56 protein-coding genes and 1 pseudogene (1 of these 57 running past the window's edge) are annotated in these 57671 nt (G+C 47.2%); 13 read left to right on the top strand and 44 right to left on the bottom strand.

Annotated features, from left to right (window positions below):
• The 6 genes from ACFVRY_RS20635 to mutS form a co-directional block, all read right to left on the bottom strand.
• Nucleotides 1–110, bottom strand: partial view of an ABC transporter ATP-binding protein gene (locus ACFVRY_RS20635; RefSeq protein WP_387502187.1) — the beginning only. Its footprint begins 1621 nt before the window's first position; 110 of the gene's 1731 nt are visible here — the first part of the coding sequence; its start codon is at nt 108–110; its stop codon lies beyond the left edge, outside the window.
• Nucleotides 111–166: 56 nt separating this feature from the next.
• A complete protein-coding gene (locus ACFVRY_RS20630; RefSeq protein WP_387502186.1) occupies nt 167–511 on the bottom strand; it encodes a hypothetical protein in 345 nt (114 codons plus the stop codon).
• 156 nt (nt 512–667) lie between these two features.
• Complete coding sequence (miaA, locus tag ACFVRY_RS20625) at nt 668–1624, bottom strand: tRNA (adenosine(37)-N6)-dimethylallyltransferase MiaA (protein ID WP_387502185.1); 957 nt, start codon at nt 1622–1624, stop codon at nt 668–670.
• Nucleotides 1614–2393, bottom strand: coding sequence for a class I SAM-dependent methyltransferase (locus tag ACFVRY_RS20620; protein WP_387502184.1), 780 nt, complete (start codon nt 2391–2393; stop codon nt 1614–1616). Before ACFVRY_RS20620 ends, miaA begins: the two co-directional genes overlap by 11 nt.
• A 60-nt stretch (nt 2394–2453) precedes the next feature.
• The gene (mutL, locus tag ACFVRY_RS20615; RefSeq protein ID WP_387502183.1) at nt 2454–4565 is read right to left on the bottom strand and encodes a DNA mismatch repair endonuclease MutL; all 2112 of its coding nucleotides are present in this window, start codon (nt 4563–4565) and stop codon (nt 2454–2456) included.
• A gap of 50 nt (nt 4566–4615) precedes the next feature.
• Nucleotides 4616–7402, bottom strand: coding sequence for a DNA mismatch repair protein MutS (mutS, locus tag ACFVRY_RS20610; protein ID WP_387502182.1), 2787 nt, complete (start codon nt 7400–7402; stop codon nt 4616–4618).
• A gap of 940 nt (nt 7403–8342) precedes the next feature.
• Here mutS and ACFVRY_RS20605 point away from each other — a divergent pair.
• The gene (locus tag ACFVRY_RS20605) at nt 8343–9152 is read left to right on the top strand and encodes an inositol monophosphatase family protein (RefSeq protein ID WP_387502181.1); all 810 of its coding nucleotides are present in this window, start codon (nt 8343–8345) and stop codon (nt 9150–9152) included.
• Between the two features lie 104 nt (nt 9153–9256).
• Here ACFVRY_RS20605 and ACFVRY_RS20600 read toward each other — a convergent pair whose 3' ends face one another.
• From ACFVRY_RS20600 to ACFVRY_RS20565, 8 genes are all read right to left on the bottom strand, one after another.
• Nucleotides 9257–10846: a putative amidoligase domain-containing protein gene (locus tag ACFVRY_RS20600; RefSeq protein WP_387502180.1), complete on the bottom strand. Its 1590-nt coding sequence runs from the start codon at nt 10844–10846 to the stop codon at nt 9257–9259.
• A 246-nt stretch (nt 10847–11092) separates the two neighbouring features.
• Nucleotides 11093–11650, bottom strand: coding sequence for an outer spore coat protein CotE (locus ACFVRY_RS20595; RefSeq protein WP_066361767.1), 558 nt, complete (start codon nt 11648–11650; stop codon nt 11093–11095).
• Between the two features lie 161 nt (nt 11651–11811).
• Complete coding sequence (locus ACFVRY_RS20590) at nt 11812–12834, bottom strand: HD-GYP domain-containing protein (protein ID WP_387502179.1); 1023 nt, start codon at nt 12832–12834, stop codon at nt 11812–11814.
• 175 nt (nt 12835–13009) lie between these two features.
• Nucleotides 13010–13999, bottom strand: coding sequence for an aromatic acid exporter family protein (locus ACFVRY_RS20585; RefSeq protein ID WP_387502178.1), 990 nt, complete (start codon nt 13997–13999; stop codon nt 13010–13012).
• A 101-nt stretch (nt 14000–14100) separates the two neighbouring features.
• Complete coding sequence (locus ACFVRY_RS20580; protein WP_387502177.1) at nt 14101–14937, bottom strand: ABC transporter permease; 837 nt, start codon at nt 14935–14937, stop codon at nt 14101–14103.
• Between the two features lie 33 nt (nt 14938–14970).
• Complete coding sequence (locus ACFVRY_RS20575) at nt 14971–15750, bottom strand: ABC transporter ATP-binding protein (protein ID WP_387502176.1); 780 nt, start codon at nt 15748–15750, stop codon at nt 14971–14973.
• 34 nt (nt 15751–15784) lie between these two features.
• Entirely contained in the window at nt 15785–16795 is a 1011-nt protein-coding gene (locus ACFVRY_RS20570) for an ABC transporter substrate-binding protein (protein WP_387502175.1), read from the bottom strand.
• A 319-nt stretch (nt 16796–17114) separates the two neighbouring features.
• Nucleotides 17115–17780: a hypothetical protein gene (locus ACFVRY_RS20565; protein ID WP_387502174.1), complete on the bottom strand. Its 666-nt coding sequence runs from the start codon at nt 17778–17780 to the stop codon at nt 17115–17117.
• A gap of 170 nt (nt 17781–17950) precedes the next feature.
• On the opposite strand from ACFVRY_RS20565, the gene ACFVRY_RS20560 reads away from it, so the two are divergent.
• Complete coding sequence (locus ACFVRY_RS20560; protein WP_066361778.1) at nt 17951–18190, top strand: hypothetical protein; 240 nt, start codon at nt 17951–17953, stop codon at nt 18188–18190.
• Nucleotides 18191–18309: 119 nt separating this feature from the next.
• On the opposite strand, the gene ACFVRY_RS20555 is transcribed toward ACFVRY_RS20560, so the two are convergent.
• A complete protein-coding gene (locus ACFVRY_RS20555; RefSeq protein WP_387502173.1) occupies nt 18310–18447 on the bottom strand; it encodes a hypothetical protein in 138 nt (45 codons plus the stop codon).
• Nucleotides 18448–18682: 235 nt separating this feature from the next.
• Here ACFVRY_RS20555 and ACFVRY_RS20550 point away from each other — a divergent pair, with 235 nt between their 5' ends.
• Entirely contained in the window at nt 18683–19309 is a 627-nt protein-coding gene (locus ACFVRY_RS20550) for an FMN-dependent NADH-azoreductase (protein ID WP_387502172.1), read from the top strand.
• A 185-nt stretch (nt 19310–19494) separates the two neighbouring features.
• Here ACFVRY_RS20550 and rsgA read toward each other — a convergent pair whose 3' ends face one another.
• Nucleotides 19495–20595, bottom strand: coding sequence for a ribosome small subunit-dependent GTPase A (rsgA, locus tag ACFVRY_RS20545; RefSeq protein WP_387502171.1), 1101 nt, complete (start codon nt 20593–20595; stop codon nt 19495–19497).
• A 437-nt stretch (nt 20596–21032) separates the two neighbouring features.
• Nucleotides 21033–21704: an HAD family hydrolase gene (locus ACFVRY_RS20540; RefSeq protein ID WP_387502170.1), complete on the bottom strand. Its 672-nt coding sequence runs from the start codon at nt 21702–21704 to the stop codon at nt 21033–21035.
• A 199-nt stretch (nt 21705–21903) separates the two neighbouring features.
• Between ACFVRY_RS20540 and ACFVRY_RS20535 the strand changes: the two genes are divergently transcribed.
• Both ACFVRY_RS20535 and ACFVRY_RS20530 read left to right on the top strand, forming a co-directional pair.
• Nucleotides 21904–22812, top strand: coding sequence for an aldo/keto reductase (locus ACFVRY_RS20535; protein ID WP_387502168.1), 909 nt, complete (start codon nt 21904–21906; stop codon nt 22810–22812).
• Between the two features lie 221 nt (nt 22813–23033).
• Entirely contained in the window at nt 23034–23330 is a 297-nt protein-coding gene (locus ACFVRY_RS20530; protein ID WP_387502167.1) for a phosphatidylinositol kinase, read from the top strand.
• A 138-nt stretch (nt 23331–23468) separates the two neighbouring features.
• Here ACFVRY_RS20530 and ACFVRY_RS20525 read toward each other — a convergent pair whose 3' ends face one another.
• Both ACFVRY_RS20525 and ACFVRY_RS20520 read right to left on the bottom strand, forming a co-directional pair.
• Nucleotides 23469–23918 (bottom strand): DUF3939 domain-containing protein, encoded by a 450-nt coding sequence (locus ACFVRY_RS20525; RefSeq protein WP_387502166.1) that lies wholly within the window; start codon nt 23916–23918, stop codon nt 23469–23471.
• A gap of 119 nt (nt 23919–24037) precedes the next feature.
• Complete coding sequence (locus ACFVRY_RS20520) at nt 24038–24634, bottom strand: DUF2087 domain-containing protein (protein WP_066361789.1); 597 nt, start codon at nt 24632–24634, stop codon at nt 24038–24040.
• Nucleotides 24635–24860: 226 nt separating this feature from the next.
• On the opposite strand from ACFVRY_RS20520, the gene ACFVRY_RS20515 reads away from it, so the two are divergent.
• On the top strand, nt 24861–25841 hold the full coding sequence (locus tag ACFVRY_RS20515; protein ID WP_387502165.1) for a YpdA family putative bacillithiol disulfide reductase: 981 nt from the start codon (nt 24861–24863) through the stop codon (nt 25839–25841).
• Between the two features lie 23 nt (nt 25842–25864).
• Nucleotides 25865–26308 (top strand): DUF441 domain-containing protein, encoded by a 444-nt coding sequence (locus ACFVRY_RS20510; RefSeq protein ID WP_387502164.1) that lies wholly within the window; start codon nt 25865–25867, stop codon nt 26306–26308.
• A 954-nt stretch (nt 26309–27262) separates the two neighbouring features.
• Here ACFVRY_RS20510 and ACFVRY_RS20505 read toward each other — a convergent pair.
• From ACFVRY_RS20505 to ACFVRY_RS20495, 3 genes are all read right to left on the bottom strand, one after another.
• The gene (locus tag ACFVRY_RS20505; RefSeq protein ID WP_387502163.1) at nt 27263–28189 is read right to left on the bottom strand and encodes a DUF4179 domain-containing protein; all 927 of its coding nucleotides are present in this window, start codon (nt 28187–28189) and stop codon (nt 27263–27265) included.
• Nucleotides 28182–28700, bottom strand: coding sequence for a sigma-70 family RNA polymerase sigma factor (locus ACFVRY_RS20500; protein WP_379197002.1), 519 nt, complete (start codon nt 28698–28700; stop codon nt 28182–28184). Before ACFVRY_RS20500 ends, ACFVRY_RS20505 begins: the two co-directional genes overlap by 8 nt.
• Nucleotides 28701–28920: 220 nt before the next feature.
• Complete coding sequence (locus tag ACFVRY_RS20495; protein ID WP_387502162.1) at nt 28921–30669, bottom strand: ABC transporter ATP-binding protein; 1749 nt, start codon at nt 30667–30669, stop codon at nt 28921–28923.
• A gap of 127 nt (nt 30670–30796) precedes the next feature.
• On the opposite strand from ACFVRY_RS20495, the gene ACFVRY_RS20490 reads away from it, so the two are divergent.
• Complete coding sequence (locus ACFVRY_RS20490) at nt 30797–31312, top strand: ADP-heptose synthase (protein WP_387502161.1); 516 nt, start codon at nt 30797–30799, stop codon at nt 31310–31312.
• 92 nt (nt 31313–31404) lie between these two features.
• Here the strand turns inward: ACFVRY_RS20490 and ACFVRY_RS20485 are convergent, their stop codons facing one another.
• Nucleotides 31405–31716 (bottom strand): HesB/YadR/YfhF family protein, encoded by a 312-nt coding sequence (locus tag ACFVRY_RS20485; protein WP_387502160.1) that lies wholly within the window; start codon nt 31714–31716, stop codon nt 31405–31407.
• A 478-nt stretch (nt 31717–32194) separates the two neighbouring features.
• On the opposite strand from ACFVRY_RS20485, the gene ACFVRY_RS20480 reads away from it, so the two are divergent.
• The 5 genes from ACFVRY_RS20480 to ACFVRY_RS20460 all read left to right on the top strand — a co-directional run bounded on the left by ACFVRY_RS20480 (nt 32195) and on the right by ACFVRY_RS20460 (nt 38186).
• Entirely contained in the window at nt 32195–33943 is a 1749-nt protein-coding gene (locus tag ACFVRY_RS20480) for an ABC transporter ATP-binding protein (RefSeq protein WP_387502159.1), read from the top strand.
• A gap of 40 nt (nt 33944–33983) precedes the next feature.
• Nucleotides 33984–36077, top strand: coding sequence for an ABC transporter ATP-binding protein (locus ACFVRY_RS20475; protein WP_387502158.1), 2094 nt, complete (start codon nt 33984–33986; stop codon nt 36075–36077).
• 515 nt (nt 36078–36592) lie between these two features.
• Entirely contained in the window at nt 36593–37030 is a 438-nt protein-coding gene (locus ACFVRY_RS20470; RefSeq protein WP_387502157.1) for a hypothetical protein, read from the top strand.
• 1 nt (nt 37031) lies between these two features.
• A complete protein-coding gene (locus ACFVRY_RS20465) occupies nt 37032–37292 on the top strand; it encodes a helix-turn-helix transcriptional regulator (protein ID WP_387502156.1) in 261 nt (86 codons plus the stop codon).
• A 3-nt stretch (nt 37293–37295) separates the two neighbouring features.
• Nucleotides 37296–38186, top strand: a complete 891-nt coding sequence (locus ACFVRY_RS20460) for an NAD(P)-dependent alcohol dehydrogenase (protein WP_387502155.1) — start codon at nt 37296–37298, stop codon at nt 38184–38186.
• Nucleotides 38187–38726: 540 nt separating this feature from the next.
• Here ACFVRY_RS20460 and ACFVRY_RS20455 read toward each other — a convergent pair.
• The 21 genes and pseudogenes from ACFVRY_RS20455 to ACFVRY_RS20350 form a co-directional block, all read right to left on the bottom strand.
• Nucleotides 38727–38957: a hypothetical protein gene (locus ACFVRY_RS20455; protein ID WP_387502154.1), complete on the bottom strand. Its 231-nt coding sequence runs from the start codon at nt 38955–38957 to the stop codon at nt 38727–38729.
• Between the two features lie 125 nt (nt 38958–39082).
• Nucleotides 39083–39436 (bottom strand): hypothetical protein, encoded by a 354-nt coding sequence (locus ACFVRY_RS20450; protein ID WP_387502153.1) that lies wholly within the window; start codon nt 39434–39436, stop codon nt 39083–39085.
• A 432-nt stretch (nt 39437–39868) separates the two neighbouring features.
• Nucleotides 39869–40243 (bottom strand): site-specific integrase, encoded by a 375-nt coding sequence (locus tag ACFVRY_RS20445; protein ID WP_387502152.1) that lies wholly within the window; start codon nt 40241–40243, stop codon nt 39869–39871.
• A 79-nt stretch (nt 40244–40322) separates the two neighbouring features.
• A complete protein-coding gene (locus tag ACFVRY_RS20440; RefSeq protein ID WP_387502151.1) occupies nt 40323–40742 on the bottom strand; it encodes an RHS repeat-associated core domain-containing protein in 420 nt (139 codons plus the stop codon).
• A 287-nt stretch (nt 40743–41029) separates the two neighbouring features.
• Nucleotides 41030–41638: a class I SAM-dependent methyltransferase gene (locus ACFVRY_RS20435; protein ID WP_387502150.1), complete on the bottom strand. Its 609-nt coding sequence runs from the start codon at nt 41636–41638 to the stop codon at nt 41030–41032.
• Nucleotides 41635–42099, bottom strand: a complete 465-nt coding sequence (locus ACFVRY_RS20430) for a hypothetical protein (RefSeq protein ID WP_175373324.1) — start codon at nt 42097–42099, stop codon at nt 41635–41637. The genes ACFVRY_RS20435 and ACFVRY_RS20430 overlap by 4 nt, the downstream gene beginning before the upstream one ends.
• A 60-nt stretch (nt 42100–42159) precedes the next feature.
• Nucleotides 42160–42873 carry a hypothetical protein gene (locus tag ACFVRY_RS20425; protein WP_387502149.1) on the bottom strand — a complete coding sequence of 238 codons (714 nt, stop codon included), beginning with the start codon at nt 42871–42873 and terminating at the stop codon, nt 42160–42162.
• Nucleotides 42870–43826: an ATP-binding cassette domain-containing protein gene (locus ACFVRY_RS20420; RefSeq protein ID WP_387502148.1), complete on the bottom strand. Its 957-nt coding sequence runs from the start codon at nt 43824–43826 to the stop codon at nt 42870–42872. Before ACFVRY_RS20420 ends, ACFVRY_RS20425 begins: the two co-directional genes overlap by 4 nt.
• Nucleotides 43816–43971 carry a hypothetical protein gene (locus ACFVRY_RS20415; protein WP_387502147.1) on the bottom strand — a complete coding sequence of 52 codons (156 nt, stop codon included), beginning with the start codon at nt 43969–43971 and terminating at the stop codon, nt 43816–43818. Before ACFVRY_RS20415 ends, ACFVRY_RS20420 begins: the two co-directional genes overlap by 11 nt.
• 159 nt (nt 43972–44130) lie before the next feature.
• The gene (locus tag ACFVRY_RS20410) at nt 44131–44478 is read right to left on the bottom strand and encodes a four-helix bundle copper-binding protein (protein ID WP_387502146.1); all 348 of its coding nucleotides are present in this window, start codon (nt 44476–44478) and stop codon (nt 44131–44133) included.
• Nucleotides 44479–44571: 93 nt separating this feature from the next.
• Nucleotides 44572–45609 carry a CobW family GTP-binding protein gene (locus ACFVRY_RS20405; protein ID WP_387502145.1) on the bottom strand — a complete coding sequence of 346 codons (1038 nt, stop codon included), beginning with the start codon at nt 45607–45609 and terminating at the stop codon, nt 44572–44574.
• Nucleotides 45610–46398: 789 nt separating this feature from the next.
• Nucleotides 46399–48024: a peptidase G2 autoproteolytic cleavage domain-containing protein gene (locus ACFVRY_RS20400; RefSeq protein ID WP_387502144.1), complete on the bottom strand. Its 1626-nt coding sequence runs from the start codon at nt 48022–48024 to the stop codon at nt 46399–46401.
• A gap of 250 nt (nt 48025–48274) precedes the next feature.
• Nucleotides 48275–48871, bottom strand: coding sequence for a hypothetical protein (locus ACFVRY_RS20395; RefSeq protein ID WP_387502143.1), 597 nt, complete (start codon nt 48869–48871; stop codon nt 48275–48277).
• Nucleotides 48872–49783: 912 nt separating this feature from the next.
• Nucleotides 49784–50254 (bottom strand): MarR family transcriptional regulator, encoded by a 471-nt coding sequence (locus ACFVRY_RS20390; RefSeq protein WP_387502142.1) that lies wholly within the window; start codon nt 50252–50254, stop codon nt 49784–49786.
• A 338-nt stretch (nt 50255–50592) separates the two neighbouring features.
• Nucleotides 50593–52584, bottom strand: coding sequence for an RHS repeat domain-containing protein (locus tag ACFVRY_RS20385; protein ID WP_387502141.1), 1992 nt, complete (start codon nt 52582–52584; stop codon nt 50593–50595).
• 358 nt (nt 52585–52942) lie between these two features.
• A complete protein-coding gene (locus ACFVRY_RS20380; RefSeq protein WP_387502452.1) occupies nt 52943–53182 on the bottom strand; it encodes an Imm8 family immunity protein in 240 nt (79 codons plus the stop codon).
• Nucleotides 53183–53298: 116 nt separating this feature from the next.
• Nucleotides 53299–53562 (bottom strand): annotated as a pseudogene (locus ACFVRY_RS29400) (IS110 family transposase); the annotation flags it as partial.
• 842 nt (nt 53563–54404) lie between these two features.
• Nucleotides 54405–55034, bottom strand: a complete 630-nt coding sequence (locus ACFVRY_RS20365) for a rolling circle replication-associated protein (RefSeq protein ID WP_387502138.1) — start codon at nt 55032–55034, stop codon at nt 54405–54407.
• A 399-nt stretch (nt 55035–55433) separates the two neighbouring features.
• The gene (locus ACFVRY_RS20360; RefSeq protein WP_387502137.1) at nt 55434–55688 is read right to left on the bottom strand and encodes a hypothetical protein; all 255 of its coding nucleotides are present in this window, start codon (nt 55686–55688) and stop codon (nt 55434–55436) included.
• 664 nt (nt 55689–56352) lie between these two features.
• Nucleotides 56353–56817 carry a hypothetical protein gene (locus tag ACFVRY_RS20355; protein WP_387502135.1) on the bottom strand — a complete coding sequence of 155 codons (465 nt, stop codon included), beginning with the start codon at nt 56815–56817 and terminating at the stop codon, nt 56353–56355.
• Nucleotides 56818–56873: 56 nt separating this feature from the next.
• Nucleotides 56874–57671 (bottom strand): IS3 family transposase (locus ACFVRY_RS20350; protein ID WP_387502134.1); only part of this gene is annotated, 798 nt, incomplete at its 5' end.

The raw sequence follows: 57671 nt of genomic DNA, 5'->3' as shown, positions 1-57671 counted from the left end.
GCCATCAATGTAGGTTGAAGCAAATCCATAAACACTTCCACAACCATCAGAAGGGGTGCCAGCACGCACCACAGCCAGTATGGCTTAATAAAACTCTTTAGCTTTGACACCTTTTCACCTGATTTCTGAAAATCTTGTTCTAAAGTAGTTGTAGCGGTGAATCAAATCAGTTACTGTCATCCTTTACTTCTTCTCTATCCCGTTTCACATCCTGTTCCAGCATCACTTCCCGCAGCTCAAAGGCATGAATAAATTCTTGCATAATGGCATCAGTGGCTTTTAATTCACCGCTCAAAACCTGCTTAATGGCGTCGTATTCGGGCTGGTTCAGCTGCTGCATCAACGTGGAGCGCTTAATTTCCAACCTTTCCAGAAAAGCAATTGCACGCCCTCTGCGAAAGGTCTGCGCACTTTGAATACGCTCCTTGTGTCCGTTGCCCGACTCGCAGCCCTGTTCACCAGATCCTCGGTGACCACGAGGCTCCTTCGACCGATCCCTTCCCTCACGCATTCTAATCCCCTCCTCGTTTTGTATACATATGTATACAAAAGTGTCCGTTATTAATCTAAACCTTATTCCTATCGACTGTCAAGACGAAAAAAATGCTCCCGAAAAGTGAAAATCCACTTCGGAAGCATCCTTTATGCTAGCTTATGACGCAAATATTTATAGACCTTTTGAGAAGCTATTTGCTATGAACTCTCGGAATTTCTCAATATGCTCATCTAAGCTTGGCTCCGCATCAACATCAATCCACTGGATATCCTTCATGTGACGGAACCATGACATCTGTCTTTTGGCGAAACGACGGGTATCCCGTTTTAAGAGCGTCACGGCTTCGTCCATGGTCAGCTCACCGGCAAGATAAGCAGCAATCTCTTTATAGCCTAGTCCCTGCATCGATACGAGACTCCGATCGTAGCCCAGGTCCAATAGTCCTTGTACTTCGGAGATCAAACCGTCAGCGAGCATGGCGTCAATTCGATCTTCGATCCGTTTATAGAGGATTTTCCGATCCATAGTCAGACCGACTAGACACAAATCATAGGGTGATTCCTTCTTTTGCCCAGCAAGGGAATCCGATTGTGTTATATTCGTCTGATGAAAGACCTCCAGGGCACGGATAATACGCCGACGGTCATTAGGATGCAGACGCTCCGCGCTAACAGGGTCTATATCTGCCAGCCTCGCATGCAGAGCAAGCGCTCCGTACTCATCCGCATAATCCTCTTGCTCTTTGCGGAAGGCTTCATCCGCCACCGCTTCCGAGAAACGGAACCCGTAACAAAGGGACTCAATGTAGAGCCCCGTCCCTCCTACTATAAATGGAAGTTTGCCCCGGCTGCTGATCTCTTCAATCAGTCTACGACCCTGCTCCTGAAACTCCGCAGTGGAATAGGCATCCTTTGGATCATGTATATCTATCAGATGATGAGGGATCCCCTCCATCTCTGCTTGTGAAATTTTGGCTGTTCCGATGTCCATGCCACGATATACCTGCATAGAGTCACCGGAGATAATCTCAGCTCCGTAAGCCTTAGCGATGGCAAGACTTAGCTTCGTCTTACCGACAGCGGTCGGTCCCAGCAGCACCAGAACCTTACGCCTTTCTTCAGTTGCCAATCTTTATCACCCCGTACGATGTTTTGGAGCTGCCGCGCAGCAGCTCGGTGAATCCCAGCCGGTCGAATTCGCCGCTCAGCGCTTTTTCCTTCAGTAGCACAGTTTTACGGGCCACTCTCTTGGCTTCCGCCACACTCTCTGGCGACAGTGCTTCTCCGTTGGCGTATTGGCGCAGCGGAGAAATGGAAGCCGAATCCGTTAATGGAACACGGAACATAGGATCGAAGTAAACAATATCTACACTGCAGTCTGGCTGGGCCCGTAAATAGTCCAAATGGTCACTGTTCACGACCTGGATACGGCGAAAAGCCTCATTTACACGTTCTTTCCCAGTGGTGTATTGACTCATTCCTTCAATCAATAGTGCGTACAGTGGGAGCGAACTTTCCAGTGCGGTTACCTTAGATGTTTCTCCACCGTATACAGAGAATAGCAGTGAGTCCGTACCAAGCCCTGCTGTGCAATCCAGCACACTGTCACCGGGGATCATATCCGCAGCAGACAGTAGTGGGTCAGTTTCGCCCTTGAGAATCCGCTTTGCCCGTACATATCCCATGCTGGGATGGAACTCCATTGACGGCATTCCGGGACGAATCAGCCGAACGGCCTCTTGCAGTACAACCAGCACCTCCTCTTCCCCATGTCGCTTCACTAGCTTGGGCAAGGAAAGGTTATCGCGCGGCACATAGTTACAACCAGTACGTTCCGCAAGGCTAACCGCCCGCTGTACAATTTCCGGTATCGGGTCATTACCCGTCGTTATAATCATTGTGCCTCCTGTTCGACTCTATACAATAAATCTTTTATAGATCAATCTTATTTCAAAACTTCACATCACCCGTTTGAACAGCTTCTCCAAGTCATAAGCTGAGAACGAAATGACAATTGGTCGCCCATGTGGGCAGGTGTAAGGCTGGCGGCAGCACGCTAGCCGTGAGATTAAGGTCTCTACTTCCTGTTCGGTCAGCTTCTGATTTGCTTTAATAGAGGCTTTGCAGGAGCACAAAATGGACGATTTCTCACGCAGCTTAGCCAGATCTATTGCCCGTTCGCTCAGCACCCATTCAGCCATCTCTTCAATGACCGCCTTCTCGTCCCCCTCTGGGAACCAGTAAGGTAAGGAGCGAACCAAGAAGGTCTGTCCGCCAAAATGCTCCAGGTATACGCCCGCTTGCTGAAACCAGTGAAGCCGTTCGCTGAGCTGCCGGCTCTCTGAAGGAGTAAATTCCAGCGTAATAGGTAGCAGCAGCTCCTGTGAGGCATCTTCCGGACGGCCAAACTTTTCGTAATAATATTCATAATTTATTCGTTCATGTGCAGCGTGCTGATCTATGAGGTACAAACCGCTGTCATTCTGAGCAATAATATAAGTCCCATGATGCTGGCCAATATAATTCAGTTCTGGAAAAGCTGGCAGCCCCGACTCTTCGCTGGCTGCGGGCGCCCACAATTCTTCACTCACTGGGAATTGGCCCTTGGCGGCAGGAGCGGCAGGCGACGGACGATATCCGCCGCTGTAACTGCCCCCGCCTGCGCCTCCCGCCGACTGCCGACTGCCATTCCCTGAATAGTTTTCACTGGCGCCAGTAGATGAATTACGGTATCCATCGCTAGACACTCCTCCACCGAGTGGAGAAGAAGACAACGGATTGCCGCTGCCATAGGAGGCCGCGGATTCCCGAGACTGGAGTAACTCTGGCTTCACAGGAGAATGACCGCCTTCATAAGAACGGCCTGAACCCGCTGCCGTCAGGTCAGAATTCGACTCTTGAGGGCGGGGTACGCCGCCTGAATTCACCTGATGCTGTGCACCCGGCGTCACATTGGAATCTGCCGCAATTCCACCTGTAGCAGGCTGACCAGGCGTCCCTCTACCGAATGCGAACTGCTCCTGAATAAAAGCACCGCTATTTTTGGAACCGATCGGTTCTTTGCTAGGACGAGGAATCAAGCTTTGGCCCATAAGGACCTTGCGAATCTCTTCCTCAACGAACTTGTAGAGCTCATTTTCTTTACTGAAACGAACCTCCAACTTGGCAGGATGCACATTGACATCCACCAGAGAGGGATGCATATCGAACTTAAGCACCAGCAGCGGGTAACGGTTAATCGGCAGCAGCGTATGATAAGCACGCATGATAGCCGCATTCAGACCATTGCTGCGGATGTGGCGTCCTCCAACAATGGTTGTCACCCCGTTGCGGTTGGATCGCGTCCATTCCGGACGGCTGACAAAGCCGCTCATCTTGAAGTCAGGATCTTCAGCAGACACAGGCAGCATCGCTTTGGCTGCTGACGTTCCATAGATAGCAGCGATAACCTGTAGCAGGTCATCATTGCCCAGCGTGCGCAGCAATTGATTGCCGTTATGATTCAGCGTGAAGGAAATCCCTGGATGGGCAAGCGCCGTCCGGTACATCGTGTCAGAGATATGTCCGAGTTCCGTCTGAATGCTCTTCATGTATTTCAGCCTGGCCGGAGTATTGAAAAATAATTCCCGGACGGCAAAATCTGTCCCTTGTCCGGAAGGAGAATCTTCATTAGTCCGCAAATTGCCGCCCTCGATCTCAATCTTGCGGCCTACACCGTCGTCCTTGCTCGCTGTGAGCAGTGACACCTTGGATACCGCCGCGATACTCGGCAGTGCTTCACCCCGGAAGCCCAGACTTGTAATCTGGAACAGATCCCGTCCGGTCACAATCTTGCTCGTCGCATGCCGGTAGAACGCAGTCTCACAATCATCTGGCTCGATACCTGAGCCGTTATCCTTGACACGGATGCTCTGAAGTCCACCTTCTTCCACTGCCACCTCGATCACAGTGCTTCCCGCATCGATGGCATTCTCTACAAGCTCCTTCACCACGGAAGCCGGTCGTTCAACCACTTCCCCCGCGGCGATCTGGTTGGCAATATGCTCGTCCAACACATGAATTTTCGCCATATTATTCACCCCGCTATAGGCTATCTATATTGTAAAGCTGTAAATGTCTATTAGAGATCCTTGGCTTTCATCTTCAGGTCATTCAACAGACCCATGGCTTGCAGCGGCGTCATGTTCATGAGATCGGCCCCTTGAACGGCTGCAATAAAGTCTTTGAGCGCCGGGTTAAATTGCTCCGCGGCGGGTACAGAAGTTCCTGCCCCGCCTTTGCGGGACTTACGCGGCTCTTCCTCACCAAAGATAGAGAGCTGCACCACCTCCTGCTCGGCTTCAGGCGCTGCGAGCGATACGGCAGCTTCAGCATATACCGTACCTGCCGCTGGGGATGCATGATCTGCTGGAGCTTCAGTTATACTGGCAACAGATTCTTGAACAGAGGACGGCCCTTCAACACTGGCACGACGCGGCTCTGAGCCCCCGTAATGAAGCGCTGGTCCGCCAGGTGCTGCTGCCTGTTCAATACTTTGAAGTAGTCCATATGCCCGGTCAATGATTCCACCCGGCAGTCCGGCTAGCCGTGCGCAATAAATACCGTAACTGCTGTCCGCGGCTCCTGGCACAAGTTTGCGCAAGAAGTTAACCTTGTCGCCGCTCTCCTGCACCGCCATCGAATAGTTGCGCAAGCCTGTTAGACTCTGCTCCAAGTGAGCAAGCTCATGAAAGTGTGTTGAGACAAGCGCCTTACAGGCGATGGTATCATGCACGTATTCAATAACGGCTTGAGCAATGGCCATGCCCTCACTCGTTGAGGTGCCCCGGCCCAGTTCGTCAATGATAATCAGACTGCGTGCGGTGGCTTTTTCCGTCATGACCTGAATATCGGCCATCTCCACCATGAACGTACTCTGACCGCCAATCAAGTCATCCGCAGCTCCGATCCGGGTGAAGATTCGGTCAATCAGCGGCACCTCGGCACTGGACGCCGGAACAAAGCAACCGATCTGGGCCAGAATGCAGATTAAGGCAACCTGGCGCATGTAGGTACTTTTCCCCGCCATATTCGGTCCGGTAATAAGCAGTATGTTGCCCTCCGCTTTGGTAAGGCTGCTTCCATTGGCGATAAAGGCCGCATCCTTCAGCACCGCTTCCACGACCGGATGTCGTCCACCTTCTAGCCGGAGATCATATCCGTCGGAAAGCTTCGGCTTCACGAACCGCTGCTCTGCGCTGACAGCTGCAAGGCTCTGGTATACGTCAATCTCAGCGACCTTCTCGGCCAGATTCTGAAGTCGCGGAACCTGGGCCGCTATTCTGTCACGCAGTTCTGTGAAAAGGCTGTATTCAAGATCGGTCATCTTATCCTGGGCTTCCAGAATCAGCGCCTCTTTCTCTTTAAGCTCAGGAGTCACGAACCGCTCTGCATTCGCCAGCGTCTGCTTGCGCTCATAGCGCCCTTCGGGCAGTGCAGACAGATTGGCACGGGTAATCTCTATAAAATAGCCAAATATTTTGTTGTAGCCGATTTTGAGTGATTTGATACCGGTAGCCATACGTTCTTTGGCTTCAAGCTCCGCAATCCACTGCTTGCCACTGCTGCTGGCTTCGCGCAGCTCGTCCAGACGTTCATGGTAACCCTGACGGATAATTCCCCCATCACGTACAGACACAGGCGGATCTTCAACGATTGCCCGCGCAATGTCTTCCCGCAGCTCTGCGCAATCGTCCATCGCAGCCCCAATCTCCCGCAATGTGGCGGAGCCTGAAGTTCCACACAATTCTTTCAGCGCCGGAATTTGCTCCAATGACAACTTCAATGCATTCATATCCCGGCCATTGGCACTCCCGAAGGCAATTCGGCCAACCAGACGCTCCAGGTCATAGATTTCTTTCAATGCCTGCCGCAGATCTTCACGGACGATGAATTGATTATATAGATAATCAACGGCTTCCAGTCGACGTTCAATCGGTGCCCGCTGAAGCAGCGGCTTATCGATGCGGCGGCGCAGCAGACGCGCACCCATCGATGTCTCGGTGCGGTCCAGCAGCCAGAGTAACGAGCCTTTTTTGGAACGCTCACGCACCGTCTCGGTCAGCTCCAGATTTCGGCGGGTAAATGGATCAAGAATCATATAATTGCCGGGTTCATAAGGCGAAATCTGACTGAGTTGGCCCAGGGAACGCCGCTGTGTCTCACTCAGGTAAGAGATTAGTAGCGAAAGACAATGGCCTCGCTCCCGTTCCAGTCGTACCCAGGCCGACTCACCGAACTGGCGACGAGCCAATTCCTCATCCCGCTTTTCCCATGGGGTGTATACGACCGGTTTAGCCAGTAGCGAAGCTTCGCTCCGCAGGGTCTCCAGCAGTGCTGCATCACCGATAATCTCGGCGGGTTCATATATGCCGATCTCGTCACGCAACCACTCTGCGCCGGATAGCACGGAGGTTACATACAGCTCACCTGTAGTCAAATCACAGGCAGCTAGCGCCATCATCCCGTCCAGTTCAGTGACACAGACCAAATAATTATTGTTCTTGTCAGAGATGATTTTGCCATCCATCACCGTTCCCGGTGTCACGACGCGCACGATATCTCTGCGCACCATCCCTTTCGTTACAGCAGCATCCTCAAGTTGTTCGCAGATCGCGACCTTGTATCCTTTTTCGATCAAACGCTGTATGTAACCCTCAGCGGCATGGTATGGGACACCGCACATCGGAATCTTCTCGTCGCCCCCACCTTCGCGTCCTGTTAATGTTATTTCCAGTTCCTTCGATGCCAGTACGGCATCCTCAAAGAACATCTCATAGAAATCTCCCAGTCGGAAAAAGAGGAAGGCATCCTTCGCTCCTTCTTTCACACGTAAGTACTGCTCTATCATCGGCGTATATTTTGCCATGGTCTACCTCCAAGCCTTTTTCATGCTAACCTCTATTATAACAGAAAGTTTGCTCTCAAAGTTACCCCTGGTAAGTTGTGCTTCTGGACTGATTTAGAGATCCGAATTATTCCGCTTTACTGCTTATATAGAACGCATTTAAAGACACAACGTAATCTCGCAACTGACTCCGACATGTAAATAACAGCCTTCTTGTACCCTAAGGCACAAAATGAACCCTTGATTCACAAGGATTTCACTCCCCCAGCTGACGAATGCGCCGATAGGCTCAACTTCACTCTATAGAGCACTGTAATAACTGGAATAGCTACCGTTAATCACCTCAATTTTAGACTGTTACAGGAGAAAAGAGGTATTTAACGGGATAAATCCCCTTTATTTACGATGAATAAGGTGAAGTGAAACATTTAACGGGATATTTTCCTGCTATCAAAGCCCCTCATAAACTTCGAACGTAAGCTCAGGCAATTATTTCGGTGAAAGGTAGACTTGTGATCTGTGTTGTTCACCTATTTCTTATCTGTTAAACCGCTTCTATTCGCTGAACTTAAGAATGATCTGTTACAGATGAGTTACACCATGCAACACAAGCTACACAAGTTCTACCCTTGTATACGAAAGATTTCGCCCATCCATGATGTTATTTTTTTAAGTTCACATTATATATTTCTATAGTATTTTCAGTTCAAGCTATACAAAAATTGCTTAATTGAATAAATATTCAGGATAAAATCAATACTACACAATATCCTTATAGACAGTAATCACTGAAAAAGGTATCTTGACAGCCTTCGCTTTAGTTAGTAGTATTCTAATATACCACTTATAGAAAAATATCATTTTGAACACAGCTTCTGTAGGCGGTATATTTTTTCAAAAAGAATTAAGTCGTATTTATTAATACGACTCATAATCCAAACAAAGAGAGGAAACACCGACCATGACTAACTCAACCACTGTTGATATTGACTTTTGCAGCGAACTTATTGTCTCTCTCGGAGCCAAGCTCCGGGAAGAATGTAAAAAAGACCTCCGTTTAACCACATTTGAGGAAGTGTACGCCAGAGCCAAAGAGATGAGTGAATGGGTAACCCGATCGTTAAAAGAACCTCTCGCCACCAAGTACCCTTCTATTCTTTGGTCTGATTCGGAATTCAATCTGGATAACCAGCGACAAGCGGAATCTGCAGGCGAATATTGGGTTTTAGATCCACTGGACGGAGCTCTTCATTTTGTTCAAGGCTTCTCCTTCTTCGCCCTTTCTCTATGCCTTGTCCGTGCAGGACAACCGGTCGTTTCGTTTGTCTATGATCCCAGCAGCCGGGAATTATTCCATGCTGTTTCAGGTCAAGGGGCTTTCATGAACGGCTCTCCTATCCATGTGGCCGCCAAGCAAGAATTGGCCCAATCCTACATCACAACATCCCTGCCCAGCAATCCGGCAAAAGAACCGGACATATCGGAGCTGACGGTACGCGGCATTACCCGTTTTATGTCTAAGACTGTAGCTGTAAAAATGCTCGGCGCTGTCTCCTTACAACTAGCTTATGTTGCAAGTGGTAGACTCGACGGCTATTTTGAATTTGGTGACGATTATTATGACTGGCTCGCCGGTTCCCTGCTCGTTCAAGAAGCCGGTGGGACGATTACAGATGGTCAAGGTGGTCCATTCACTTGGGGCACTTCTGGAATTATCACTGCGAATACCAGTCTGCATGGGAAAATGGTCGCTGAGCTGAGGGAGCTTTGATGCTTGTTCTGTTTGTTACCCTGCGTTTGTGCCAAGCCGTAACAGAATATATGCTTGTAGAATAAGTCAAAAGCCTTGCTCCAGATGGAGCAGGGCTTTTGTTCCTACTTTAAAGAGAGGTTAGGATGCCCAGCAGGAATAATCTCGCCAGGCTTCCCCACCCGCCAGAGCCTGCGGATATCGCGGGATTCATCCCAGGTCCGACCTGCGGAAATATAGTGAAGCAGGGGCTCAATGTATGGGGCGGCCTTCTCGTAGCCGCCCAAGGCTCTAATCTGGGCCGCTAATGGTGCAAAGGCGGCCCGCAAAGGGCCTCTGTCGCCGCTATAGTAGGCGGCATGCAGGTCTTCCCGGTCGAGCGGGCGGAGCGGCAGGTCCTCATAATGGCTCACGATCAGGTGAGCCAGATGGACCACGCCTTTGGCGATGACCGGGGAGACCAGGAAGCTCGGCAAAGTGCGGTACTCGAAGCCGCCATGCGGCTGGTACCGGAAATCTCCGAGCACACCATAGCGCGGACGCCGCGAGGACGCCCTGGCGTCCTCCAGCAGCGTAATGGGCAGCGCGAGATAGTTGTCGAGCGCGCGCAGCAGCGGCGCCGTCAACGTCACGCCACTGAAGTGCAGATGGCCGCCGAGGGCCCAGCCCGCCAGCGGCATGCCTCCCGCCCGCCACGCCAGCGTGCGGTCGGCGATCAGCCGGTCCGCCGTAGCTGCGGCGGACATAAGCTGCGCCAGCAGCGCGCGCGGCTCCCCGCGCGGCTTAGGGCGCAGCTCCGCTACCGGGAACGCGCCGCGCGTTCCCGGAGGTCCGGCGTCGCAGCCCGCGACGCCTGCCATGGGCAGGTACCGCGACGCAGGCACGACGCGGCCCGTGTCGACCCGGAGTAGCAGAAACTCCGGGTCCATGCCCATGAGCAGCCCCGGACGTCCGGGCTGCTCGGCGGCCAGGCTGCGGGCCACTGCCCGCGCAGCCGATGCATAAAGCTCCGGGAGCGGCTTCCCCGGAGCCACTGCCAGTGGTGTCACATCCTCCACCACATATTGGCGCTCGCCCATAGCGGTTAACAGCACCTCCCCGCTATCCAGCCCCAGGCTATACAGGGCAGCGATCGCCAAACTATCGACATCCCGGCGAAAGGTTCCGCGTCCACCGGAAGAGAGTCTCGTGCCTCTCCATGAACCGACATCCACTTCCTCTACACCGCTACCATTAGCTCCAGCAGCATCAATCGATTGCCTTAGCCGATTTAGCGCATAGCCCTCAGCATGCCCCTCCCTTATGGTAAAACCCTCCCATTCTGTACTGTGGCTAGCGGATAGAAGCCCCCCTGAACGGTGGTCTACCAGCCCCTCTTCTTGCAGTCCATAGGAACTAAGTCGAACTCCCTTCATCCCGGGCCCTGCTCCAAGAGGCGTAATAGCCCTGACAGCGAGATTGTAGACCGAAATGGAGTAACGCTGCCGGTGTCTCCCCCCGTGATTGCTGGCCTTATATGTAACGTCAGCAGAGTTCGTCATCTCCCAGACAGAGCGACGTTCCCTTGCTGGACTAACGCTGACCCCGGTATCAGTGATCAAATGCTTTCTTTTGCTGCCCGCAGTGAGCGCCGCCTTCAGCCCGCTCCGCTGTAGTCGCGCTTCTCTCTGTTCCAGTGAAAGCGACCTGTAGACACCAATTCCCTCATTGATCATCTTCTCGCCCTCCTCCGGGCTGGTATTCCCGATTTAGATGCCCAAATAGCAAAAAACGGCTTCCCGTCATACGGAAGATACCGTTTTTGCCATAACAATTAAACTCCGATGGAAATGAATAACCTTCTTAGACAAGCAAAAAAATTATTCAAAAAAAGGAGGGCATTCGCCCTCTACGCCGCCGCCCTCCCAACATATAATGAATCATATCTCATAAATCGTAAGCCAGGCGGCGGCGCATGTTTTTTACAGCTCATCATCCAGGGCGTCAGGGTCCAAATCTTCATAATCGAAGGTTTCGCCGTCAAAATCATAATCCTTGTCTTCCAGATCATCGACTTGATCACTTACAAACACGCGGACTTTGGTCTCAGCCACCAATTCCGCTTCAAACTCCCGCTCCACGCGAAGGGTCACGCTTCCGCCTCCCGGCGATACGCCAGCTTCTACACAGTTTGGTTCCTGCGTTGCCTCCGCAGAAACTTCCACTGTAGATGCGCGGTGTCTCGGGTCCAGGTACGAAAGAGGAATAAGCTCCACATAAGAGACCGTTTCTTTAGCAACCTCGGTCTGCTTATTCTTGTCGTACGAGTACCAGATGTTCACATCATAAGTACCGATTACTTCGATTCCGTTACCGGCGGCAACCGCTTCGTATTGGTGGTTGATGATCCATGCCCCCAGAATACTTGTCGGATGATGTGGCGGAGTCACGGTATGAGTTGCGGTAGAGAACTTACGACCTTTGCCGCAAATTGCCTTCGTAATGATCTCCCTTGTTTGACGTTTATGGCCTAATGACATCTTTGAACCTCCTCCATACAATCATTCACTATCAAGTGTATGCAGGTTCTAGGCATTTGTTGATTGTTAGTCTATAAATAAATTTGAGTAAGCCCTCCCGGCCCCGGCCGCGAGGGTTATAGTTCATTTTATTTCATCTAACACGATGGTATGAGTACATTTTATTGCGGAATAACCCTTACAATACCGATGTTTCTCTGCTTGCTGAGGTCCAGGAAGTCCTCGCCGAGGTTCACAAGCGGACGAAGCGGGTCATGCGACAGGATCATCACAATTCTTCCCGTCCGCCCATCTGTTAACTCCACCTCGTTCCCTATCATGGACTGCATCAGTTTATCAATAAAGACCCGGCAAATATAAGGATCCAGCTTGCCGTACACACTCTCCTCCATCTGTGTCAGAACCTCGTAAAGCGGAGACGCCTTCCGATAGAAACGATCTGAGGTCATGGCATGGAAAATATCGCAGATTGCCACGATTTTACTGAAATCCGTAATCCGGTGTCCAAGTACCCCGAACGGATAGCCGCTGCCATCCATACGCTCATGATGCTGAAGGGCCACAAGTGCCTGATTATGATTCGTACCCACCGTATCCCGCACCATTTCGTATCCGTACGTAGTATGCTTTTTCATAATCTGAAACTCTTCATCACTCAGCGGTCCGGGTTTGGTCAGAATCTCAGCCGGCACCATAATCTTTCCGATATCATGCAGGGTGGCCGCAATCGTCAGCTGGCTGAGATCCTCCGGCTTCATCTTGAGCCACTTGCCCAGCAGCGTCGAAAGTATCCCTACTGCAACATTATGCCTGTATGTATAATCGTCCTTTGACTGCAACGCAGCCAATATGCCATAGAAATCATTCTTCTCCGTAACCTGATGGATGAAGGGGATGACTTCATTGCGGAGCTCGATCATGGGAATGCGCTTGCTTTTATTATAACGGATCTGTTCAAAAATACCTTCCATTGCAGTCGTACAGTCGTCGATAGCAATCTGGAAAAATGCCGCGCCGTCCAAATGAATAACATCTTTCTCCTCCAGCGTAATCTTGTGCTGGCTGATCAATCGGGTATGCTCGGCGTTTAACAAGGTCATTGCAGGCAATACAAAAACGCCCTTGCTGTTGAACAAGTTAGAAACCAGCTGCTTCCCGATATACTCCTCGTTGCTACTATTCATGCTCTCACCTGCCAGAGCAGAAAATCCGAGACTACGGAATTTCCTGCTGTATTAGAATCCTCACTGTTACTGATCAAGAAACATCACCTGGGTGGTATTATTTTATTGCTTAACTATACTTATCGTTATTTTACTATTGTTTGTTAATACCTGTCCCGGGCTTCGAGGCCTAATCTCAGCTTTTGCGGGCACTACCCCGTGATGGACGAACTACCTCATGTCCGACCGGATTCTTATGCTGTTTAGCCATTTTTAGGTACAGAGTCAGTTCACGGCACAATTGGAGGATCGCTGAACGCACCTCGAATTCCTCACGGGAAGCCGGGAGCTCCATCCGCTTGAATTCCTGCTCTACCTCCTGGAGCAGTTGCTCCGTACGGCCTGTATATTCCTCTGCTCTCACATCACTACTAAGTTGATCGAAGAGTTCGCCCATCATTTCACAATGCGGCAGTTGCCGGTACACCTGGGAGAGCAACTGAACCATGTTCTGGATCGATTCCAACTGCTCTTTTCGCATATAAAAATAAACATTCCACGCTTCATCGGGATGTATCACATGATTCTCCATCTCCCGCGTCGCAGCCGTCAGCCCCCGCTGAACTGCAGCACTAGCTCCGATCAATTCCTTTCCGTCCCAGACATACGCGGGATCACGCAATGTGCGGGACATCTGTGTGAAAATCACAGAGAAATAACCATCCACTTCCTTGCGGATGGCCGAGATCGCCCCACCGGCATGAGGCATATAGATCAAATTCACCAGTCCTGCAGACCCTAGTCCGATTACGAGTAGTTCAATCTGCTGGAACAAGACGTGCAAGCTGATCTCAGCTTGTCCAAAGACCCGAAAAACGATAACCGAGCTGGTGACGATCCCTTCCTTAAAGCCTGCCCGCACAATCAGCGGGAAGCCAAACAGCACATATAGTCCTAGTACCCAATAATGAAAACCTAGTCCCCAGAATAGAATACAGCCTAAAAAGAGTCCCACGAGCGAGGCGAAAAAGCGCGCCGATATCGTTCGGAGACTCCTTTTGCGGGTCACTTCCACACCCAGAATAGCTAGCAGACCTGCGCTTTGCGCATTGGGTATGCCCACAGCGGCTGCCAGCAGAATGGACAGCAGCGTGGCCGCTGCGGTTTTGATTACACGAAATCCCATGAACAATACTCTCCTTAACTACATTCGCTTCTTAATTTAAGTAAAGATAATATAGTCATGGTACAAGATTTTTCAGAACGGCACAACATGACATCATCTTTTTAACGCCGATTTAACAGTAGCTTCTCCACATAGACAACCAGTTGATACATAGCCGTTGCCACCGCTGCTATGATCAGCAGGCTTGACATTACCAGCGTGAAGTTGAAGACCTGGAAGCCATAGATAATGAGATAGCCAAGACCTGATTTTGCCACCAGAAATTCACCTACAATGACACCTACCCATGACATGCCGACATTCACTTTCAGCGTAGATACGATGGCAGGGAACGAAGATGGCAGAATGACCTTAAAGAAGATCTGCACCCGCGTGCCGCCGAACGACCGCACCACCTTGACCAGATTGGGATCGACGCTGCAAAAGCTGTTATAGACGACAAGCGTAGTTACAATAACCGTGATGGATAAAGTCGTCATTACTATCGCTGTGAATCCGGCCCCGAACATTACAATAAAGATGGGACCTAGTGCCACCTTTGGCATACTGTTGAATACGACCATATATGGATCCAGGACAGCGGATAGAAAAGGCGACCACCAGATCACAACAGCCAGGAGTGTACCCAGCAGTGTCCCCAGCGCGAATCCTACCACGGTCTCTCCAACTGTGATTCCCAAATGCGGCCAGAGAGTGCCGCTGATCATATCGCCCCAAATTTGCCGGAACACCTTGGTTGGGTAGCTGAACAGCAGTTCATCGATCCAGCCCAGCCGTGCACTGGCTTCCCAGAAGGCGAAGAACACCAGCAGCAGGCTGGTGCGGACCGCGATAATCCGGTTTTTCTCCCGTCGTTGCTCTTGACTGAATACACTGTGTAATTGCCGCAGCCATGATTCCCGGGAAGCAGCGATCCCGGATATTTCCGATTGCTCCACAAGCCTTCCCTCCTAACGTTCAGCGTTACCAATCTAATTTGACTTGTTCCCTGCCTGCTCCATTTCCTTCCATACCTCATGAAAAAGTTCTGCAAAGCCGAGCTGATCCCGTGCATACAAGGGCGGAACGTCGCGGATAGACTCCGGCACAGTGAACACCTTACGGATTCTTCCCGGATTTGGTTCCAGCAGAATCACCCGGTTGCTGACTGCAATCGCCTCAGACAGATCATGGGTAACCAGGATAGCTGTCGTTCCGCGGCGGCGCAGAGTTTCTGACACCAAATCCTCAAGCTGCAGCTTGATCTGGTAATCGAGCGCCGAGAATGGCTCATCTAGCAGAAGCAGACCGGGATCTGTCGCAAGGGTACGCACCAGTGCTACCCGCTGCCGCATGCCGCCGGAGAGCTGGGACGGATAAGCATCCTCTTTTCCCGCAAGTCCCATATCTCCCAGCAGCTCCACGGTCTTTCTATGGTTCTCCTCGTTCAGATTACCGGTCAATTCTAACCCCAGCAGTGCATTCTCAAGAATCGTGCGCCAGGGGAACAGATAATCCTGCTGTAGCATGTAGCCGATCTCGGGGGAAGGACTATGGATAGGACGGCCATAGACGGAGACCTCTCCTTCGGAAGGCTGCAATAATCCGGCAATAATTGAGAGGAGCGTCGTTTTACCGCAGCCACTTGGACCAACCAGACTGACGAATTCTCCGCTTCCAATACTAAGGTTCAAGTCTTCAACAGCCAGAAAGGCTTCCCGTTCACCCAAGTAAGCATGGGTTACTCCTTTTAATTCCACTACCGGCAGCATATCCACCTCCTCCTTTCACAGAATGTGCTTTTCCTTACTTTGCGAGACTGTCCTTGGCTTTTTCGGCAAAGCCGTTATTTACAATTTTGTCTACTGGAATGCGTTCCTTCAGCTCACCGGCATTCTCCATAACGTCCAACAGGTTATTCCACTCTTTATTGTCAATGATGGGATCTGTCGCATACGTATCCTGTTCTTTGTAACGCTTGATCGAAGAGATGACGATATCCCGGTCTGTCTTGTCAAAATACGGCAGCACCGCGTCTGCAATCTGCTCCGGGCTGTGATCCTTCACCCAAGTTTGAGCGCGCTGGATCGCATTGGTGAACTTTTGGACCGTTTCGCCATTTTTGCTGATGTAACTCTTCTTGGACATGAAAACCGTGTACGGCAAGTACCCGCTCTCCACCCCGAACGAAGCTACAACTGAACCCCGTCCTTCACGCTCGAAGATAGAGGCCTGCGGCTCGAAGAGCTGTACAAAGTCCCCCGTTCCGGAAGCAAAAGCCCCGGCAATGTTGGCAAAATCAATATTTTGAATCAGCTTCACATCCTTGGCGGGATCGATACCTTTATGCTTCAGGGTAAAAGCGCCGGCCATTTGTGGCATACCGCCTTTTCTTTGTCCAAGAAAGGTTGACCCCTTCACCTCATCCCAGGTAAACTGTCCCGTGGCTTTGCGGGCAAAGAGAAACGTCCCGTCCCGCTGAGTAAGCTGTGCAAAGTTGATCACCGGATCATCGGCTCCCTGTTGGGATACATAAATCGAAGTTTCGGAGCCTACAAGCGCCACATCAATCGCTCCTGAGAGCAGAGCCGTCATCGTCTTGTCCCCGCCGGGAATGGTCTGCAGCTCCACGTCCAGACCCTCATCCTTGAAAAAATTCTGTGACAGCGCGACATATTCAGGCGCATAGAACACCGAGCGGGTCACCTCGCCGATCTTCACCTTCACCGACGACGGGTCGCCCCCGCAGCCGGCAAGTACGGAAAAACACAGAGCGATGATCAAGAACGACAGTGACCATTTTTTTCTTCTTTTCATCTTTCATTCTCCTTTCTTACCGGGTCTTTCGCCCTTGCTTGCAGCATATGCGGATGCCTAGAGAATGGTTAAGAAGACCAGGAGGCTGCGGGGCACGGGTTCAAAATCTAGTAAAAATAGGTACATCGGCGGATACTCTTTTTTTTGAAATACATGGAAACTATGATTGAGAGTCTTTAAGATTCATGAGGGAACGCCAAAATGGCCGGAACCATAATATCGGTCCTGCCTGATGTGTGTCGCTATATTTGCTTACGCGTATTTTGGCTGAGGTTTGATGAGGGTTCCGGTTTTCATTATTTCCTTGCTGGCCGCAGCGTCAGATTGGCGCCGCCTTCAGAACCCATTGTGTGACAGCGTTGCAGAACTCCGCTTTGGTGGTTGGCGCAGCAATCATCCAATCTTCCGTACCGCGCCCAACACGCAGCACAAATGCGCCTGATGGATCGGCGATATAGGAGGCATATTGCGTATTCCAGCCGCTGGAACCGTGCATGCAAAGTCGCAATTCACCCTTAGAGGTGCACCGCTTCATGATTCTGGCTAGCCGGGGTGCGTTCACGACATCGCCGCTAGCTTCCTCCAGTAAATCCGACAGAATATGTACCGGAAGGGGATCTGACTCTTCCTGGATCTGCTCAAACCTTTTCCTGGATAGCAACATTGCAGGTGCAGGTGTGGGTGCGGTCTGAGTATCCCTGTCACGATCGTCGCAATCATTCATTAAGAGGATGCAAGCCTCACGTACCTCTTCTGGCTCGCTTAACTCCCAACTGGACAATTCCGGTGCTCTCAGACAAAAAATCCATGTAGTCTCCTTATGTATCAGCAGGCAAACATCCCTTGTAAAACCCGGTTCAGCGTATTTGAGCCGGCATAGCCGTGCTCCTGCATCCGCTTTGTTCAACAACTTCTCAATATCCACACTCCTGGTCAGTTCTGGAAACAGAAACCGGGCCAGAATCAATCTTTCTTTTTCATTCACATCATTATTCCTTCCTGTAATACTTCACTGATCATAATTAAATCAAAAAACACGGCATAAGGAAATAAATCTAGTAATCTTTATGTTATCATAAGCTAATTTTAAGGTAAAATTAAGAAACACCCGGTATTATCATTACTATGAAATACTTGTAGCGAGGTGGATTTCAAATGAGAATGGTTATAACATTTCAGAACAAACTTGTACCTGTGTATTTCACAACAGAAAATAAACAGCCGACTCAAAAAGTGCTCCGGTTACTTAACAACACCTTGGATCTCAAAATTCAAAAAGGCAAACGTGCCCTCCAGAAATGCTTGAATTCTCTGATCAGTATCGAAATTAAAGGCTCCGAAGCTATATTGCACAGTTACAGCGAAAATGATTCGTTGGCGCTATCCCTCTATTAATAGAGGGATATTTTTTTATAATCCAGACAACTCAAAGAGGCATACGCCTTCTCTCCTGAAGGAATATGCCTGTCTATCACTTGAATGACTGCCTCCCTTTTAACTCTAGATAGAACGGTTTAGCTGGTTTTGTAGTTTCTCTCTTCCGCTTTTTCCGCCTTTTGGATACGAAGCTTGAATAGCTTGACCAGATTTAGACGCGTGTGTTCTTCGTGACAGTTGTCCAATTTCTTAATAATAAAACGGTCAATGGACATGTCAATCGCTCCTTCTGTTCATTTCTTCTCAGGCTCTATTCCTATCAGGAAATCATTTCCTTTTATCCTCGTACTCCTATATACCCTTTCTACATATTTCTAAACGTATCCTCTTAAGACGAAGTCTTTATTCATTCACTACAATTATTTTTTATATATTAAAGTTTACAAACTTAATTACAAGTGCTATATTATATTCAGTAAGTATCTAATATACATTTGAGGAGCAATCAACATGACTAAAGTTCTATTCATCAAAGCAAACAACCGTCCTGCTGAACAAGCAGTCAGTGTCCAACTGTACAACGAATTCTTGGAGAGCTACAAGCAAACTCATCCGCAAGATGAAATTACCGAACTTGACCTGTTCGCTGAACAGCTCCCATACTACGACAACACTTTGATCACTGGCATTTACAAAGCCAGCCAAGGCTATGAAGCTACCCCTGAAGAAGCTGCTGGTGCAGCTCTGGTAAACAAATACCTGGATCAATTTATTGCAGCTGATAAAGTCGTGTTCGCTTTCCCACTTTGGAATATGACTGTACCTGCTGTACTTCACACATACATCGATTACGTGAACCAAGCCGGTAAAACATTCCAATACACTGCTGAAGGTCCTAAAGGCCTCCTGGGTGGTAAAAAAGCGGTTGTGTTGAATGCAAGAGGTGGCATTTATTCCGAAGGTCCTGCTGCTGGTGCCGAAATGGCTGTTAACTTCATCGTTAACAACCTTGGCTTCTGGGGTATCCAAGACATTACTCAAGTTATCGTTGAAGGCCACAGCCAACTTCCAGATCAAGCCGCTGAAATTATCGCAAAAGGCCTGCAATCTGCCAAAGCTGTAGCAGCTTCGTTCTAAGTTATCGTTCTAAAGGTCCTGCTATTGCATTAGCCGTAACCATTTGAACCACTAGACTTAACAACGATCTGAAATCACATTAACCGGGCCTTTATTTATATATAGGTACGACAAAACCTCCCGTTCCTTCAGGAACCGGGAGGTTTTTGTCGTTAGATAGAGTGATCTTAAGAATCACATATCACTTAATATTCATCTAGTTCTTTGCGCCAGCCGTAGCCTCTGGTTCGCGACTGACCTGTTTTGGAGGTTCCTGTACCTGAGGCTACCTTTCGTTTCGCTTTGGCTTCCTTCGAACTCTGGAATTGTAGCTCGCGCTGGGTTTTGCGGTAGTTGAGCAACCGTTTCTCATCCAGCTGCCCATTTTGGACTGCTTCCAGTACTGCGCAGCCCTCTTCCCGCTCATGACTACAGTTACTGAATCGGCAGGACGCAGCCCATTGGCTGATATCCCCAAAGGCGAGATCAAGTCCGCCTTCGTCTTCCCACAGCTTCAGCTCCCGCATCCCCGGTGTATCGACGATGATACCGCCATCTGGCAGCACGAACATCTCGCGGTGCGTGGTGGTATGCCGGCCACGACTATCTCCCTCCCGGACATCCTGGGTCAGTTGCAGCTTCTCTCCGCTTAGCCAGTTGACCATCGTCGACTTGCCACAGCCCGACGAGCCTGTAAGCGCCACCGTCTGCCCACTGCCGATGTACGGAAGCAGCTTCTGACGTCCTTGGTCCAGCAAGGCACTGACCGCATATACGGGAACGCCTGGCGCCGCCCTTTCCATATCGGCGATTCGCTCGTCCGCATCTTCGCACAAATCCGCTTTGGTCAGCAGGATTACTGGGTTAGCTCCGCTGTTCCAGGCCATAATAAGGTACCGCTCCATCCGCCGGACATTATAATCATCATTCAGGGCGCTGACCAGGAACAAGGTGTTGACATTAGAAGCGACGATTTGCTCGTCCTGGGTGCTGCCAGCTACATTGCGTGAAATCACGCTGTGCCGGGGAAGAACGCCATGGATGACCGCATGGGCACCATCATCTTGCATAACCAGTGCCACCCAGTCGCCAACAGCTGGAAACTCTCCCTTCTCGCGAAGGGAATGCCTGAACTTCCCGGCCAATTCCCCCCAAGTCTCGCCAGTTTCCGCAAGTACCCGGTATTTGCTGCCGAAGTCGCCCACAACCCGCCCGGGTACATAGCCTTTTCCTTCCTCTTGTGTATTCCATTCTTGATTCCATTTGTTCATCCAGATTTCATTCCAACCATATTGTTCAATATTCATGTATTGCCTCCTAAGTTTCTGTATCCATATTTTTATCATCCTACGAGTTTTCCGGGAACATAAAAAAACGCCGAAACCAAGGTTCCGGCGGCGTCTGGTACAGAATTCTCCACTTAAGTGCAGAGTCTGACTGTACAATCACAAATAGAGAATAAACCACACCCATATAAGCGTTAGGCTTAGTATATTTGTACGCAAAAAAGCCGCCGGAACCGATACGGTTCCCGGCGGCTCTAATAAGCATTAAAAGAGCTTACCCGCTGCTGCATCAGACTTGCTGAACAGCCGCTGTTCCCGGAAGACACGTATCTACAACAGTTACAACCGTCGAAACAATCATTGTATTTGCTGTCATATTCATCGTCTCCTTCCGAAATAATCTGTTGCTATCATAAACGGACTGCATACTTTTTGTCAACCAATAATACATAATGAATTTACAAAATCTGCTTCAGTTCATCTAACTCGTCAATCGTTTTCCACGGACCACCTTCAAGATTATCATCCCATGAATGATTGCGGCGCAGCCAGATACTTTCGATACCCGCCTTACCGGCGCCCCAAATATCATTAACCGGATGATCCCCGATAAACAGCGTCTCATTAGCCTCCGTTCCCAGACGTTCCAGCGCTAGTCGATAGATGGCTGGATCGGGTTTACTCATTCCGGCTTCTCCGGAAATCACGATTGTTCTGAAGAAGCTTCTCAGATTCAGCTTGTCGATTTTACCATCCTGGATATGCTTTTTCCCATTGGTCACGAGTCCCAGCACATAACCGCGCGCCTGACAATGCTCTAGGATCTCCAAGGCATGATTCATCAGCGACCCGTGATGACTGTAGCTTTCATCATAATAAGTGCGAATTTGGGCGGCAGAGACGGGCGTCTCCCAAGGTAGTATCTCGCTCAGTTCGGCAAAAAAACCATCCTTGTCCCTGTAACCGTCATTATCCCTGACGATCATATCCGCGATCACCTTGTCCATCTCCCCTGGGGACAAATGGCCCAGAAAGTCGCGCACAAACTGGGTGCTGAAGCTGCGAAACGTATGATCGCGGTCCATAAGTGTGTTATCAAGATCAAATAGCAAGCCTTGTATTTTTGTCATAAGTTCACCAATTCGCTAGATTTCGTATTCCTGTACAAGTAACCTGTCTACAGGTTCACAGTTAAAACTATATCACGCCTGATCCTTTTCTGAAAAGAATAGGGTCTTATAAACCAACAGCGCACACTTCCAGATTTGTCCGACAGGACTTGAAGGCGATATAATAAAGGTCAATCTGTCAACAGAAAGGAAACCTAGGATGAACAAACACCAGCTCGGAACATCAGAACTATACATTAGCGAAATCGGACTTGGCTGCATGTCCCTCGGAACAGAGGAGGACAAAGGTGTCTACCTCGTTCATGAAGCACTGGAGAAGGGCATCAACTTCCTGGATACCGCCGATCTGTACGATGCAGGCCGTAATGAGGAGATCGTAGGCCAAGCCGTTCGCCACCGCCGCGGGGATGTGGTTATTGCTACCAAGGTGGGCAACCGCAGGAAGCCCGGTCAGGAAGGCTGGGATTGGGACCCTTCCAAGGCCTATATCAAATCCGCAGTCAAAGACAGTTTGCGGAGATTACAGACAGACTACATTGATCTGTATCAGCTCCACGGCGGGACCATCGAGGACCCTATCGAGGAAACTATCGAGGCATTCGAGGAGCTGAAACAAGAGGGCCTGATCCGTTATTATGGTATTTCCTCCATCCGCCCCAATGTGATCAGAGAATATGTCAAACACTCTAATATTGTCAGTGTTATGAGTCAATACAGCATTTTGGACCGGCGTCCGGAGGAAGAGGTTCTTCCCCTGCTAGCCAAACATGCTATTAGTCTGATCGCCCGCGGCCCACTGGCCGGAGGAATCCTGACTGAGCGAGGCCGAGTCAAAGCGGAGAAAAACTATTTGGATTATGACCGGGAGGCATTGCTCGCGCTCCATGACAAGCTGACTCATGAGAGCGGCGATAGCCTCCATTTGACCCAAACGGCACTGCGTTATCCGCTGTCCCACCCTTCTGTAGCGACGATTATTCCGGGCGCAAGTAGTCTGGAACAGTTATTACAGAATGTATCAGCCGCCGGGAGTCCACCGCTCTCTGAGGAAACACTAAATGTACTCCGGGGCATTAGCAAGGCTAATCAGTATGCACAGCATCGTTAATACAACGGTAAAGCATTCTTCCTACTAAAATAAGTTGTAGAAGAGGCTGGTCAACCGAACAAAATGGTTAGACCAGCCTCTTGTATTCTCTTCATAGATTCCAGTCCATCTGTATTAATTATCGTTCTATAGGCGAATACCGTGGTCGTTCTGGGTTTCAGTCCATAGACTAATGTCAGGAGTTCAAATCCAGAGGGGTATTTCTTAGGGAGGGTATTATCATGGAAACGCAAAACATTCAACAAATCAGTTGGAACTGTATGAATAAATATGTTGGGATCGTGACGACAGACGGTCAATCCCATGACGGATTTATTGCTCACGTTGATCAGGATTATATTACACTGGCAATTCCGACAGGTGAAATCATGAATCAGGCGAACGGAATGCCTGCACAAGGCTCTACTTACCGACAATTCGGCTTCCGTCCCGGGTTCTTTCCAAGACGGCGCTTTATCTCTCGGCGGATTCCTTTTTTCGGTGTCAGCGATCTGTTCCTGCTTCCCTTCTTCATCTAGCTAGTAACATCCCAATAACGCTTAACCATTTCTCACGATTCACACATCAACAAAAAGACTGTCTTGGAAAAGGGTGTTAGTTCCCCTTCATCCAGGACAGTCTTTATCTTCTAACCCCCTGCTCACCCTGTCACCCCGTCACTCGAAATGCTCCGGTCTGTGGGTAAGCATCATTTCCTCGTCCGTGATATACAGTGGAAAAGGCGGGGTCTCTTTGAGATATCTTTCCGTTGACAGCAGCCGGTAGTGCACCTCAGGCAACCAGGCATCTTCCAGTAGCGGCAGCTTGCCGGTATCGCTGATATAATTGTCCACAGCGGACTGAACCATGTCCAAATAATAAGGAATTAGCTTGTCTTTTTCTTCAAAAATCTCAAAGGTCTCACGGGACATAAAGAACCGCTGCTTAGGAACACCACCCAAATATCGTTTGAGGCGGTCCATGTCAATACTCTTATCTTCATTGATCAGTGCAGTGCGATTGATCGGGTCCGGCATATCGGCTTCAAACTGCCTCACAGCCTGCTTAAGCTGCGGCAGAGTTACAACAATGGTCGGGGATGCTTTTTTGGCGCGTTTAAATATCATACCGAAAGTCTCCTTTCAATGCTATATTAAATAACGCTTACAATTCCATTTTATGCAATTCCCAATCCTTTAAACCGTTTTAAGCCTAAGTTTCACATAACCTTATCATTTGATGCCATTTATTTGACATATTCCCAATGCGTCCACATCTCCGGCGGATTCAGCTCGTACTTATCATTCTCACGGTACATAAACTGATGCATAATGAACTCACGACGGATGGTGGCAAAATCATCATGAAACGGCTTGATGAAGTCATTGATCTCTTTCTCGGTATACACCACACCAGGTTCCAGCTTCTCCACAATGTACTGCAAGGCAATCAGCTTCTTCTTGTACTGAGCCGGAATTTGCCGCAATCGGCCGTCCTTGGCGAAGAAATTGCGAATGACCGACTCCTTGAGACTGTTCTCAGGTGACTGCTCTTCCATATCCCTTGCTCCTTTCGCAAAAATAAACTCCAATGACGCTTCCGCATTCTCTCTGATAAACTCAGGATTCAGCTTGAAAAAGACTGTATTTTTGTCCCGCCGCTCCTTAATCAGGGCGGCTTCGCGCAATTTGGCGGCATGATGGGTAACTGTTGGCTGAGATAGATTCAGCTTCTCAGCCAGCGCATGTCCGTGCATTTCTCCTTGAGATAACAAGAGCAACATGCGAAGGCGGGTAGGATCGGCCAAAGCCTTGTGATAATTAACGATTTTGTCGAGCTGCACGAGATACACTCCTTATGACGTTCAGATCCTGAAGTAAAGTTGAAATAACTTTAGATATATATCTAATTATACACCATTCTATATGCTTTAAGCAATATAAAAGCGCTTACTTATTTGTCTTTATGGAAAAAATCTTGGAATTGGAGTAGGATTTAGAGGTCCGGCATTTTGCCGGGTCCGTTATTCAGCATAAAAAGATAGGATTTCACGGGAGGTTACCAGCTACATGAAAGATGTTATCATCATCGGGGCCGGCCCCTGCGGGCTTTCAGCAGCTATCGAATGCCAGCGCCAGGGACTGTCCAGCCTCATTATTGAAAAGAACTTTATCGTTCATTCTATTTATTTGTATCCCACCAATATGCAGTTTTTCAGCACGGCAGAGCTTCTGGAAATTGGCGGTGTACCATTCACTTCGCCGAACGATAAGCCTTATCGCCATGAAGCGCTTGTCTACTACCGCCGCGCTGCTGAGCAGCATGGCGTGGAGATCGCCGCTTATGAAGAAGCGCTGTCGATCGAAACGCTTCAGGATGGAACATTTGTCGTACATACTTCCAATATGCGCGGCGAACAGCACAGTCATAAAGCCGCACATGTTGTCATTGCGACCGGCTATTTTGACCAACCTAATATGATTGGTATTCCCGGCGAGGAGCTGCCTAAGGTTACTCACTACTTCGGGGAAGCACACCCTTACACCGGGATGAAGGTTACCGTCATTGGTGGCAGCAACTCGGCAGTAGATGCGGCGCTGGAGCTGATGCGTGTGGGTGCCTCCGTAGATATGGTTTATCGCGGAAACAGTATTTCGGAGAATATTAAATCGTGGGTACGTCCGATCTTCGAAGGCATGGTACAAAAAGGAAAGATCCGTCTGCATCTTCAGTCCCGTGTTACAGAAATCAAGCCGGATGCAGTATTGATTACAGCTCATAATGGCGAGACTAATGTCATCGACAATGATTTTGTTCTGGCGCTAACCGGTTTCCGGCCAAGCCGTGCCCTGCTATCTTCCGCAGGTGCAGCTATGGATGACGATCTGGATAAGCCAGTATACAACACTGTTACTATGGAGTCCACGGTGCCAGGGATCTACGTAGCAGGAGTGATCGCCTCCGGTCGTAATGCCAATGAGGTCTTCATCGAGACTGGACGAGGACATGGCAAGCTGATTGTGGATCACATCCTCTCGAAGTCAAGGTAATCAGACAAGGAGTTGAAACACGGATGGACATGACCTCTTTGCTGCTGCTGGGACTGGCCGCACTGGGTATTGTCAGCAATAATTCGCCTGTCACTATCGCGATGGTCGTTCTGCTGCTAATAAGGGTACTTGGACTACATCAAGCCTTCCCCTGGCTGGAGAAATACGGACTCACCATCGGGATTATCATCCTAACCATCGGTGTCATGACTCCGCTGGCCAGCGGGCGAATCTCGTTGCAAACCATAGGCCAGTCGTTCCTGCACTGGAAATCGCTCGCTGCCATTGGCATAGGCATCCTTGTGGCCTACCTTGGAGGACGCGGCGCTATCCTGATGGGCAACCAGCCCACCGTTGTCGCCGGTCTTCTGATCGGCACGGTTATCGGTGTGGCCTTCTTCAAAGGCGTACCGGTCGGCCCGCTAATCGCCGCAGGAATTCTGTCGCTATTGATTGGAAAATTGTAATTTACTCGGAACGGGCGGAATCACAACGGGAATGCACAGCAGGAATTCATCCATTGAAGCCGCTCAAATTCGTTTTTTACCTCCATCTCATATCCGCACAAATAGCTGCTTCAGGTACTGAAGCAGCTATTTGTGTCTATTGGCATAAAGCTTTTTTAAAGCGATTTTTTATGAATTGGCTAGAAATAATCTCTAATCTATCATTTCTATCATTAAGTAAAATTAGGATTCAAATAGAAGACCAGGTGTTATTCAGCAGCGAGATATCCTGCGAATGAGCGAGCATTTGTAAGAAAAAAACTTAATATAGGTAGTGGTGAAATTAAGCTTTACGTCGCAATCCCCCCTCCACTGTGCCCGTCTTCTTAGCAGTGAAAATAGCTTTCTCTCCCCAACTGATACATTTTTAAAACTTACATTTTTCGATTAAAAGTGTACGAAGTAATTAAGTGTACTTTTGTACCTTAATTTTGCTAATTTAGAGGTAATAACAAGAATAAGTACATTATTGTACCTAATTTTCAATAAAAAGGTAAACACAAGCTATTTAGGGTACAAAAATGCCTTTAATTACACTTTAAAATAGCTTCTATGCTTTGTTGTTTGTTATTTGATTGCGTTCTATATAGCCAATTATTTTATGATTCGAGGTAGGCTAAAAGGAGAGGTGTAAGTTGACTTTATTGTCAAAAAGAAACTTGAAATTAATAAGATACTTTTTTCTTTGAAAGTAATCCTATTCGCCGTCTGTATTTTTATTTATCAGTTAAAAAATATGAATCAAAGGCCCAAAAACAGACCTTCAATTCATATCTAGTATAAGTGTTTATGCTTTGTGTTGTATTCTTATTCCAAACTAGTGAAATAATTTGTTTGAGCATCTGTCGCGGTAAATTTGTAAGCGCATTTGCCTGCTTGAGCTATCATTGCCTGAAATAGCTGAGCAACGTAGTGTTACTGATCGGCAGAAATCGACTGCGGAAGCTCAACTGCCATTCTTTTCTCCACAATCAAAGGTTCTGCATAGCCATGCTCTGTCTGAATCTGTTTCATCGCTTCCTGCGCTGCTTCCTCCGTCGGATAATACCCTGCTTCCACGAGGAATAACCCCTTCTGATCCTTCAGCATACGCAATCCTTCCACCCCGAACAGCATTTCTTCGGCAATCGCCAGCGTCTCCCCAGCGGGCTGGGAAGGTGTCCGCAGCGAATACACAGGTTGCTTCTGATCCCCTGCTCCCTGCTTCAATGTAATAACCACCTGCGCAGGATCTTTGTATTCCTTGACCTCATAAGAGACGGGCTCTTTGAAAGTTACACTAAAGCGAATGGCAGAGTCATCAAGCGTGATGAGCGGATAGGCATCCTCTACAAAACGGCTAGCCTTCAGCGTCTCCAAGTCTTTGGCAGCCGAGAATTTTCTCGCGCCGCTGACCGAAATGGTCATAGTGTAAGGATATTCTGTAAACTTTACGTTATATGAACTCGCCAGCGTCTGATCTTCATCAGGGTTAGCAAAATTCAAGATTAACTGATCACGCTCACCCTGTGTCTTCAAGGCAATAAAGTCCACATCCACCCCGTCCTGAATCGTGCCGCCGCCTGCGCTTCCGTGGGTAAACTGCAACACCTCCACCAGCTTACCAAGCACAGGCACTTGCTCCAGACTTCCTGCGAAGGCAGGCATTGTATTCACACTTATAGTAAAAGAAATCAGCACCGCCGCCGCTGAGCTGCCCCATTTCAGACTCCGCCGTACCACTCTGTTTTTGCGCCGCTGCTGCTTGCCTCTTTCGATTCCCATACGGGTAGCGGCCGACAGCTCTTGGGGAATCTCTATATCGTTATATGCCCGGTGCATCACTTCCAATTGTTTATCCAAGGTGCTCACTCTCCTCCAGGTTGATTTTTAATTTCTCTAGTCCTCTGTAAAGGACCGATTTGACCGAGCTTAAGGGCTGTTCCAGGATTTCCGCAATGTCTTTCAGCGGCAAGTCCTCGAAATACCTCATTACGATTACCATCCGCGATTTTTCATCGAGCCCGTCCAGCGCTTCGTGCAAGTCAATGATTTCTTCCTTCTGCCCCGGTACATAGCTTCCTTCGGGTTCTTTCTCCATATAGATAATTTTCTGGGATTTGCGGATATGATCCAGCGCGCAGTTGACGGCAATCCTGGTCAGCCAGGTCGCAAAGTATTGCGGCTGCTGCAATTTATGAATGGAAATATAGGCTTTATAGACTGTCTCCTGAACAATCTCCAGCGCCTCATCCTTGTTCCTGACATAAGAAAATGCCATTCTGTAAATCCGCTCTTGCATGCCCTCGATCAGGGTAGTGAAGCTGTCTTCATCGCCGGCTATTGCCCGCTCAGCCAGTACTTCAACGTTCATGCTACTCACTTCCTTTCTTAACGTATACACCAGTTAGACGTGCAGCCCTCCCAAAAAGACGCAAGGACTCAAAAAACTTTTGCTGATGCTATCGAAAAAAAGAAAAAAGCGGCGTCTCTCCCGAGACCACCGCTACTCTCTTTTATGTGGATACCGTGGTAAGCGATTTGGCAAGAGCAACCGAATCCCTTTTCATCTGACCAGATCATTGCTGCCTAAATTAAACGTCCAATCGCTGTACGTTAAAGAGCCGGGCATAGCTTCCGTCCAACGCCATCAGCTGTTCATGTGTGCCCCGTTCTGTAATCGCTCCATTCTCCAACACGACAATCTGATCGGCATGGGTAATCGTAGACAGCCGGTGAGCGACAATCAAGGTCGTCCGCTGCGAAGCCAGCGACTGAAGCGACTGCTGAATTAGATGCTCTGACTCAAGGTCCAGTGCTGAGGTCGCTTCATCCAGAATGAGCACCTTAGGATTTTTAAGGAAAACACGGGCAATCGCAATCCGCTGCTTCTGTCCGCCGGACAGCTTCACGCCCCGCTCGCCCACTTCCGTATCATATCCCTGCGGCAGCTGCATGATGAAATCATGGGCATTGGCTGCCTGCGCTGCCGCGACGATACTCTCCTCGGGTGCCTGCGGATTGCCAAACAGAATATTTTCACGCACTGAACCACTGAACAGGAAGTTGTCTTGAAGGACCATCCCGACAGCAGCGCGTAGACTCTCCTGCGTTAAGCTCCGAATATCTTGATCGTCCACGTGCAAACTTCCCTCTGTGACATCATAGAAGCGCGGAATCAGGCTGATCAGCGATGATTTGCCCCCACCACTCATACCGACAAAGGCCACCGTCTGCCCCGGCTGTATGGATAGATCAATATCTTTTAACACCCAATCGCCTTCCGGGCTGTACTTAAACCAAACATGACGGAAATCAATCGCGCCCGACCCTCCACTCAGATTTCTGGCTCCTGGCTCATCTACGATATCATAGGGCTCCTCAAGCAGTTCCATCACCCGCTCCAAGGAAGCCGAGGCCTGGGTCAGAACCGTGGAGGAATTAATCAGCCGCCGAAGCGGCGCATACATCCGGTCTAGATAACCGAAGAAAGCAACAAAGGTACCGAGCGTCAGATTTCCCTGAATAACCTGATAACCTCCGTAACCGATCACTAGTAGCGGGGCGATATCCGTCAAGGTATTGATGATGGCAAAAGTGAACGCATTCCAGCGCGTCTGGGCCAACGCCTTGTTCAGAAAATTGGCATTGATGCCTTCGAATTTCTTCTGATCCACTCGCTCCATTGTAAAGCTACGAATCACAGAGATCCCCTGAATGCGCTCGTGCAGATAACCTTGAATACCGGCCAGCGCCTGCGAGCGATCTTTGGTCAGGATCTTAAGCCGCTTGTACAGCGTATTCACAGCAATACCGTATAGCGGCAGAATCGCAATGGAGACCAGAGCCAGCACCGGATTCAGGTAGAACATGAACGCCAGCGCGAAGACCAGCGTGAACATATCCAGCCAGACATTCATCATGCCGACCTCCACCAGATTCTTCGTCTGCTCCACATCATTGATAAACCTGGAAATGGCCTCGCCTACTTTGGTATTCTGATAGTAACGTAGTGATAAGCGCTGCAAATGAGCATACAGCTTGTTACGCATATCGAACAGCACTTTACTGGTAATGAGCTGGGCAAAATACTGTCGGTAATACTCCACCGGACCGCGGACGATAACGAACAATACAAAGGCACCGCCCAGGATCATCATTAATTGCGACACTCGTTCGTTAACGGTCATCGCCGGATTCATCAAAAGGTCGTCCACAACATATTTTAGAATAATAGGAAGTGTCAGCGGAATGCTGAATTTGATCATCCCTATGATCAGTGTGATAATGATCCATTTCATATATGGACGTACAAAGGTATAATAAGATTTCCAGTACTTCACAGGTTAGGGTGTCCTTTCTTTCTAGCTGGTGTGTGCATGGTGATGTTGACTTTTGCTCTCCACAATGTTTTTATAAGGCTATGTCCATTAGTAGGATAAGCAGCACCCGAACTTCAGGAGGATAATGATGTCAAGACAATTTGTGACGGAAGCCGTCATGATGGCGATTTACGGTCAACTTCTAGTGCCGGGAAGCCCTGTGGAATACATAGTTCCCTACACCTCGGTGATGGAATTATATGAACTGCGGGACAGCGATGAGCCGCTGATGAACCGTGCGGATGACGATAAGCATGTCAAGAGCAGAATCGGCGAGCTGATCGCATATTTTGAAGAACCGCTTAATGCCAAGAAAATCAATCGTTGTCTCGCTGTGCCTTGGGCCAAAAGCTCCGGGATTCTCCTCGGCGGACAATCGCAAATTACCATCATCAACAGTATGGATACCGCTCCATACGGTGAGATGTTTGACCCGATTGAGACGGAGCTGCTTCTCTCCTCCCAGCGGGAGAATGTGCCTATTCTGACAGACCAGTTCGAGCTGATCCAACGCATTATAGAAGGCGGCGTCCCGGTTCAGGTGTTTGATATTGACGATTTTGATTTTGCGATGGAGGAAGATTCCTTCCGCAGCTCCCATTGATCCAGGGTAACTTCACGGACTGATCACCATATTCCATATGAAAAGCCCCTGCCTCGGCAGGGGCTTTTTGAAAATATTAGAATGTGCTACTTCTAAAGATCAGTGGTCGCGGTCTTTGCTATATAATTGTATTCGATATCGTCCTCAGCCTCATGATATTCAATAGCGAGGTCATACCCCTCCATATACCACAAATCCTGCTCCTCCATAAAGAACACAATACCCTCCTGCTCGGTCCGGTCACCTAACGCTACAGGGGCTTCGGTGGCCAGCCCCAGCGAGAAACCAGGGTGAAGTCCGCCGCCCGAGCTATACCGCGGAAATAAACGAATAGAGTCTCCGCTATTAAGCGCCAGCTCCCGCTTGAACCAGGCTGCCGCTGCTTGGCTAATTGCCATACTCATCTCTCTCAACTCCTTTGTGTAACTTTAATCATACTGAAAAAACTCAAAGATTCCAAACTGCTTTTGAAAAAAAAGCTAAAAAATTTGTTTGACAACGCCTTGAACCGAATGATAAACTCTGAACATAACGAATATTCTTCAAGTAATTACCAAAAAATGAACGAAAGGGTGAGAGCGGTGTTTTTCACAGTACAGAACCATTACTTTACAATTGTCGGTAATCACACACAATCGAATACCGAAGCAGCCCAGATGGTGGAGCTCTCCTGAAGTTTTGCGGATCACACATACCGCATGTCTTAAGGTAACGAAAATCTTTCCATGCCAGGTGCTGCTTTGCACCGTGCGCATGATAGCCTCTAATTACACAGGCATATCGTCCGTTTTCGGATGATATGTCTTTTTTGTTGGAGATTTTCCACTATCCGCTGTAGCTCAACTGCCAACTTTATTACAACTCGAAAGGAAGGGATTTACCTTGTTCTCTGTTCTTAAAAATCTCGGATGGTTCTTCCGCCGGGAAAAAAGGCGCTATATGGTCGGCCTTTTCCTGCTTATCGCAGTAGGTGTGATGGAATTGCTGCCACCTCGTCTACTAGGCAATGCCATTGATGAGATCGTCCGCGGCTCCGTCACAGCTAGCTCCCTGATCAAGTACATTGGTCTAATCGTGGCTTTGCTGCTCGTAATCTATTGGATCACGTACATATGGATGCACAAATTATTCGGCGGCTCCAACCTTGTAGAGCGTCTGCTGCGTTCCCGGTTCATGAATCATCTGATGACTATGACCCCCTCTTTCTTCGAACGCAACCGCACCGGCGACCTTATGGCCCGGGCCACCAACGACATCCGAGCAGTCTCCGCCACTGTAGGTTTCGGCATGCTGACCCTTGTAGATTCCACGGTATATCTTACCGTTGTCCTGCTGGCGATGGGATTTCTCGTCAGTTGGAAGCTTACACTGGCTGCCGTACTGCCCCTGCCACTCATTGCAATAGCAATGGTCTTCTATGGTAAAGCCATACATGACCGGTACAGTCTGGCCCAGGATGCTTTTGGTGATATGAATGACCAGGTTCTGGAATCCGTCTCCGGTGTGCGCGTGATTCGTGCTTATGTCCAGGAACGCCTTGATGAGAAGCGCTTTGCTGACATCACAGAAGATGTATATCGTAAAAATATGGCTGTAGCCCGGGTCGATGCCTTCTTTGAGCCAACCATCCGTTTCTGTGTAGGCTTGAGTTATATTATTGGACTCACCTACGGAATCTACTTAGTCTTCCGCAACCAGATCACGCTCGGCGATCTGATCTCCTTCAATATGTATCTCGGGATGATTGTCTGGCCGATGTTCGCTATTGGCGAATTGATTAACATTATGCAACGCGGCGGCGCCTCGCTGGAACGTATTGACGAAACCACGGGAACCCAGCCAGATGTGACCGATCTTCCGAATCCTGTAGATGTTGCAGCCGGTCCTAACGGCATTGAATTGAACAATGTGACCTTCCGTTATCCTTCATCCACCATTGATAATCTGATCGGGATCAACCTGTCACTTGAACGCGGACAGACACTCGGCGTTGTAGGGCGAACCGGTAGCGGTAAATCCACATTGCTGAAGCAGCTTCTCCATGAATATCCGACCGGTAGCGGAGACATTCTGATCTCTGGCGTGCCGATCCAGAAGATCACCCTAGACCAGTTGCACAGCTGGACGGGCTATGTTCCGCAGGAACAAATCCTGTTCTCCAAAAGTGTGCGGCAGAATATTCAGTTCGGACTGGAGAATGCCGGCGATGACAAGATTATGGACGCCATTACCGCCGCTGCATTCCAGAATGATCTCGGCACCTTGTCCGATGGGCTAGATACGCTAGTCGGCGAACGTGGAGTATCCCTCTCCGGGGGACAAAAGCAGCGTGTCTCGCTGTCCCGAGCATTTATCGCCAATCCGGAAATTCTGATCTTGGACGATGCTCTGTCCGCCGTAGATGCACGGACTGAAGCAAAGATCATTGAGAACATCCGGCAAGAGCGTGCTGGTAAAACCACGCTGATCTCCACCCACCGTCTCTCCGCCGTCGAACACGCCGATCAGATTGTTGTGCTGGACAACGGACATATTACGGAGCGGGGAACACACGAAGAGCTGCTTGAATTAAACGGTTGGTACCGTGAACAATATGATCGACAACAGATTGAGAATAACCTGTCCAACTAATCAGCCTGAGCTACAGACCAACTAACAGGAGGTGTCACCGTTGACACAAAGTACAGGCAAACGCCTGCTCCAATATGCATTAACCGCTAAAAAAACATTTATCGCAGCCTTGCTGCTGCTGTCCATCGGCGTTGCGGCTGAGCTTGCCGGCCCCTTCATCGCCAAGAGCATGATCGACAATCATATGCTCGCGATTGAAAAGCCTTATTTCAAAACCGCATCTTCGGAGGAAGCCGCGGTCTATCATAACGAGTATTACAAACGCGCAGACCGGTTCCAGCCGGGCGAGGCCAAAGGCCAGGAAATCCGCCTGTTGCAGGCTGGACGCAGCTTCTATTTTATCAACAGTCCTGTAGAGCAGCCCGATGGCGAACGCTCCTTCCGTGACGGCGAGCTTCATATCGTCCGCGGCGGGAATGAGGTCACCTATCCGGCAGTGAAGCTTTCTGTGGATGAGCTATTCGCCTTCTACAAACCCGAACTGCCGGGCATCTATGAGCTGGTAGGGTTGTATGCCCTGTTCCTGGTAATCTCCATCTTCGCCGAATTTGGGAAAACCTACTGGCTGCAATCATCAGCCAATCAGGTTATCCGTAAGCTGCGGACCGATGTCTATGCGCATATCCAGCGGCTTCCGGTCCACTTTTTTGACAACCTGCCTGCGGGCAAGGTCGTTTCCCGGGTCACGAATGATACGGAAGCCATCAAGGACCTGTTCATCGCCGTCTTATCCAATTTCAGTACTGGTGTGATTAACATTATTGGTGTCTATATCGCACTGTTCCTGCTGGATGTCCAGCTCGGACTAGTCAGTCTCTTCATTATTCCGGCACTGATCCTTTGGATTGTTATCTACCGGAAGGTGGCAACTAAGTACAATACGATCATCCGCTCCCGTCTGAGCGAGATCAACGCCATTATCAACGAATCCATTCAGGGGATGTCGATCATCCGAATTTTCCGCCGCCAGAAGGAGCGCAGCGAAGAGTTCGAGAAACTAAACGACGATTACCTGAAATATCAGAACAAAATGCTTAACCTCAATGCGCTGACCTCGCACAATCTGGTCAACTCAATCCGCAGTCTTTCCTTTGTACTTGTTCTCTGGTACTTTGGCTTCGGTAGTCTGGACGGCTCAACGTTTGTCTCGCTGGGTGTGCTGTATGCCTTCGTTGATGTGCTGGGCCGGATGTTCCAGCCGATCACAGGTATGGTCAACCAGTTGGCGAATCTGGACAGCTCCATGGTCTCCGCCGGTCGTGTATTCACGCTGATGGATGAACCGGGAGAAGCAGTGACCGACGGCACCATGCCTCGCTACAAAGGTGATGTAGCCTTCAAGAATGTATCCTTCGCCTACAAAAAAGACTTTGTCCTGCGCGATATTTCTTTCGAGGCTCGCCCGGGTGAAACTGTCGCCCTGGTGGGACACACAGGTTCCGGCAAAAGCTCGATCATTAACCTGCTGTTCCGATTCTACGATCCGCAGAAAGGCTCAATCACGATTGACGGCCAGGAGGTCACAAGTCTGCCGAAGCAGTGGATACGTAACCATATGGGAATCGTACTACAGGACCCTTACTTATTCACCGGCACCATTGCTTCCAACGTCAGTCTTGGGGATGAACGCATCTCGCGTGAGCGTGTGGAACGGGCGCTGCGTGAGGTTGGTGCAGATAAACTGCTGGCCCATCTTCCGCAGGGCTTCGACGAACCGGTAGTGGAAAAAGGCAGTACATTGTCTGCCGGACAGCGTCAGCTGATTTCCTTTGCACGGGCTCTGTCCTTCGATCCGGCGATTCTGATTCTGGATGAAGCAACCTCCAACATCGACACCGAGACGGAGAGCATTATTCAGGAAGCGCTGGAGGTGCTGAAGAAAGGTCGTACCACCTTCATCATCGCCCACCGTCTCTCGACGATCCGCTCCGCAGACCAGATCCTGGTGCTTCACCGCGGGGAAATCGTGGAACGCGGCAACCATGATGAATTGATGGCACTCGGCGGAAGATACTTCCGTATGTATCAGCTCCAGGTTGGTGCTGCTGCAACCGAAAGTGCAAATCCTGTTACAGCCGGTTCGGCACATCAGGCTTCTGCTGCTGGATTGCAGCCAGCATTCAAGAAATTGTAGTATTGATATGCCCCCTATGCCTTTTTTTGGCGGAGGGGGCTTTTTTCACTACAGGAATAGCTTGTGTAGCTCATCCGTAAGTGATCATTCTTAAGTTCAGCAAATAGAAATGATTTAAAAGATAGGAAATTGGGGATCACAGAGATCACAAGTCCACACTTCACTGGAATAATTGCCTGAGACTATGTTGAGCCTAGGTTAGATGCTTCAGAGTGGCTTTGGTAGCAGGAAAATATCCCGTTAAATGCTTCCTTTCACCTTATCAGTGCTTGCCAAAACCACTGCTTCAGAGGGTTGAAACTCATGGGGGGGCTAACGGACACCAAGGTCGTTATTTACACTTTGGAGCCGTATGCGAGAATTTACGTTGTGTTTTTTAATACGTTCTATAAATGAATTTAACTTAAATCTATCTAAAATGTAAAAAATATTTGACACAAAGTGAAGTTAACCATATTCTATGTATATAATTATTTACATCATGTTAAATAAAACAGACACAAAGGAGATGCCTTATGACGTACCACTCCAAAAAAGCAATCGTATCCATCCTCACCTCTCTTCTTGTTTTCCTCTATCTTTATATTGATATCCAGGGGGTGAGTTCCGCAGGAGTAGAATCTCTGCCACAGCTTTGGGGAGTCTTCTTCCTGAAATGGATCGTAATCGAGGTTTTGGCGAAGATGGTGATCCTGATTGTTTTCAATATTTTGAATAGGTTAGCTACACGAGAAGCAGAACCTTCCTTTACCGATGAACGTGATCGAATGATTGAGCTGAAAGCGGTCAGAAATTTTTGCTTTATGTTTTCCTTTGTTTTTTTTGTCGCAATGGGTGCTCTAGCGATTCATCAACCTCTCTCGGCCATGTTTAATATCCTGGCAATAGACTTCTTTCTCTCCGGCCTAGTATTGAACCTGTCTTACATCTTCTATTATCAGAGAGGATATTGAAATGAAAAAAAACTTGGTCAAGAATAACATACGACAATTACGATTTATGAAACATGAGATGACCCAGCAACAATTGGCCGATCGGGTCGGCGTGACAAGGCAAACCATCGTTGCTATTGAAAAAGAGAAGTACTCTCCCTCCCTCGAACTGGCGTTTCTGATTGCTCAAGTGTTTGAGCTGCCGCTGCAAGAGATCTTTTCTTTTCATCCGGAAGGAACTAACAGTAGTAAAGCAACTTCACTAGAGGAGGAAGGGAAATAGCCTATGAAAGCTGCCATTTGTACGAAATACGGGGGGCCGGATGTTGTTCAGATTCAAGAAGTCAAAACACCCTCTGTTCAAGACGACCAGGTATTCATAAAAGTGCATGCGACCACCGTAACTTCTGGTGACTGTGTCTTGCGTACCAGCAAGATGCTACTAATGAGGCTGCTCTTTGGTCTCACAAAACCAAGAAAAGATATCCTGGGAAGTGAATTATCTGGAACAATCGAGGCTGTCGGTAAGAACGTCATCAAATTCAAGAAAGGCGATTCCATCATTGCCTACACCGGGATGAAGGTTGGCGCTCATGCTGAATATATAACTCTCTCCCAGAATGCCGTGCTCACGACAAAACCGGAAAACATGACGTTTGAGCAAGGTGCAGCTATTGCTTTTGGCGGAACGACGGCTCTGCGCTTTCTCCGAAAAGGAAATATCCACAGAGGTCAAAACGTGCTCATCTTTGGAGCTTCCGGAGCCGTGGGCACTTCCGCTATTCAGCTGGCTAAGCACTTCGGGACCACTGTTACTGCTGTATGCAGCAGCCGTAATTTTGAACTGGTGAAGTCGCTCGGAGCAGATCACGTCATTGACTATACCCAAGAGGATTTTTGGAAAAAAGGGACGACTTATGACCTTATATTTGATGCCGTAGGCAAAAGCTCAAGGTCCAGCAGCAAACAGGCATTAACTCCAAACGGCAAGTACATTTCAGTAGCAGGCGGGCTTGCCAAAGAAAACCTTGACGACTTGATCCTTCTTAAAGAACTTGTGGAAGCCGGGGAATTGAAATCCGTCATCGATCAATGTTACCCTTTCGAACAGATCTCACGAGCTCATAGTTACGTTCAAAAGGGACATAAAAGAGGGAATGTAGTCATAACTTTGTAGTTTTGTAGTCGTCAGATGGATGAATTGTGGAGGAACGATTGATTATTTCGGACTTGCGTACTAATCCTTATTAAAAAAATCCCTACACTCACATGTGGCACAGACTGTTATTATCAATAGCTTAATATTTTTCTTACATGCTTAGAACGTTCCTAAACCAACAAATGTAGCTTGTCCAAATCTACACACCGTTTTTCTAATAATGGGTTTGCTGAGTTTATCAAGACCTAAATTTAAGAAAGATAGATATATTAAAGGGTTTCACATAAGTCATGACTAATATGTGAAACCCTTTATGTTCAACTATCGTGTCCCGTTAGTTCAATAGCTTCCTCTTCAAAATGGAAATGTATTCTGCTTCTAGCCCAGTTATCTTCATAATTGTATCTTCTTCGATTCCTTCAGCTAATGCATTTCGAGCAAACCGCAAAGCGTACTTGTCAGTAGCCAGTATTCGATGAAAGGCATTTCTATCCTCAAATGATAAATAGTCATCTGCCGTTATACCATCTAACAAAAATTCCATATCATATGTTCCGATCATTGTATGCAGATAATGTAAACGAAGGGAACAAAAGATGGCGGCACCTTGACGATCATAATAAAATCCTCATCCAATTTGCCTAGAAACAAACCATGATAACCATCTTTGTCCTGATTTTCCCAGATACAAAAAGCGTTCCAGAAGCCCTCGATTGTTCTCTGTATAGCATTATGCTCTTGCTCCCAGCGAGTGAGGAATCCAATATCCACCATGTCATCCCCCAACATATAAAATCATCTCATCCATCACATTTCAGTTTACAGACTCGGTCATTATAACATTAGCACATTTTGGAACTATTCTGCCCGTTAGTTGAGAAAAGCCAGTGCAGTAACCTTTCGGTATTGAACTATCACGTCAATCTTTCGGAGATAGTTTTACTTATTTCTTCAGGGTTTTTAACATCAATGATTAACTTTGATATTTTTAATTTACCAACAAGAAAATTATTCAAGTCAAAATGAAGGGTATCAACCTCATTATTAAAAAAGTAGAGATGATAACCTCCATTGAATCTAAATAATCCATTTCTTGTTCCTCCAAAAGAAAAACCATAAAGCTTGAAAGCATTTGGTATGGGTCTACCTGTTGTTATCCCCTTAATCGAAGAGTATGGAATTTGCAACCCGTTATCTAATTTTAAAAAGGGCGGATTTCCAAGATCGATATTTAGATGGGTTTCCATTAATTGAATTGTACGTTCCATTCGTTTAGCCCTCCATAACGCTTTAGTATTTTTAAAATATATTTACATATTACACCATAGATAATCTTATTTATAGAATTTATTGGGCTAATTTACCCAAGAACTGAACATGCAAGCGAATATTTCGCCGGTTGCATAATGGAATATTACATTATCCTGCCCGTTAGTTGAATAGGGCGGCAACGCAGATAGATTGTATTTTATGTATGATTCAGGGTTTGAATTTCGTTTTGTAAGCTTTATTGCACTTTGGTGCAGCGATTCAATATATTTTAAATTATGGCTTCTTTGAAGATCCTTTAAGTCATTCCATAAAGGCTCTGAGTTGCAAATGAAGTTTAAAAATCCAGGAATAACATTCAGATAAACTACTGCAGTAGACCAAGAGAAATTGTTTTATTTAAAAGACGTTGCTTTATATATTTTTTAACATTACTCCGAATTGAGGGAAAAGTAATCATATAGGCTTGTTACCACTGTGATTATAAGATTCACTGATTTTTCTGTTCTTTTCGCTTCAATCTGTTGTAATGGAGTAACTTTTCCACTTTCAAACGGATTACGCAACCACCCTACAAAGTCAGCAAGATCCTTAACTCCTACTTCTTTGTAATCTATCTTCCGCTCTTCAAGATAAGTGCAATACTGTTTTAATGCATAGCAATAAGTCTTCAGTGTATTGTTGCTTTTACCTGTCTGATTGAGGTATTTTAAATACTTCATCACAGGAACAACTGGAACATCTACCGCATCCAACAGCAAATATCTCTTTTTATTATCATTCAGAATTACTTCTTGTACTCTCACAACAGCACCCCCAACGAAAGCTTTTATCCTCAATATATTTAATAATTTATACTAAGATTTAAAGCCTAAGTTAATATTTCTATGAGTCTAGTAACTCATACGTATGCCATTGCCTGTCCGATAATTCAATCAATGACTCTAAAGCCATTTCTACATCTATAGTTCGTGAACTAATTGAAAATAAAAATTCTTCAAACAGTTCTTTTAATTGAATTGTAGACATGTAATCAGGTAACGATTTATAATAATTCAACAACATTTTTTCACCTCCCAAAATCAACAGGAATGTGGGTAATATCGCTTGGATTTCTATAGAATTGCCCGCACCTGTAGTGCCGGGTAAGCCAGCTTGGGCATCTGTCATATGAGCAGTTGGGTCTCTATACCTCAGAGGATTATCAATCTGTCCTTCAAACGTATCCTCATTTAAAAACCGCCCGATACTTGGATCATAATACCTTGCCCGTAGATAGTAAAATCCTGTCTCTTCGTCATACACCTCACAAGTGTACTAAAACGGCTTTCCATCCTTCTATTTATTTATGAAGTGGTTCAATTCATATCTGCTCAACAATTCGTTAAATAACAGTGATACTTCTGAATTTGATAACGAAGCTACCCTCAAATAAAACTCATTAGTTAAGATAAATAAACAATAACTCTGACAAGAGCTGCTCTTTAAGGTTTTTAAAAAGACATTATATCGTCAAGGACTAATTTTGAGAAAAATCCACAAAAAAAGGCTTATAAAACAGACCCGTCGGATCCATCTCATAAACCTGCTCCTTATTTCTTAACGATATAATCGACAAAGCCCTGGCGAATACGTTCGCCTTCATAGATTCTCTCCAAGGTACGGTCTTCTTTGAACAAGACTTCCATATTTCCGAATAAGGGATCTGCTTCCGAAGCTGTGTAATAGGAATGAATGACCGGCTGATCGTCATCAAACTGTTCATACTGGTGCTCTCCAAGGTGAGGACCTTCTCCGCAACGAAAATCATTCACTGTAAGAAAGTTAACGAACAGTACTCCCCCTGGTTTTAGCACACGGATCATCTCTTGCAGGGACTGGGAAACCTCTGCTTTTCTCATATGAAATATCGAATTATAGGAGTACACGAAACTGAATGATTCATCGGCAAAAGGCAAGTTCCGCATATCCCCACGCACAATGTTCAGCTGAAGCCCTCTTTCTTGTTCGTAAGCCTGGGCTTGCGTTATAGCTACAGGATCAAATTCAATGCCGCTAGTACTATATCCATTTTGGGCAAACAACCCTAAAGAAGGGCTGTCTCCTCCCGCGCCGCAATCCAGCACCGTACGTTCCAGCCCAGTTTCATTGCAATAACTGAGATAACGATATAAAGGGACGTGTTTGAATATTTCTTTCATATCAAATGCTCCTCTTCCAGACCCAGCTTCGCGTACAATTCTGTACAGTACCCCTGCAAGGTCTTTTCCAGTTTACAAGCTTTATTCTTGAAGCGTTTCAGCTCACGCAGCATTTGAGATCTTCCCGCCGGGGTGAAGGTCTCCTGAATACGCTCCTTGAAATAATCGTGGACAATATGATTACGCTGCTTCCAAACCTCTTGTAATTGAGCCGTTTCTTCTTCAGAGAACGGAAAGTGATGCTGGATTTCTTTGATGAGTTGGCCGAGGGAGTTGCTGAGTTTGCGCTGGTACAGATCTGTAAGATCGGCTTCCGTGGGCGTCTTTCCTTGCGAAAGCTTGGTCAGCAGAAGCAGATTCGTGAGCTGCTGCTCCAGCGCCTGACAATAGTAGACTGCCAAGCCAAAATAGGCAAACAGTTCCTTTGATTGTTCACTCTCCGGTATTCTGGTATCCTTCATCGTTCCTCCCGTTCAGTATCTTTGGATTTTGAATACACCTCTGATTTTTAGATAGAGCTGTTAATTTTTATTCATATCTCTCTTGCCTGCTATGTAGCCATAGAATCCGATCAATAATGCTGTATATATTGAAATGTGGAGAAAAGGAATCAGCACGTCCACCCCAGAGATCTGGTCGGCATTCATCATGGCATCCATGACTGGAGACACCGGTGGGAGTAGCGGCCGCAGATAAGCCAGCGAACCCGGTAAGAATTCGGTGATCTTCGTACCACCAATGGACACTATGATCACACCAAGCATGATTCCGGTAGCATGACTGGCTTTCTTGATCATGGACGATTGCAGGAACAGTGAGATCGCTATCCCTAACATTCCGAGCAGCGCATGACCAACCAAAGCGAGCATGATTCGATATAACCCTGCTTGTTCATCAAAACGTCCAGCCGCCAACGGATATACAACGATCAGCACATCAAGCAGCAGAGTCAGGACCACGAGTGTGAGGAGAGATCCCATGTTGTATTTTCTGACACTACGCAAATGAACGGTTGTCAGTTGTCTCTGTACCGGATGTTGATGGTTTAGAAAGCTCAAGCCCAGCCAGGCACAGCCGATAAATAGGATTACAGCTGTAGCAGCATAACTGTTCATCACTGGATTAGGTGTATACGAATACAGCACTAGAACGGCAATAATGATACCTGCAAAAGGGGCAAAGTACCGCTGGGAAAGCGTATAACTTTGCAGCATATACACAACAAGCGATGTCATGACCTTCCGCCCCCTTCAGGGGTCTTTGGATTCATCCACTGCTCCAAACCTGTCCAGTCATCGCGTGGTTCAACGGATACAACAGATCCTCCCCGCTCCAGCACCCGTCCCAAGTACTCATCAGATACCGTAGCATCCACGGTCAGTCCTATACAGGGCTGATCACGTAATTCCGTCACGGCTTGCATGGAAAGAAACCCCCGCTGTTCCCGCCATTGAAGGAGTTCTTCCTCCTGCAAATGCTTGAATACTATGTATGTTGCGGGACGTGCGGATAACGCCTCCATTTCCTGCTGCGTTCGTACAGTTCGTCCGGCTTGCAGAATGTGCAGTTGGTCGGCCAGAGCCTCCACCCATTGCGGCTCATGAACGGAGAATACCACGGCCGTTCCCTTCTCCTTCCGTTCACGCAGCAGCTGAACAAGAGTATTTTGCGCAGAAAGGTCAAGACCTGACATCGGTTCATCCAGCAGAAGCAACTCCGGCTCTATCAGCAAGCTCTGAATCAGGTTTATCTTCTGCAGCATCCCTTTGGAAAAGTTAATCATCGGCTGCCCCCGGAAAGGTGCCAGATGAAACAGTTCCAGTAACTCTGCCATTCGTTCTTCAATCTCAGCGCTAGATAACCCGCGTATTCTTCCCATACTGCGCAGATACTGCTCCGGTGTGAATTTCAGCCCTGGAAACGCCTCGGGCACATAGCCAATTACCAGGTCAGCTTTCCTGTGGATGACTCCCGATGTAACCTGAACTAGACCTGCGAGAATGGACAACAGCGTACTTTTGCCGGAACCATTTCGTCCAATCAGCGCAGTGATATTTCCTGGTCGAATACTCATCGACACTTCTTGGAGCACCAGGCGTCCTGTATACATTTTGCTCACAGCCTCAAGTTCGGTACAAGCGGCTTCGGCTGGACTCTCAGCTATGCCCTTTCCCGCTTTAATGCCCATACGCCAACCACCGGGAATCTTGCCGCTCGGACCATCTTACAGTTGTATTCTTGTCCTTATCTATGTTATCGCGCAAGGCCTGCAATCTGCTCCGGCCAGCACATTTCCAATACGTCTGAGTAGTGCCATTCACAGGATCATTCATACTACACACTCCTTTACTACCTCCTTGTAATTCGCCGGGCGCCTCCCTTTTTCCTCTTAATAAATCTAATTTTTGGAGAGAAAATGAAATAAAACCAGACCCAAGTTATCGCTAACTTAAGGTCTGGTTTTAATATTGTAAAAGATTCAGGGCAGCTTCTTAAGCATACACTTCAACTGTCTCACTAATCATACGGCAGGCTTCTGCACATTCCCGGCAAGCTTCAATGCAGCTCCGGCAATGCCTATGTACATGCTTACTGCTCTCATCTGCACAGGCTTCGCAAATATCTGCGCACAGACGCAGAATCTGAACCACAAACGGACTTCGACGTGTCATGGCCTGGATGGCAAAGGAGCAAATGTCCGCACATTCCCGATCCAGCCGGATGCTCTCACGAAGCTCCTCCAGGTGGTACTCTTTCAGGCTTGAGACATAGCTGTAATTACAGGCGTTCATAGTCTTGATACAAGCATCAATGCACTCCTGATACTGAATTCGGGTCATAGCCTTAACCTCCTGCGATTTTTTATAGGGTATGCCTATCTATTAACCTGCAAGAAAAGCAACGAACCAGACCTTGTGGCACTTCACAAACAGTTACAAGCTTCGTCTGACCGCATTTGGCCGGGCGAGCAGGCGTTTCTCCAGTCGCAACAGCTTGTCGCGAAGCTCACCTGACGAGAAATGTTCACCAATAAATACCGCCACATTGGGGACATCGCCCTGCGGCGTGATTTTCATGTAATCCGCTTCTCTGTAGGCATATTGGAACAGGTAACGGCTAGAGGTATCATTGAACTCCACAATCCCCTTCGCCCGATAGACATCCCGCGGCAGATCTTTGACAAACTGCTCGAATTCTTCGCTGTTCACCGTGTTCTTGAAATAATGAGTGTAAGCCATAACATGATCATGCAGCGCATGGGTGGCTCCCGGTGAAGTGCGATCGCTCTCTGTCTCACCTTCGTGTAAGGTGTCGTCTCCTTCGGCATCATCTGTTAAATCCTCGGCTTCAAGACGAATGCCTCCAGCCTGACTTAGCAGTTCCTCAGATTCCAGCTCACAGCGTACTGCCGGCATTACTGCCGCGTATGCATTCCATTTCCGCAGAACAGTCAGGACTTCCTCCTTCTCTTCCTCCGTCACCCGATCAATCTTGTTCAAAATGAGCACCGAAGCACAGCGAATCTGCTCCTGCATAAGACGATAAGTTGCTCCCTGCTGAGCGCGATGCAATTCCAGAAGATGTCCGGCATCCACAACAGTGATCAGACTCTTCAGCTCTACCTTCAGGTACAACGAGGTCTCTGTCACTCCGTCAACGATCTCAAGTGGATTAGCCGCGCCAGTGGCTTCAATGACGACGACATCCGGCGATTCCTTCTTGATGAGTGTGGCCAGTTCAGTGCTAAGATCACCACGGATCGAGCAGCAGATACAGCCGCCAAGCAATTCAGCCATAGGTACAGACTGTTCAACCAGGAGACCATCAAGATTCACCTCTCCCAGCTCATTCATAACAACAGCCGGGCGTAAGCCCTGGCCTTTCCAGTGTTCCAGCAGACGCTGCAATAGCGTTGTTTTGCCGCTCCCCAAAAAGCCTGACAATATATACACAGGTATGGCCTGTTCCATGTTTCATCTCTCCCTGCAAAAATCGGTTATGGTAGCGAGTGTACTACAACTGATCATATCCATGCAACCAGTCCGATGCTGTTCTTCCTTAGCGAAAGAGAAGGTGAAACCCTTTACAACTAGGGTACTGCTTAGAAAACTTCGGTTATCAGGTGGCATTCACCTATTTTGCAGCCTACAAGACAATAGACCAAGCAGGCTTTTGTTATGTGCGTATAATACGATAAGTCCAATGAAGAGGAGCTGAATTGAAATGACTTTTTGCCCCAAATGCCCAGAACAAACTGTAACAGACCCGCCGTCTTTTGTTTATGAAGATTACTTTCACCCACAGGTGGTCAATGTCATTCATCCCGTCGAAGTCATCAGACGTCATCACTGTGTGCCGGTTCCAAACCATTGCTACTCTTACTCCGTCAAAGACGTAATGTGCACAGTATCCAGCGTTCGTAGCCGTAAAAAAAGATAATCTGTCGTCAGCAGGCTTATTCAGCCCTGAATCTGGAGTCTATTCAGCACAAAAAAAGGAGGTACCCGCAAGGGACCTCCTTTTCTTATCCATCAGCAGTTACATACGGTTGTAGTAAACGTTGATACTTGTCGTACCATTTTTTCCACTCCTCGTCACGTGACTCTAATGGTTTCTCCTCGATTAAGGAAGCGATAACTTCCTTACTTCCGTTACGGAAAAAGTGAAGTGCCGGTCAAATCGGGCGGTGTAGCCTGAATGGACCTTCCATTTTCAAGAAGAGGTTTCTTTGTACTGCACCTTCCGACTTCAAGCTAGGCTCAGCGTTCCGTATGCCCTGAAACGCTGTTCAACAGAACTAGTACCTGGTTAGCTCCGGTTCTCTTCAGAACGAACCATCCATGTTCAGCGGCTGTAGCTATTCCCTCGTCATTAGAGCGGCAATAACCATGTGTAACACAGGAACCATCATCACGAACACGAATTTGTCCCACTAATCCAACTGCTACCCATTCTGGCCGTTTGAGGCGGGGAAGGTATTCCCGCTTGGCGTCCCAGGCAGGGTTCAGGAGCGGTTGTATTTCTTTGCGCTCAGGAATCTTCAGATGTCCATTGTTGTCCTGATGAGCTGGCAGGGTCACTTCATGATACTGCTTGCGCCCCCACTCATCGGTTACATATTTGTCCTGCCAGCGCAGCCCCGCACTATTGCCAACAAAGCTAGGCGTAGCGCTGGTAATCCCAATAATAAAATCATCTGCAGATGTTGCTTTACGAATCCGGTCTTCTTGCGCAACTGTTACGAAATAACCGACATCAATCGGCAGGCCGTCTGCCGTCTCGAACATTTCGGCATAATCTGCCGCCGGACTCAGGTACATACCATCAATGAACATATCGAAAGTGGAGCCGCTCCATTTGGCCCCCAAGCCCCTAGCCGTACTGGAGGTACCGTTCCCGATAAACCAGGAATAAGCTTCATCCGCGTCACCAAAGCAGCCCATAATGTGGGACGCAGTAAACGTAGTATTATTCCCCCGGCCTTCGGCGTGAGAAGCTTCACCGCTGGCTATATTGTCTTCACCTTCCGCATGAGCGTAGGGTCCGTCGGCTAGGTTACCAATGCCTTCGGCATGCGAAAATGGACCGTCGGCCAATGTATACGCACCTTCAGCGTGAGCAGAAGGCCCGCTGGCATGGGTATGGAAGCCTTCGGCATGAGAAGATATTCCACTGGAAATGGTGCTTTGCCCCTCAGCGTGCGACCCCGCATTTCCGCTGGCGACGGTGTCCAGCCCTTCCGCATGGGAAGGAGAGCCAATCGCTACCGTGCTTTGCCCCTCAGCGTGGGAAAAATCTCCGATAGCCCGGGGACCCGGCGAACCGGTTATACTTATCGTGCCTCCCTCCGCATGGGCAGCGAACCCGATGGCGATGCTGCCCACTCCCTCGGCATGACTGCTAGCTCCGCTAGCCAGATTCGGAGAGGGTGTGTTCAGACGATCTAAGCCACCACCTTCCACATGAGAGGCTCTTCCGCTGGCAGTATTCCCTTCTCCCTCTGCGTGGGAAAATAATCCGGAAGCTGTCGTCTTCGTTCCTTCCGCATGAGAGGCCACACCGCTGGCAATGGTTGACGTCCCCTCCGCATGAGCCGTGTCTGCAGTAGCCTGACTCTGGTAGCCTTCCGCATGGGAAGCACTTCCGCTAGCCGTGGTTGTATTTCCTTCGGCATGCGCTGTATCCGCACTAGCCAACGTCTGATATCCCTCCGCATGGGAGGCGCTCCCGCTTGAGATTGTAGTGCTGCCTTCGGCATGAGCCGCGTCGTACGTGGCATTGGTCTGGTAGCCTTCCACATGTGCAGCAATGCCACCGGCTATAGTATCGGTCCCCTCTACTGTAGAATATTGACCAGTCGCATTCTGGCTGCATTCATTTGCCATGCCCTCCATCACCCCAACTAGATATATTAATTGTACATAGCTATAATATTCGGGTTAGATAGGACAGCAATGGCTATTAAACTATGAGATTCGCCCGTTTTACTGTAAAAAGACTGAAAGAATTATAGGCCGCACGCGTATGATAGCGTGCCACAATAGAAGTTCTTGCTCATTCCAGCCAGATCCATAACAAAAAGGCAGACGCGTCATCCTAAGTGAATGACACGCCTGCCTACAACCACCTCTCGCATCAGCTTTGTGATGTTGGTGTGGGTCTATAGTAGACCTGGTCGCCTGTTTGCAATTTTTTAAGATGCTCAGGTGGCTCATCTTTCGACAAATTCAAACGTTCCAATAATCCGGTGAACAACGCTTTAATCTTTTCTGAATACTTGGCCTTCTCCTTGCCCATGGATGTATAGACGAGTGAGGCATTATATTTGCTGTAAATCTCTGTCTTCGTCGTCGGTGTTTCAGCAATGTCACTGTTCCCATACCAGTCCGGGATTCGCTGCTTCCGCTCATTCAAGTCCGAGAATACATGCAGCGTAATATTCTGAGAGGGCTGTCCGGCAATTATATACTGATAGCTGACATTGCCTCTGCTGTCTTCGGCAAACATCTCATGCGTCAGCTTAATTCCCTCTCTGGCAAATGAGCGCCGCATCTCACCCAGAAAACGCCCGTTGAGTCCCTTACCCTGCGACTGTGCGCGCAGCACCCCGTCTTCATAGGCTCTCATGCTGTATTTATCCGCTTCCTTGTGGATCTGATGTCCGCTGCAGCCTGCCAGCACAGCTGCCAAAGCGAACGCAGCAGCCAGCACCTGGAGCCATTGTCGCTTCATCCCCGCCACCCTTTCTGTAAAGATCCTGCTACACCTGTCAGTTGTAGGATGGCTGGCTAGGGGGAGAAGTATGCGGTATTTTGCACAAATATCCTCTTGGGTGGATCTTCAGAAAAGTCGTGCTTAATCATTTGGCTATTATCATTTCCAGCATCTCTGCGTGTGAACAATTAAGCTAACTATTATAATTACTCCATAACCCCTCAAATTGTGTAGCACTAATCTCCACTACTTCCAATTCTTTATCTTTAGAGTATATTTTTTCAGGTAAGCTCTCAGATATAACATTTACTTTCACATATAAGCATCTCATTAGAACCCCTCACTTCATTCGGAGCAGAAAAAGCATTTTTAATTGGTTGGGTGATCTCATATTCCAACCGGAATGGTAATTCCCCATATGTAATTGCTGGACGTGGTGGATTTGGTTGTGCTTGAATCCCTATATATAGTGCAACCCAAGGTAAAGTATAAAAGGATACGATTGATAGCAGAAAAAACAATGGAATACCTATTATTAAATACAGCTTTATTTACACTTACATCCCGCCTCCCCCATTTCTATACTCAGAAAAAAACGGTGATTTTGATTTTGTCAAAACTGCCGTTCATTGATGCTACATGATTTATGGGTATAACTAACCATCCCCAAACAACGGTTTTTCTCGCGCTGTTGTATTTTGTTGTGGACTACCTCGGGCCAACTTGGATCAAGGTGCAGCGAACGGACTGCGATAAATTTCCAAGTAGACTCCTTAGGCACTAACAAGCTGCTCGTGATTGCCCATTTTTACTATATCACCGCTATCGGATTAGTTTTATTTCCTCGTCAATAATAAAACAAATAAAAAAGACAGCCCTTTCTCAATCGAGTTGGATTGCCTGTGATGTCATTTTCATTATTTAAATTCATTACGACTTCATCTCTATATCTATTTTCTGTATTTCTGCATCCAAATGCCTATCATACTTTTTCATGAAGGCAAGCACACTGTCAAATTGTTCTGCGGTTATATGCTCAAATACAATTTTATCCCGTTCGATAAACTTTCTATGCATTTCCCCATGGACGTTATAAATTACTTCTCCTTGCTCAGTCAGCCTGAAATAGATTTCTTTCTTATTATCTGGCTTCTGATAACTCTCAATGAGTCCCTTTTCGATGAGCTTCTTGGTCATTTTACTTAGTGCACCCCTAGTCATATAAAGGTACTCCGCAAGTTTTGTCACGTTGGAATCTACATTATCGCCAATATATTCTATGCAACCTACTTCAGAGAATGTATAATTCCTAAGACTGTCTTCCAACTTAATCCTATTCACCCAAGCGATCTTGTTATATAAGTCCCTGAAACCTATTATGACCTGTTCTTCTTTGTCCATGGCCAGTCCTCCCGCTCAGTTGTGCATTAAAAATATAAAGAGTATTATATCTATTTTTTGTTTCTTTTTCAACAATATCAAGATGATCATTGGGGAATGGGCTTTACATGATAAAAGATGAACGCATTTAAGCATTCAGTAAACAAACTGTTGTTTTTGCGTGCAAAGAAGGGTTTTTGAGAGTTGTTCAAATAACGCTTTAATCTCTTCAGAATACTCAGCCTTCTTCTTTTCCAGTATGTATAGACGAACATCCTTTCCTGTAAAGATCGTAATGCTACAACTGTCAGTTGTAGCATTACTGAGTAGGGGGAGAAGTATGCGGCATTTTAAGCAAACTATTCAATACGTGTTTTTATTAAATTCCCATTTTTATCATAAAGGTATTTAATAACTCTATTGTCTGACAATCTCCGTTGCATAAGTCGCCCATTACTATCATATTCATATGTTTCCAACTGTTTCACAATGATATCATCCAAAGATAGAGCCCCTCCTCCATTAGCTCCCCAATAAATATAATAATTCTCTTTGTCTCCTGTTGTGAAACTAACTGTTTTAGAGCCAACACTTCCATTATTGTCAGACCAGATAATATTGGCTATCTCCTCTAAGTTGTCACCACTACGCCCTAAAAAATAAAAATAGCGATTTTTATCCGATACGTTCATATCAAATACTTTATAGGAGAATGTAATAGAATATGCCGTGTTTTTTTCAAATACCATCTTAGATGAATCTGAGAATAAAAAGTCAGCCCATTCTTGAGATGAGGATGAAGCAGCATATGCTGAGTGTGTTCCACTTATCACTTTTGTAGGATCGTTAGTAATGTTTGCAAGTAAAGGAGTATATTTTGTTGAAGAGAACGTCCCCTTTTCAAAGGACTCCCCTGATTTTATGATCCGTATATCATCTAAAGATAGTGTACCACCAGCATGAATCCCCCAAATCAAGTAATAATTATCCTTATTTCCAGTAGTAAAGGTCACAGTCTGAGTTCCTTTTCTCCCACCAGAATTCCCCCATTTTGTCCAACCTTTATCTTCCTTATTATCGGTGCTCCTAGCCAGAAAATAAAAGAATTGGTTCGGATCACTCAGTGCCCCACTCTCTGATTTGAAAGCAAAAGATATTGTGTAGGTTGTATTTTTTTCAAACTTTACCTTAGCTGGATCAGTATATGAAAATTCCTTCCATTCTTCAGTTTTAGAAGCGTTTAAAAACGCCGAGTACGCTCCACTGACCACCTTATCAGGATCATTCGTGATTGTCCCAGACACCGGTAAAAAATTGGTGTTATTATAGGTACCATTTTCAAATGATTCACTTAGTTTGTTCACTTGGATGTCATCTATTGAGAGAGCACCACCAGCATGAATACCCCAAATTAAGTAATAATTATCTTTATTTCCAGTAGTAAACGTAATCGTTTTACTTCCTACACTCCCACTTGAATCATTCCATACGGTCCAACCTTGATCATCCTTAACGTCAGTACTTCTGGCTAAAAAATAAAAAAATCTATTTTGTGCATTTTTATCCATGCTTACAGATTTATAAGAAAAAGTAACGGAGTAAGTCGTATTTTTTTCAAACTTTATTTTTTTATTATCTGAATACGAAAATTCTTTCCAATCTTCAGAAAGTAACGATGAGAGATAAGCCGAATATGAACCATTTACAATTTTAGATGGGTCATTTGTGATGGAACCTGATCCAGGTAAATAATTCGTTCCATTAAAAGAACCATTTTCAAATGTTTCACTCGTTTTGGGGACTGATTTTACTATACGGATGTCATCTATTGAGTAAGAACCACCGCCATGGATACCCCAAATCAAAAAATAGTTGTCCTTTGTGCCTGTTTTGAACGTTACTGTCTTTATGCCACTATTACCCGCGGATTCCTTCCAAATTGTCATTCCTTTATCTTCTTGGCCATCATTGCTGCGCGCCAGAAAATAAAAATAACGATTGTTATCTGCATTCATATCTAATGATTTATACGAAAATGTAACAGAATATGTCGTATTTTTCTCGAATTTGACCTTTTGTTGGTCAGTATAAATCGCTTCTTTCCATTCATCTGTTTGCTGAGATATTAGATTCACTGAGAATAGTCCAGAGACGACTTGACTGGGATTATTGGTAATTACTCCTGATGCAGCAATATAATTGCTTCCCTTAAAAGTTCCCGATTCAAATGTTTCGATTGGGACAATCTCGTTCTCTTCTGCTAAAATCGTTTGAATTGGAATAAGAAGAATTAAAACCACTCCAACAAAAATAATAAGATTCCTAAACTTGTTAATTGATGTACGCTTCATTTGATATCATTCCTTATTTTTTTCTTCAAAATAATGAAACTGAATCTAATTAATAGTAGTGATATACTGAGATATATCGGTTATTGGTAGAAGGTATTTCCTGGCATTTGAAAAGTGTCGATTCCTTTTAGCGAACACACCGCCAAGCACAAATGACTCCCTCTTCGTAAATAACCCCGCCCCTCGTAGAAATCGACGCCGCTCATACGCTATTATCGGGTGAAAGCCACATGAGATTGTTACGTTCCTATGTGGCTATTTGACGCTAACCCAACGATCAGCCGCTCGATTCATTCAACACTAGGGGGGGGCAAAATAAAGACCTTGAAGGAGTTAATTTCTCTCAAGATCTTTGTAATTAGCTATCCTTGTTCAGTCTTGCCATAGCTTCATCAAGTGTCTCGTATTGAATGTTATCGTACTCCCAATTCAAATGGCGATTAATAGCATTCGCCACTTCATCCCACGTGGGTCTAATACAATCATCTAGGATATTCGTAATTTGAGTTCTGATTAACTCAATGTCAAATTCTCTGGCAATTAAATATCCTCTACCACTGATATGCAAAAGTCCTCTTCTACTTCTGGCTCGTGAAATATATGCATTGCTTTCAAAACAGGTACTATCATAGTATTCTCCCTACGCCTCTCTTACTTAATTTCCACATGATAATTACTAATTCTATCCTTTTCATTGAATCCTTTTTTACTGAAAACCTCAAATACAGAGCAACCGCTTTCGGTCAAGTATACTGCCAGCGCTCTGCCGAATCCCCCCACATCTTCCAAGCCGTATACAGCGAACATGCCTTTCTTCGTGTGTTTCTTCACTTCCTTCACAAGTAGGGGAAAGGCAGACGGCTTATTATCAAACTTGATTTCGCCGAACTTCTTGTTCTAGCAATCAATTATCACGGCAGAATGATGCTGCTTGTGCAGGTCTACGCCTACATAAATCAATCTATCGGGTTGAATCATCTTCGCTTCACTCCTTGTTGCCGTTATATATTGATGTGTTGCTGATGGATTAGAACGACGTCCTGCAACAAGCGGGTTCGGGTACACCACAAAGATATGTAAGCCAATCTCTAACCCATGAGTAACCACCCAATCCGGATGACCTGGAATGTTGACCGTGAAATGAGTTTGCATCCTCAGTTCGAGCGGACAAGCCGCAAAGACACGTTAGCAAAATCTCATTCCCATCACGTTCCATCATTCGGCTTTCGGGTTCTCCGGGTTCAAGTATAGGCTAGGTCTGCCTTCTCCAGTCGCATATGAAGCCGTTCTAATCTTACCGCGCCTTCCAATTGGTGGATGACGATCAGCACATCCTCCGCCATCAGCTCATCGAATCGCTTACCATAGCGGAAAATATGATCGGATATTGCGTATTAGCACGATTTCTGCGTTTCCAGTTGCTTATTTATTGTTCGGCCGCAGTACGCCTGATCTTATCGCGCTGATAGACGAGACTGTAACTATCCTTCGCCTGCCCTTTCGTCGGTACGAGAGTATAGCCAACTACGTTCAATGTAACCGAATCCGAATTCGCAATTAAAATACCTATTTATGGTAATTATTGATCGAAGCAATCATAGTACGCGAGTGTGGTAAGTTCAAGCCCTAATTTTTCAAAATTAAAGTGCAGCAACCTTTATCCAGCCCGGCCACAGTAGGAGCAGGTGGCTTATGCGCAATTGAAGGCTCAACCTTAATTTTCATTTCAAAATTTAAGTGACACCACCCTTATCCATTCGCCCCACAGCAGGAACAAGGGTCGTATTATCTTTAATGCAGTAACGTTGTAAAGGATATCTTTATTTCGTCAGCTGGTACGTTTCGAGCTGGATATAGTTCAGGTACTCCACAGGGAATTGGCGGGATTCCACTAGCTTCGTTACATACCCGTTTTCCTTCAACTTCGCCATCATCTCGTCAAAGTCGCCTTTTACCGTCCTCGGGACAATCAGGTTCTTGCTCTGGAGGAACAGACGCTTTCCATACGAACGCTCATCCGCCTTAAAATCCCGCAGATTCTTAATCGGATCAAGCTTCAGCTTATTCCGGCGTTCCACCATCGGCAGGCTGTAGATTCGTTTCAATTCGACGCTTCCCAGCCCCCAGATGTCCCGAAACGTTCCATCAGTCAGCTCCGCTCTCGCTAACATAGGCAGGTCGGCCAGCAGGTGGAAGTGGAGCGTGCCGCGCTGCTGGAAGGAGCGGACGGCAAGATACTTGAAATCGCCATACCGTTCACGCATCCGCTTCACCCAATTCTCATAGTCCTTCGCTGCTTCATCCAGTGTCACATTCGGATTCTCATAGGTGAGCGTAATGAACTTATGGCCAGACTGAAGTTCCGGTCCATCAGGTGGCTGAATCGTCCTCGCTCCGCAAGTTTCAACCGTCCCGGTTTCGGCGTTCGATCTGGTCGATTTCGTACGCACTCCTCCTTATCCGGTAGTTCTAAAACCGCTGAATAGACCCGTTTCTGCAAGTCCGTCAGGGTCGGGTCGGCATAAATCGCTTCGATTTCTGCTAAGCGCTGGCTTTTCGATTTATAGCTGCTTTCCTCTTGTAGCTCCTTTCCGAATATCTTCACTCGCAGGCAATCTCCAATCTTCGTCATCTGGCAGTTATAGCCCATCGCACAGTCCTCCTCGGTTTTTAGCGCCCCATTGGGGCGTTTAGCCTAAATAAACCAAGGGGATGCATCTGTGCTCCATGTAATTCACATGAAAAATAGCTGCAGGGGAAACCACTTTCTCGATACGACCGGCATATCCAGTAAGGAGGGCACGGGAAAAGATGGTTACAGCCAGCTTAAACAAGGCGTAACGGGTAATTCATAAGGGCGCTGGGTAAACACCTGCCCGAATACGCGAAAAGCCCCCGTCAGCGACAACAGGACGTTCTACGTCCATTTCATCACCAGCGGGAGCTTGTGGGGAATATGAATATTCAGAGAACCGCGAGAAAACAGAGCATTTCGATTGTCCAGATACCTCGTAATTATACTTCGTATCACTCACCGGACGAGCGAAGCGAAGTCCTCCGAGCGTTAGCGAGGAGCAGAGCACATCCATCCCTTGGATCTCCATAGTCAGAAAACAGCCCAGGCTTCTATGGGCATGGGATGCCCACGGATATTCAGGTTCAGGCAGGTATCCACGTTCCGACTCGTTCCTGCCTGTGACCTCCTCGCTTCGCTCGGAAGACTCCGCTTCGCTTCGTCACTTTCTTTCTCTTTTCATTCAAGGAAGAACATGCAATTCACGTGATGAATCCTCTTTAGTTCTTAATATAGCGGACACTTTTATCCCTTTTATTCGCCCACTCCTGACAGTACCGTTTTTCTCGTGGAAGATGGAACGTTCCCATAAGAACCCTGTATTTCCCACATAGGAGCGCATGTCACGTTCTCCATAGAAACCATCCATAGCTCCGCCGTTCGACCGTATATTTATTCGTTTCTCCGCAGGAAATATACCATTCTATTCCAGCAAGTTATCAATCGTTCCGAATTGATCGAAAAGTTCTATCAATTATTTTTCAATCAGCTCATTCCGTCCCTATCGCTTGTCGAATCGGGTAGAGGCAAGTGGCTACAGACCATTTAAATCGGGCAAATTCACAATTCTATCCTCGGGACAGTCGAACGGTCACGGCAGGACAGTAGCGCCCATCTACGGAGATTTCTGAGCGTTTTACGTCCTGTTCGTCGCCACGTGCTGGGCCCGGAGATCCACTTACTCCGAAGTTAGTCTATTGAAACAAGTTAACGTATACCAAGGTCAAACATATCGGTACAACAAATAACACCGTAAAGGGAGTAAAGAAGCTCGTTCCGCCCGTTCTAGCGATGTGGAAATCTTGGAGCTTCTCGTCAGGATTCGCCTTAATGATCTTTTCAATCTTCTTTTCGGCAATCTGCAGATAAACATCGTCAATAAAGAAGGCTAACGGGGCATTGAGTAGTAACATAAACAAAACTCTAAACTCAAATGTGCTCAGATTCAGGCTAGAAGCTACGATTAGCACAAATACGTTCGCGGCTAGGAAGATAAGAAAAGCAAGATGCATCTTCCGATACAGCAAAAAAATACCACTCAGCCAGAATGCTCCCCAGTTCCATTTCCGCTTTTTCCGCCACGCTTCTAGGTAGTAATCGTTACTGGCGAATTTCTGCAATTGCTCCTCGGTAACAATCGGATTTCTTATATAGTCCAACTTCTATTCTCCTCCCAGTATTGAAGTGACCCCATAAAGTTAGACAGGTTATATGATTAGGCGATTCGTTGGGCATGAGTTCGGTACTGTACCGGACTCATGCCTTTTAGTTTTGCCTTGATTCGCTTGTGATTGTAATAATCCATGTATTTTGATAGTTCTTGTTTAAAATGTGTGATGCTTTCAAATTCCTTTAAATACAGAAATTCAGATTTCATGGTGCCAAAGAAGCTTTCAATGACGGCGTTATCGTAGCAGTTACCTTTGCGTGACATACTTTGCTTGATACCACGTTCTTTAAGGGCATGACGATAGGGTTTCATCTGATAGTGCCAGCCTTGGTCAGAATGAATCAGGAGTTTATCTTCATCGTCTAATCGCTTTAATGCTTGATCTAACATCGTGGAGACCAGGGAATAGACCGGTCTTGATTCAATCGTATATGTAATAATTTCGCCATTATATAGATCGAGCATGGGAGATAAATATAGTTTTTCTCCGAATAATTTAAACTCTGTTATATCCGTAACCCACTTCTCGTTCGGCTTTTCAGCGTGAAAGTCACGTTCTAATATATTCGGTGCAATCTTGCCAACTGTGCCTTTATACGAACGGTATTTCTTCATGCGTACAAGACTCTTTAATCCTAATGCTTTCATCAAACGTTGCACCTTCTTATGATTCACACGGTGCCCACGATTGACTAACTCATCTCGAATTCGGCGATAACCGTAGCGCCCCTGGTGCTCCTTGTAAATCGCTTGAATTAATTCTGTTAACTCGACATCTTTGTCTGGCCTACCGAACGTTTTTACCGCGTAATAATACGTGCTACGAGGGATAACCGCTAGCTG

Source organism: Paenibacillus sp. NPDC057934 (assembly GCF_042887565.1).
GTDB lineage: Bacteria > Bacillota > Bacilli > Paenibacillales > Paenibacillaceae > Paenibacillus_AQ.
The sequence above is the reverse complement of the archived record's forward strand: the minus strand, read 5'-3'. Positions and strand labels throughout refer to the sequence as shown.

Bases quoted from the DNA above. Each gene is read 5' to 3' on its own strand.
- mutS (WP_387502182.1), bottom strand. From the start codon at position 7,402: ATGGCAAAATATACGCCGATGATAGAGCAGTACTTACGTGTGAAAGAA.
- ACFVRY_RS20515 (WP_387502165.1), top strand. From the start codon at position 24,861: ATGAAAGATGTTATCATCATCGGGGCCGGCCCCTGCGGGCTTTCAGCA.
- ACFVRY_RS20430 (WP_175373324.1), bottom strand. From the start codon at position 42,099: ATGAAGGATACCAGAATACCGGAGAGTGAACAATCAAAGGAACTGTTT.
- ACFVRY_RS20575 (WP_387502176.1), bottom strand. From the start codon at position 15,750: ATGCTGCCGGTAGTGGAATTAAAAGGAGTAACCCATGCTTACTTGGGT.
- ACFVRY_RS20630 (WP_387502186.1), bottom strand. From the start codon at position 511: ATGCGTGAGGGAAGGGATCGGTCGAAGGAGCCTCGTGGTCACCGAGGA.
- ACFVRY_RS20560 (WP_066361778.1), top strand. From the start codon at position 17,951: ATGAGAATGGTTATAACATTTCAGAACAAACTTGTACCTGTGTATTTC.
- ACFVRY_RS20555 (WP_387502173.1), bottom strand. From the start codon at position 18,447: ATGTCCATTGACCGTTTTATTATTAAGAAATTGGACAACTGTCACGAA.
- ACFVRY_RS20590 (WP_387502179.1), bottom strand. From the start codon at position 12,834: ATGAATAGTAGCAACGAGGAGTATATCGGGAAGCAGCTGGTTTCTAAC.
- ACFVRY_RS20465 (WP_387502156.1), top strand. From the start codon at position 37,032: ATGAAAAAAAACTTGGTCAAGAATAACATACGACAATTACGATTTATG.
- ACFVRY_RS20510 (WP_387502164.1), top strand. From the start codon at position 25,865: ATGGACATGACCTCTTTGCTGCTGCTGGGACTGGCCGCACTGGGTATT.
- ACFVRY_RS20435 (WP_387502150.1), bottom strand. From the start codon at position 41,638: ATGAAAGAAATATTCAAACACGTCCCTTTATATCGTTATCTCAGTTAT.
- ACFVRY_RS20410 (WP_387502146.1), bottom strand. From the start codon at position 44,478: ATGACCCGAATTCAGTATCAGGAGTGCATTGATGCTTGTATCAAGACT.
- ACFVRY_RS20400 (WP_387502144.1), bottom strand. From the start codon at position 48,024: ATGGCAAATGAATGCAGCCAGAATGCGACTGGTCAATATTCTACAGTA.
- ACFVRY_RS20535 (WP_387502168.1), top strand. From the start codon at position 21,904: ATGAACAAACACCAGCTCGGAACATCAGAACTATACATTAGCGAAATC.
- ACFVRY_RS20485 (WP_387502160.1), bottom strand. From the start codon at position 31,716: ATGAGTATGGCAATTAGCCAAGCAGCGGCAGCCTGGTTCAAGCGGGAG.
- ACFVRY_RS20585 (WP_387502178.1), bottom strand. From the start codon at position 13,999: ATGGGATTTCGTGTAATCAAAACCGCAGCGGCCACGCTGCTGTCCATT.
- ACFVRY_RS20605 (WP_387502181.1), top strand. From the start codon at position 8,343: ATGACTAACTCAACCACTGTTGATATTGACTTTTGCAGCGAACTTATT.
- ACFVRY_RS20595 (WP_066361767.1), bottom strand. From the start codon at position 11,650: ATGTCATTAGGCCATAAACGTCAAACAAGGGAGATCATTACGAAGGCA.
- rsgA (WP_387502171.1), bottom strand. From the start codon at position 20,595: ATGAATATTGAACAATATGGTTGGAATGAAATCTGGATGAACAAATGG.
- ACFVRY_RS20490 (WP_387502161.1), top strand. From the start codon at position 30,797: ATGTCAAGACAATTTGTGACGGAAGCCGTCATGATGGCGATTTACGGT.
- ACFVRY_RS20405 (WP_387502145.1), bottom strand. From the start codon at position 45,609: ATGGAACAGGCCATACCTGTGTATATATTGTCAGGCTTTTTGGGGAGC.
- ACFVRY_RS20620 (WP_387502184.1), bottom strand. From the start codon at position 2,393: ATGATTATAACGACGGGTAATGACCCGATACCGGAAATTGTACAGCGG.
- ACFVRY_RS20540 (WP_387502170.1), bottom strand. From the start codon at position 21,704: ATGACAAAAATACAAGGCTTGCTATTTGATCTTGATAACACACTTATG.
- ACFVRY_RS20390 (WP_387502142.1), bottom strand. From the start codon at position 50,254: ATGGACAAAGAAGAACAGGTCATAATAGGTTTCAGGGACTTATATAAC.
- ACFVRY_RS20570 (WP_387502175.1), bottom strand. From the start codon at position 16,795: ATGAAAAGAAGAAAAAAATGGTCACTGTCGTTCTTGATCATCGCTCTG.
- ACFVRY_RS20420 (WP_387502148.1), bottom strand. From the start codon at position 43,826: ATGGGCATTAAAGCGGGAAAGGGCATAGCTGAGAGTCCAGCCGAAGCC.
- ACFVRY_RS20360 (WP_387502137.1), bottom strand. From the start codon at position 55,688: ATGGAGATCCAAGGGATGGATGTGCTCTGCTCCTCGCTAACGCTCGGA.
- ACFVRY_RS20450 (WP_387502153.1), bottom strand. From the start codon at position 39,436: ATGGAACGTACAATTCAATTAATGGAAACCCATCTAAATATCGATCTT.
- ACFVRY_RS20550 (WP_387502172.1), top strand. From the start codon at position 18,683: ATGACTAAAGTTCTATTCATCAAAGCAAACAACCGTCCTGCTGAACAA.
- ACFVRY_RS20500 (WP_379197002.1), bottom strand. From the start codon at position 28,700: ATGAACGTTGAAGTACTGGCTGAGCGGGCAATAGCCGGCGATGAAGAC.
- ACFVRY_RS20470 (WP_387502157.1), top strand. From the start codon at position 36,593: ATGACGTACCACTCCAAAAAAGCAATCGTATCCATCCTCACCTCTCTT.
- ACFVRY_RS20395 (WP_387502143.1), bottom strand. From the start codon at position 48,871: ATGAAGCGACAATGGCTCCAGGTGCTGGCTGCTGCGTTCGCTTTGGCA.
- ACFVRY_RS20425 (WP_387502149.1), bottom strand. From the start codon at position 42,873: ATGACATCGCTTGTTGTGTATATGCTGCAAAGTTATACGCTTTCCCAG.
- mutL (WP_387502183.1), bottom strand. From the start codon at position 4,565: ATGGCGAAAATTCATGTGTTGGACGAGCATATTGCCAACCAGATCGCC.
- ACFVRY_RS20530 (WP_387502167.1), top strand. From the start codon at position 23,034: ATGGAAACGCAAAACATTCAACAAATCAGTTGGAACTGTATGAATAAA.
- ACFVRY_RS20525 (WP_387502166.1), bottom strand. From the start codon at position 23,918: ATGATATTTAAACGCGCCAAAAAAGCATCCCCGACCATTGTTGTAACT.
- ACFVRY_RS20455 (WP_387502154.1), bottom strand. From the start codon at position 38,957: ATGTTGGGGGATGACATGGTGGATATTGGATTCCTCACTCGCTGGGAG.
- ACFVRY_RS20600 (WP_387502180.1), bottom strand. From the start codon at position 10,846: ATGATCAATGAGGGAATTGGTGTCTACAGGTCGCTTTCACTGGAACAG.
- ACFVRY_RS20385 (WP_387502141.1), bottom strand. From the start codon at position 52,584: ATGAAGCGTACATCAATTAACAAGTTTAGGAATCTTATTATTTTTGTT.
- ACFVRY_RS20415 (WP_387502147.1), bottom strand. From the start codon at position 43,971: ATGAATGATCCTGTGAATGGCACTACTCAGACGTATTGGAAATGTGCT.
- ACFVRY_RS20460 (WP_387502155.1), top strand. From the start codon at position 37,296: ATGAAAGCTGCCATTTGTACGAAATACGGGGGGCCGGATGTTGTTCAG.